Source organism: Anaerostipes sp. AF04-45, from assembly GCF_003461725.1.
GTDB classification, from domain to species: domain Bacteria; phylum Bacillota; class Clostridia; order Lachnospirales; family Lachnospiraceae; genus Anaerostipes; species Anaerostipes caccae.
On record NZ_QTXQ01000014.1, the window covers coordinates 669 to 57,122 of the forward strand.

Annotated in this window: 60 protein-coding genes, 2 tRNA genes and 1 riboswitch (1 of these 63 cut by a window edge); of the genes, 45 read left to right on the forward strand and 17 right to left on the reverse strand. The window is 44.0% G+C overall.

The features are described 5' to 3' along the window. Positions 1–156: 156 nt before the first annotated feature. The 7 genes from DWV34_RS15340 to rsmI all read left to right on the forward strand — a co-directional run bounded on the left by DWV34_RS15340 (position 157) and on the right by rsmI (position 5,858). Positions 157–229, forward strand: a tRNA-Phe gene (locus tag DWV34_RS15340). Between the two features lie 130 nt (positions 230–359). After that, complete coding sequence (locus tag DWV34_RS15345) at positions 360–1,739, forward strand: aminotransferase class I/II-fold pyridoxal phosphate-dependent enzyme (RefSeq protein ID WP_009291023.1); 1,380 nt, start codon at positions 360–362, stop codon at positions 1,737–1,739. A 1-nt stretch (position 1,740) separates the two neighbouring features. After that, on the forward strand, positions 1,741–2,376 hold the full coding sequence (tmk, locus tag DWV34_RS15350) for a dTMP kinase (RefSeq protein WP_022260685.1): 636 nt from the start codon (positions 1,741–1,743) through the stop codon (positions 2,374–2,376). Between the two features lie 38 nt (positions 2,377–2,414). Beyond that, positions 2,415–3,407 (forward strand): DNA polymerase III subunit delta', encoded by a 993-nt coding sequence (gene holB, locus DWV34_RS15355; protein WP_022260686.1) that lies wholly within the window; start codon positions 2,415–2,417, stop codon positions 3,405–3,407. Continuing rightward, positions 3,401–4,267, forward strand: coding sequence for a PSP1 domain-containing protein (locus DWV34_RS15360; protein ID WP_009291025.1), 867 nt, complete (start codon positions 3,401–3,403; stop codon positions 4,265–4,267). The genes holB and DWV34_RS15360 overlap by 7 nt, the downstream gene beginning before the upstream one ends. Further along, positions 4,257–5,009 (forward strand): tRNA1(Val) (adenine(37)-N6)-methyltransferase, encoded by a 753-nt coding sequence (locus tag DWV34_RS15365; RefSeq protein WP_118476627.1) that lies wholly within the window; start codon positions 4,257–4,259, stop codon positions 5,007–5,009. Before DWV34_RS15360 ends, DWV34_RS15365 begins: the two co-directional genes overlap by 11 nt. Then, entirely contained in the window at positions 5,010–5,858 is an 849-nt protein-coding gene (rsmI, locus tag DWV34_RS15370; RefSeq protein WP_006567977.1) for a 16S rRNA (cytidine(1402)-2'-O)-methyltransferase, read from the forward strand. Positions 5,859–5,918: 60 nt separating this feature from the next. On the opposite strand, the gene DWV34_RS15375 is transcribed toward rsmI, so the two are convergent. Continuing rightward, complete coding sequence (locus DWV34_RS15375) at positions 5,919–6,182, reverse strand: AbrB/MazE/SpoVT family DNA-binding domain-containing protein (RefSeq protein WP_006567976.1); 264 nt, start codon at positions 6,180–6,182, stop codon at positions 5,919–5,921. A 141-nt stretch (positions 6,183–6,323) separates the two neighbouring features. Here DWV34_RS15375 and DWV34_RS15380 point away from each other — a divergent pair, with 141 nt between their 5' ends. From DWV34_RS15380 to DWV34_RS15390, 3 genes are all read left to right on the forward strand, one after another. Continuing rightward, on the forward strand, positions 6,324–6,905 hold the full coding sequence (locus DWV34_RS15380; RefSeq protein WP_006567975.1) for a hypothetical protein: 582 nt from the start codon (positions 6,324–6,326) through the stop codon (positions 6,903–6,905). Between the two features lie 48 nt (positions 6,906–6,953). Further along, a riboswitch (cyclic di-GMP riboswitch) is annotated at positions 6,954–7,046 on the forward strand. Positions 7,047–7,127: 81 nt separating this feature from the next. Next, entirely contained in the window at positions 7,128–11,207 is a 4,080-nt protein-coding gene (locus DWV34_RS15385) for an MSCRAMM family protein (RefSeq protein WP_158565697.1), read from the forward strand. Positions 11,208–11,403: 196 nt separating this feature from the next. Next, the gene (locus tag DWV34_RS15390) at positions 11,404–11,877 is read left to right on the forward strand and encodes a nucleoside recognition domain-containing protein (RefSeq protein WP_006567973.1); all 474 of its coding nucleotides are present in this window, start codon (positions 11,404–11,406) and stop codon (positions 11,875–11,877) included. Positions 11,878–11,911: 34 nt separating this feature from the next. Here the strand turns inward: DWV34_RS15390 and DWV34_RS15395 are convergent, their stop codons facing one another. From DWV34_RS15395 to DWV34_RS15405, 3 genes are read right to left on the reverse strand one after another with little or no spacing between them, the layout of a single operon-like run. Then, positions 11,912–12,349, reverse strand: a complete 438-nt coding sequence (locus DWV34_RS15395) for a MarR family winged helix-turn-helix transcriptional regulator (RefSeq protein ID WP_006567972.1) — start codon at positions 12,347–12,349, stop codon at positions 11,912–11,914. A 20-nt stretch (positions 12,350–12,369) separates the two neighbouring features. Further along, positions 12,370–14,037, reverse strand: coding sequence for a phosphoenolpyruvate carboxykinase (ATP) (locus DWV34_RS15400; RefSeq protein WP_118476606.1), 1,668 nt, complete (start codon positions 14,035–14,037; stop codon positions 12,370–12,372). Positions 14,038–14,090: 53 nt separating this feature from the next. Continuing rightward, positions 14,091–15,887 carry a DUF885 domain-containing protein gene (locus tag DWV34_RS15405; RefSeq protein ID WP_118476607.1) on the reverse strand — a complete coding sequence of 599 codons (1,797 nt, stop codon included), beginning with the start codon at positions 15,885–15,887 and terminating at the stop codon, positions 14,091–14,093. 124 nt (positions 15,888–16,011) lie between these two features. Here DWV34_RS15405 and metG point away from each other — a divergent pair, with 124 nt between their 5' ends. The 7 genes from metG (at position 16,012) to DWV34_RS15440 (ending at position 22,989) form a co-directional block, all read left to right on the forward strand. Further along, positions 16,012–17,958, forward strand: coding sequence for a methionine--tRNA ligase (metG, locus tag DWV34_RS15410; protein ID WP_118476608.1), 1,947 nt, complete (start codon positions 16,012–16,014; stop codon positions 17,956–17,958). Positions 17,959–18,224: 266 nt separating this feature from the next. After that, positions 18,225–18,962 carry a MurR/RpiR family transcriptional regulator gene (locus DWV34_RS15415; RefSeq protein WP_009291034.1) on the forward strand — a complete coding sequence of 246 codons (738 nt, stop codon included), beginning with the start codon at positions 18,225–18,227 and terminating at the stop codon, positions 18,960–18,962. 358 nt (positions 18,963–19,320) lie between these two features. After that, on the forward strand, positions 19,321–19,752 hold the full coding sequence (locus DWV34_RS15420; RefSeq protein WP_009291035.1) for a PTS sugar transporter subunit IIA: 432 nt from the start codon (positions 19,321–19,323) through the stop codon (positions 19,750–19,752). A gap of 11 nt (positions 19,753–19,763) precedes the next feature. Beyond that, the gene (locus tag DWV34_RS15425; RefSeq protein ID WP_009291036.1) at positions 19,764–20,240 is read left to right on the forward strand and encodes a PTS sugar transporter subunit IIB; all 477 of its coding nucleotides are present in this window, start codon (positions 19,764–19,766) and stop codon (positions 20,238–20,240) included. An 18-nt stretch (positions 20,241–20,258) separates the two neighbouring features. Continuing rightward, complete coding sequence (locus tag DWV34_RS15430) at positions 20,259–21,080, forward strand: PTS mannose/fructose/sorbose/N-acetylgalactosamine transporter subunit IIC (RefSeq protein ID WP_118476609.1); 822 nt, start codon at positions 20,259–20,261, stop codon at positions 21,078–21,080. A 15-nt stretch (positions 21,081–21,095) separates the two neighbouring features. Beyond that, a complete protein-coding gene (locus DWV34_RS15435) occupies positions 21,096–21,926 on the forward strand; it encodes a PTS system mannose/fructose/sorbose family transporter subunit IID (RefSeq protein WP_022260691.1) in 831 nt (276 codons plus the stop codon). 10 nt (positions 21,927–21,936) lie between these two features. Beyond that, positions 21,937–22,989 carry a zinc-dependent alcohol dehydrogenase gene (locus DWV34_RS15440; RefSeq protein ID WP_009291039.1) on the forward strand — a complete coding sequence of 351 codons (1,053 nt, stop codon included), beginning with the start codon at positions 21,937–21,939 and terminating at the stop codon, positions 22,987–22,989. A 157-nt stretch (positions 22,990–23,146) separates the two neighbouring features. Here the strand turns inward: DWV34_RS15440 and DWV34_RS15445 are convergent, their stop codons facing one another. Together DWV34_RS15445 and DWV34_RS15450 are read right to left on the reverse strand one after the other, a co-directional pair. Further along, entirely contained in the window at positions 23,147–23,605 is a 459-nt protein-coding gene (locus DWV34_RS15445) for a DUF805 domain-containing protein (RefSeq protein ID WP_009291040.1), read from the reverse strand. Positions 23,606–23,692: 87 nt separating this feature from the next. After that, positions 23,693–24,694, reverse strand: a complete 1,002-nt coding sequence (locus tag DWV34_RS15450) for a helix-turn-helix transcriptional regulator (RefSeq protein ID WP_009291041.1) — start codon at positions 24,692–24,694, stop codon at positions 23,693–23,695. 167 nt (positions 24,695–24,861) lie between these two features. Between DWV34_RS15450 and DWV34_RS15455 the strand changes: the two genes are divergently transcribed. The 9 genes from DWV34_RS15455 (at position 24,862) to DWV34_RS15495 (ending at position 32,487) form a co-directional block, all read left to right on the forward strand. Continuing rightward, positions 24,862–25,821: an ABC transporter substrate-binding protein gene (locus DWV34_RS15455; RefSeq protein WP_009291042.1), complete on the forward strand. Its 960-nt coding sequence runs from the start codon at positions 24,862–24,864 to the stop codon at positions 25,819–25,821. Beyond that, on the forward strand, positions 25,814–26,797 hold the full coding sequence (locus DWV34_RS15460; RefSeq protein WP_009291043.1) for a FecCD family ABC transporter permease: 984 nt from the start codon (positions 25,814–25,816) through the stop codon (positions 26,795–26,797). Before DWV34_RS15455 ends, DWV34_RS15460 begins: the two co-directional genes overlap by 8 nt. Further along, positions 26,794–27,801, forward strand: coding sequence for a FecCD family ABC transporter permease (locus DWV34_RS15465; protein WP_009291044.1), 1,008 nt, complete (start codon positions 26,794–26,796; stop codon positions 27,799–27,801). Before DWV34_RS15460 ends, DWV34_RS15465 begins: the two co-directional genes overlap by 4 nt. Before the next feature lie 9 nt (positions 27,802–27,810). Continuing rightward, positions 27,811–28,599, forward strand: coding sequence for an ABC transporter ATP-binding protein (locus tag DWV34_RS15470; protein ID WP_009291045.1), 789 nt, complete (start codon positions 27,811–27,813; stop codon positions 28,597–28,599). Further along, on the forward strand, positions 28,596–29,837 hold the full coding sequence (locus DWV34_RS15475; protein ID WP_118476610.1) for an MFS transporter: 1,242 nt from the start codon (positions 28,596–28,598) through the stop codon (positions 29,835–29,837). The genes DWV34_RS15470 and DWV34_RS15475 overlap by 4 nt, the downstream gene beginning before the upstream one ends. 55 nt (positions 29,838–29,892) lie before the next feature. Next, positions 29,893–29,963: transfer RNA gene (locus tag DWV34_RS15480), tRNA-Gly, on the forward strand. Between the two features lie 148 nt (positions 29,964–30,111). Then, the gene (locus tag DWV34_RS15485; protein ID WP_009291048.1) at positions 30,112–31,014 is read left to right on the forward strand and encodes a hypothetical protein; all 903 of its coding nucleotides are present in this window, start codon (positions 30,112–30,114) and stop codon (positions 31,012–31,014) included. Between the two features lie 26 nt (positions 31,015–31,040). Continuing rightward, the gene (locus tag DWV34_RS15490) at positions 31,041–31,277 is read left to right on the forward strand and encodes a helix-turn-helix domain-containing protein (RefSeq protein WP_009291049.1); all 237 of its coding nucleotides are present in this window, start codon (positions 31,041–31,043) and stop codon (positions 31,275–31,277) included. 139 nt (positions 31,278–31,416) lie between these two features. Further along, a complete protein-coding gene (locus tag DWV34_RS15495; RefSeq protein WP_118476611.1) occupies positions 31,417–32,487 on the forward strand; it encodes a helix-turn-helix domain-containing protein in 1,071 nt (356 codons plus the stop codon). A 51-nt stretch (positions 32,488–32,538) separates the two neighbouring features. On the opposite strand, the gene srlE is transcribed toward DWV34_RS15495, so the two are convergent. The 3 genes from srlE to DWV34_RS15510 are packed head-to-tail and all read right to left on the reverse strand — an operon-like array spanning position 32,539 to position 34,473. Then, complete coding sequence (srlE, locus tag DWV34_RS15500) at positions 32,539–33,531, reverse strand: PTS glucitol/sorbitol transporter subunit IIB (protein WP_009291051.1); 993 nt, start codon at positions 33,529–33,531, stop codon at positions 32,539–32,541. Further along, entirely contained in the window at positions 33,528–34,061 is a 534-nt protein-coding gene (gene srlA / locus DWV34_RS15505) for a PTS glucitol/sorbitol transporter subunit IIC (protein WP_009291052.1), read from the reverse strand. The genes srlE and srlA overlap by 4 nt, the downstream gene beginning before the upstream one ends. A gap of 13 nt (positions 34,062–34,074) precedes the next feature. Next, on the reverse strand, positions 34,075–34,473 hold the full coding sequence (locus DWV34_RS15510) for a transcriptional regulator GutM (protein WP_009291053.1): 399 nt from the start codon (positions 34,471–34,473) through the stop codon (positions 34,075–34,077). Positions 34,474–34,750: 277 nt separating this feature from the next. Here DWV34_RS15510 and DWV34_RS15515 point away from each other — a divergent pair, with 277 nt between their 5' ends. Beyond that, positions 34,751–36,016 carry a zinc-binding dehydrogenase gene (locus DWV34_RS15515; RefSeq protein WP_022260695.1) on the forward strand — a complete coding sequence of 422 codons (1,266 nt, stop codon included), beginning with the start codon at positions 34,751–34,753 and terminating at the stop codon, positions 36,014–36,016. A 64-nt stretch (positions 36,017–36,080) separates the two neighbouring features. Next, positions 36,081–37,052, forward strand: coding sequence for a sugar-binding transcriptional regulator (locus DWV34_RS15520; RefSeq protein ID WP_118476612.1), 972 nt, complete (start codon positions 36,081–36,083; stop codon positions 37,050–37,052). 62 nt (positions 37,053–37,114) lie between these two features. Here the strand turns inward: DWV34_RS15520 and DWV34_RS15525 are convergent, their stop codons facing one another. The 3 genes from DWV34_RS15525 to DWV34_RS15535 are packed head-to-tail and all read right to left on the reverse strand — an operon-like array spanning position 37,115 to position 39,518. Next, complete coding sequence (locus tag DWV34_RS15525; protein WP_009291057.1) at positions 37,115–37,462, reverse strand: prenylated flavin chaperone LpdD; 348 nt, start codon at positions 37,460–37,462, stop codon at positions 37,115–37,117. 4 nt (positions 37,463–37,466) lie between these two features. Continuing rightward, positions 37,467–38,030, reverse strand: coding sequence for a UbiX family flavin prenyltransferase (locus DWV34_RS15530; protein WP_009291058.1), 564 nt, complete (start codon positions 38,028–38,030; stop codon positions 37,467–37,469). A gap of 3 nt (positions 38,031–38,033) precedes the next feature. Then, positions 38,034–39,518, reverse strand: a complete 1,485-nt coding sequence (locus DWV34_RS15535; protein ID WP_009291059.1) for a UbiD family decarboxylase — start codon at positions 39,516–39,518, stop codon at positions 38,034–38,036. Positions 39,519–39,657: 139 nt separating this feature from the next. On the opposite strand from DWV34_RS15535, the gene DWV34_RS15540 reads away from it, so the two are divergent. Together DWV34_RS15540 and DWV34_RS15545 are read left to right on the forward strand one after the other, a co-directional pair. After that, a complete protein-coding gene (locus DWV34_RS15540) occupies positions 39,658–40,530 on the forward strand; it encodes a LysR family transcriptional regulator (protein WP_009291060.1) in 873 nt (290 codons plus the stop codon). 117 nt (positions 40,531–40,647) lie between these two features. Next, positions 40,648–41,301: a DUF3793 family protein gene (locus DWV34_RS15545; RefSeq protein ID WP_009291061.1), complete on the forward strand. Its 654-nt coding sequence runs from the start codon at positions 40,648–40,650 to the stop codon at positions 41,299–41,301. Here DWV34_RS15545 and DWV34_RS15550 read toward each other — a convergent pair. Beyond that, the gene (locus DWV34_RS15550) at positions 41,298–43,697 is read right to left on the reverse strand and encodes an endonuclease MutS2 (RefSeq protein WP_009291062.1); all 2,400 of its coding nucleotides are present in this window, start codon (positions 43,695–43,697) and stop codon (positions 41,298–41,300) included. The two genes, DWV34_RS15545 and DWV34_RS15550, sit on opposite strands and share 4 nt — an antisense overlap. Before the next feature lie 198 nt (positions 43,698–43,895). Between DWV34_RS15550 and DWV34_RS15555 the strand changes: the two genes are divergently transcribed. Continuing rightward, on the forward strand, positions 43,896–44,837 hold the full coding sequence (locus tag DWV34_RS15555) for a 3'-5' exoribonuclease YhaM family protein (protein ID WP_009291063.1): 942 nt from the start codon (positions 43,896–43,898) through the stop codon (positions 44,835–44,837). A 34-nt stretch (positions 44,838–44,871) separates the two neighbouring features. Continuing rightward, positions 44,872–46,245, forward strand: coding sequence for a 23S rRNA (uracil(1939)-C(5))-methyltransferase RlmD (gene rlmD / locus DWV34_RS15560; RefSeq protein ID WP_118476613.1), 1,374 nt, complete (start codon positions 44,872–44,874; stop codon positions 46,243–46,245). A gap of 78 nt (positions 46,246–46,323) precedes the next feature. Here rlmD and DWV34_RS15565 read toward each other — a convergent pair whose 3' ends face one another. The 4 genes from DWV34_RS15565 to DWV34_RS15580 all read right to left on the reverse strand — a co-directional run bounded on the left by DWV34_RS15565 (position 46,324) and on the right by DWV34_RS15580 (position 49,368). Next, complete coding sequence (locus DWV34_RS15565; RefSeq protein ID WP_118476614.1) at positions 46,324–47,529, reverse strand: tyrosine-type recombinase/integrase; 1,206 nt, start codon at positions 47,527–47,529, stop codon at positions 46,324–46,326. Positions 47,530–47,688: 159 nt separating this feature from the next. After that, a complete protein-coding gene (locus tag DWV34_RS15570) occupies positions 47,689–48,420 on the reverse strand; it encodes an SHOCT domain-containing protein (protein WP_118476615.1) in 732 nt (243 codons plus the stop codon). 62 nt (positions 48,421–48,482) lie between these two features. Then, positions 48,483–48,905: an ImmA/IrrE family metallo-endopeptidase gene (locus tag DWV34_RS15575; protein ID WP_118476616.1), complete on the reverse strand. Its 423-nt coding sequence runs from the start codon at positions 48,903–48,905 to the stop codon at positions 48,483–48,485. A gap of 16 nt (positions 48,906–48,921) precedes the next feature. Further along, a complete protein-coding gene (locus DWV34_RS15580; RefSeq protein ID WP_118476617.1) occupies positions 48,922–49,368 on the reverse strand; it encodes a helix-turn-helix domain-containing protein in 447 nt (148 codons plus the stop codon). 156 nt (positions 49,369–49,524) lie between these two features. On the opposite strand from DWV34_RS15580, the gene DWV34_RS15585 reads away from it, so the two are divergent. The 13 genes from DWV34_RS15585 to DWV34_RS15635 form a co-directional block, all read left to right on the forward strand. Continuing rightward, the gene (locus tag DWV34_RS15585; protein ID WP_118476618.1) at positions 49,525–49,767 is read left to right on the forward strand and encodes a helix-turn-helix transcriptional regulator; all 243 of its coding nucleotides are present in this window, start codon (positions 49,525–49,527) and stop codon (positions 49,765–49,767) included. Further along, a complete protein-coding gene (locus tag DWV34_RS15590; RefSeq protein ID WP_118476619.1) occupies positions 49,764–50,462 on the forward strand; it encodes an ORF6C domain-containing protein in 699 nt (232 codons plus the stop codon). The genes DWV34_RS15585 and DWV34_RS15590 overlap by 4 nt, the downstream gene beginning before the upstream one ends. A 23-nt stretch (positions 50,463–50,485) precedes the next feature. Then, positions 50,486–50,734 carry a hypothetical protein gene (locus tag DWV34_RS17245; RefSeq protein ID WP_158565698.1) on the forward strand — a complete coding sequence of 83 codons (249 nt, stop codon included), beginning with the start codon at positions 50,486–50,488 and terminating at the stop codon, positions 50,732–50,734. A gap of 175 nt (positions 50,735–50,909) precedes the next feature. Beyond that, on the forward strand, positions 50,910–51,119 hold the full coding sequence (locus DWV34_RS15595) for a helix-turn-helix domain-containing protein (RefSeq protein ID WP_118476620.1): 210 nt from the start codon (positions 50,910–50,912) through the stop codon (positions 51,117–51,119). Between the two features lie 134 nt (positions 51,120–51,253). Continuing rightward, positions 51,254–51,412, forward strand: coding sequence for a hypothetical protein (locus DWV34_RS17250; RefSeq protein WP_158565699.1), 159 nt, complete (start codon positions 51,254–51,256; stop codon positions 51,410–51,412). Positions 51,413–51,417: 5 nt separating this feature from the next. After that, the gene (locus DWV34_RS17255; RefSeq protein WP_158565700.1) at positions 51,418–51,591 is read left to right on the forward strand and encodes a hypothetical protein; all 174 of its coding nucleotides are present in this window, start codon (positions 51,418–51,420) and stop codon (positions 51,589–51,591) included. 46 nt (positions 51,592–51,637) lie between these two features. Next, a complete protein-coding gene (locus tag DWV34_RS15600; RefSeq protein ID WP_118476621.1) occupies positions 51,638–53,068 on the forward strand; it encodes a hypothetical protein in 1,431 nt (476 codons plus the stop codon). A 10-nt stretch (positions 53,069–53,078) separates the two neighbouring features. Beyond that, positions 53,079–53,714: a recombinase RecT gene (locus tag DWV34_RS15605; protein WP_118476622.1), complete on the forward strand. Its 636-nt coding sequence runs from the start codon at positions 53,079–53,081 to the stop codon at positions 53,712–53,714. Beyond that, positions 53,711–54,508 (forward strand): PD-(D/E)XK nuclease-like domain-containing protein, encoded by a 798-nt coding sequence (locus tag DWV34_RS15610; RefSeq protein ID WP_118476623.1) that lies wholly within the window; start codon positions 53,711–53,713, stop codon positions 54,506–54,508. The genes DWV34_RS15605 and DWV34_RS15610 overlap by 4 nt, the downstream gene beginning before the upstream one ends. A 289-nt stretch (positions 54,509–54,797) precedes the next feature. Then, positions 54,798–55,178, forward strand: coding sequence for a RusA family crossover junction endodeoxyribonuclease (locus DWV34_RS15620; protein WP_118476625.1), 381 nt, complete (start codon positions 54,798–54,800; stop codon positions 55,176–55,178). Between the two features lie 5 nt (positions 55,179–55,183). Then, on the forward strand, positions 55,184–55,933 hold the full coding sequence (locus tag DWV34_RS17765) for a DUF6291 domain-containing protein (protein WP_243000901.1): 750 nt from the start codon (positions 55,184–55,186) through the stop codon (positions 55,931–55,933). After that, complete coding sequence (locus DWV34_RS15630) at positions 55,920–56,324, forward strand: hypothetical protein (protein ID WP_118476626.1); 405 nt, start codon at positions 55,920–55,922, stop codon at positions 56,322–56,324. The genes DWV34_RS17765 and DWV34_RS15630 overlap by 14 nt, the downstream gene beginning before the upstream one ends. Beyond that, on the forward strand, positions 56,325–56,454 hold the beginning of the coding sequence (locus DWV34_RS15635) for a transposase (protein WP_009290838.1). 311 nt of this gene lie beyond the right edge of the window; only the first 130 of its 441 coding nucleotides appear in the window; its start codon is at positions 56,325–56,327; its stop codon lies beyond the right edge, outside the window.

Here is a 56,454-nt window from a genome sequence, read left to right on the forward strand (position 1 = left end):
TCCATTTGCATTTGAGTGTGCAAAATATAAAAATAAATAAGGCTGAGCATTTATGGTCAGAATTATTTATTTTTTATATTTTATAGGCGGAAACACCGTGAACGAAGAATCTTTGATTCTGAGTTCGGCACACGGACTACAAAGATCAATACCCAAGCCCAGATAGCTCAGTCGGTAGAGCAGAGGACTGAAAATCCTCGTGTCGCTGGTTCGATTCCGGCTCTGGGCATCCCAAAAGTTCTGATTTATATCAGGGCTTTTTTCGTTTTTCACAAAAGACTGTGCTACTCCTTAAAATGTCTTGGAATATCCACGGTGTGTATGATAAAATAGGATAAAATGAGGCTTAATAATAATTTATGAAATATCCTATTTTTGAAAAATTAAGACAATTAGATAAAGAAGGATTGTATCCGTTTCATATGCCTGGGCACAAAAGGAAGAAACAGGACATTATGAGAGAGGGATCTCTGTTTGCGCTTGACACTACAGAGATCAGCGGCTATGACGACCTGCATCATCCGGAAGGGATGATTAAAGAATCAATGGAGTATATCAAACATATATATGGAAGTAAGGAAAGTTATTTTCTGATCAACAGCACCACCGGAGGTATTTTAGCTTCTGTGACTGCGTCCTGTCGGCTGGGGGATAAGATTCTTATCAGCAGGAATTGTCACAAGTCCGTATATCATGCAATTTCCATGCTTGGATTAAGGCCGGTTTATTTATATCCCAAAATAGAGCAGAATATTTGTATGGGGATTACCAGAAGCCAGGTGCAGGACATCCTGAACAGGGAAAAAGGCATTAAAGCCGCTGTTATCGTTTCTCCCACTTATGAAGGGATCGTGTCTGATATCAGGCAGATTGCCGAGGTTCTTCATGAAGAGGGGATTCCCCTGATCGTGGATGAAGCTCACGGAGCACATTTTGTATTTCACAGTGGATTTCCCGAGAGTGCGGTATCTCAGGGAGCAGACGCAGTGATCCAGAGTCTGCACAAGACACTGCCTTCCCTTACTCAGACCGGACTTCTGCACATATGCAGTTCCAGGATAGGCACCAGGGAGATTCAGCAGGCTTTATCTACGTTTCAGAGCAGCAGTCCGTCTTATATTTTGATGGCAAGTATTGATTACTGTGTCAGGAAATGTGCAGACAGGCCGGACTTGTTTGATGACTATGTTCAGAATCTAATGGATATCCGGGCCAGACTTAAACATATGAGAAATCTGAAGCTCTTAAGGACAGATGATCCGGGGAAAATCGTTGTTTTGACCGGAGATACAAAGATTACCGGCAAAGAGCTGTTTCATATTTTGAGGAGTGAATATGGGATCGAGCTGGAGATGTCCGAAATATCCTATGTCACGGCTATGACGAGTATTTGTGATACAAAAGAGGCGTTAGGTAAATTGTGTGAGGCTTTTCTGGAGACAGATGAAAGCCTGTACCATGTCCCAAATCCGGGACAGGCTGTTATTCCGGCTGCTGAGCAGGTTATGACGCCTTATGAGGCAAAGATCAGGGGCAGGAAGCTGGTGTCTCCGTACGAAGCGGTCGGAGAGCTCAGTGCGGAATTTATATTTTTATATCCTCCGGGTATACCGCTGGCGGTGCCGGGAGAGAGAATTTCAGAGGAAATAGTGCAGAAAATGAAGGAGTACCGGGAACAGAAGATGAATTTGCTCGGTCTGTCAGAAGGCCGGATTTACATAGTGGATGAAAGGGTTTGAGATGGGAATATTTATAACGATGGAAGGGCCGGACGGTGCCGGAAAATCGACACAGATTGATTTATTAAGAGTCTACTTATTGCAGAAGGGGTATGATATAATAGTATGCAGGGAACCGGGAGGCACGGTTATAAGCGAAGCGATCCGTGAAGTGATCCTCAACCGGGATTATAAAAACATGGGACATATGACAGAACTTCTTTTGTACGCTGCGGCCAGGGCCCAGTTAGTAGAGGAAGTCATACAGCCTGCTCTGGACCAGGGAAAAGTAGTCATCTGTGACCGCTTCATAGAATCTTCGGCCGTATATCAGGGAATTGCAAGGGGACTGGGTGTTGATCTGGTATATGAAGTAAACCGTTTTGCAGTGGGAAATACTATGCCGGATATAACGCTCCTGCTTGATGTGGATGCAGAGACCGGCATCGGAAGGAAGAAACAGCAGGCAGAGCTGGACCGTATGGAATCAGAAAAGCTGGAATTTCACAGGAAAGTGGTGGAAGGATACAGGCTGTTAGCCGAAAGAGATAAAAACAGAATGGTTAAAATAGACGGGAGAAACTCCATTGAGGAAATTCACCGTCAGATAAAAGTAGCAGTTGATGATGCCCTGACGAGAGAGACAAAACAGACGTAAGGCAGGGGATTGATTTCATAGGGATGGAAGAGGATGAGATGAAGAGTTTTGATAACGTGGTTGGACATAAGAAGATCATACAGCATTTTGAAGAAGCCATTCAGACCGGACAGATTTCACATGCATATTTACTGAATGGAGAAGACGGATCAGGAAAGATGACATTGGCAAAAGCCTTTGCGAAAGCGCTGCTCTGTGAGAAACATGAGGGGTGCGGACAATGTACGCCGTGCCGTCAGGCGGATACGGGAAACCATCCGGATCTGATCTATATAACACATGAAAAATACGAGATCCGCGTAGATGAGATCAGACAGGGGATCAATGAGACCATAGACATTAAGCCGTACAGCAGCAATTATAAAATATATATTGTGGACGATGCAGACCGTATGAATGTAGGGGCTCAGAATGCACTGTTAAAGACGCTGGAAGAACCGCCGGAGTATGCAGTGATCCTGCTTCTTACAAACAACAAAGACCGTCTGCTGGAGACAATATTGTCCAGATGTGTATGTATGTCTCTGGGAACTGTCCCGGAAGATCAGATCAGGGATTACCTGAAGGAACATACTCAGGCAGATGAGGATATGATTGAGTTTGCAGTATCATTCTCACTGGGTAACCTTGGAAAGGCTGTCCATGTGGCTGAGACTAAAGAGTTCCACGAGATGCTGAATGAAGCGTTGGGAATGCTTGGTTATATACATCATATTGAACTTCATGAGATGATTTCTTATTTAAAGACATTGACAAAATATAAAGAACAGATTTATGATTTTCTTGATATTATGACAGACTGGTACAGGGATATGCTGATCCTCAAGACAACGGGATCTGTGAATCTTCTGATTTTCAAGGACAAGTACCGCCAGCTCAAAGAGCAGGAAATATATATTACATTTGAAGGACTTACCCACATCATGGACGAGATTCAGAAGGCCAGAGTACGCTTGAATGCGAACGTGAATTTTGAAGTGACGATGGAAATGTTGCTTCTAACGATGAAGGAGAATGGAAAGGTATGGTAGAAGTAGTTGGAGTGCGGTTCCGTACTGCCGGGAAAGTATATTTTTTTGATCCAAAAAAGTTTGACATAAAACAGGGAGACCATGTGATTGTGGAAACTGCCCGCGGCGTGGAATACGGCAGAGTTGTAACGGACAAAAAGAAAGTGGACAAGGAAGCCGTCTCTGACGAGTTAAAACCGGTTCTTCGGATTGCAACCAGAGAAGATAAAGATGCAGCACTGGAAAATCTGAAGAAAGAGAAGGAAGCTTTCTCTATCTGTTCACAGAAGATCCGGGAGCACAAACTGGAGATGAAACTGGTAGCTACCGAGTATACGTTTGACAACAATAAAGTCCTGTTTTACTTTACCGCGGACGGCCGTGTGGATTTTCGTGAATTGGTGAAAGACCTGGCATCTATTTTCAGAACAAGAATCGAACTGCGCCAGATCGGTGTGAGAGATGAGGCAAAGATGCTCGGCGGGATTGGAATCTGCGGACGGGCACTGTGCTGCAGTTCTTATCTGTCGGAATTCATTCCGGTCTCCATTAAGATGGCAAAGGAACAGAGCCTGTCTCTGAATCCCACTAAGATTTCAGGGGTCTGCGGGCGACTGATGTGCTGTCTGAAAAATGAGCAGGAGACATACGAATACCTGAACAAGAAACTGCCGAACATCGGAGATGCAGTGAAAACATCGGACGGCCGCACTGGCGAAGTGCAGCGGGTCAATATACTCAGACAAAATGTGAAGCTGATCGTAGAAGATGACAACGGCGATAAGGAAATCGTGGAGTACAAGCTGGATGATTTGAATTATCATCCGAAAAATGCGAGAAAAAGACGGGGAAAGGGCAGCCACAAGAATCATGAGAGCTAAACTTGGAGACGGAGAGCGATTGGATGATCTGGGTATAAAGGGATATCAGATCATCCAGAAAAAAGACGGTTTCTGTTTTGGAATGGACGCGGTTCTACTGTCCTCTTTTGTCAAAGTGAAGAAAAACGGTAATGTGCTGGATCTTGGCACAGGAACTGGGATTCTTCCGATCCTCATGGAAGCCAAGACGCCCGGAAGACATTTTACCGGGCTGGAAATCCAGAGTGAGATGGCCGAGATGGCAGCAAGAAGTGCTGCATTAAACGGGCTGGAAGAAAAGATAGAGATCGTAGAAGGTGATATTACGAAGGCTTCTGCGATTTTTTCACATGACAGCTTTGATGTCATTACTTCAAATCCGCCTTATTTGGTGCATGATCATGGCTTCAGGAATTCAAATGATGCGAAAGCCATTGCAAGACATGAGATCCTGTGCAGATTCCGGGATATTTCCGATGCTGCCAGAGTCCTTTTAAAACACAGCGGAAGTTTGTTTTTGGTTCACAGAAGCTATCGTCTTTCTGAGATCCTTAACTGTTTGAGCAATGACGGACTGGAGCCCAAAAGAATCCGGTTTGTTTATCCTTACAGGGAAAAAGAATCCAATATTTTTTTGCTGGAAGCAGTAAAAGGAGGGAAGTCCAGGATGAAGGTCGAACCGCCTTTGATCATCTATGAAAAGCCCGGACAGTATACGGAAGAAATTTATAAAATTTATGGATGGAAACCAGAGGAGGTTTAAATGGCAGGGAAATTATATTTATGTGCAACGCCTATCGGCAATCTGGAGGACATTACATTCCGGACACTGGAAACGTTAAAAGCTGTAGATTTGATCGCTGCGGAAGACACACGGCACAGCATTAAGCTTTTAAATCACTTTGATATTAAGACAAAGATGACGAGCTATCACGAGTACAACCGTGTAGAAAAAGCCCGTTATCTTGTAAAGCTTCTGGAGGATGGAAAAAACATTGCACTGATTACGGATGCAGGAACACCGGGCATTTCAGATCCGGGAGAAGAACTGGTGAGACAGTGTCATGAAAACGGCATTCAGGTAACGTCCCTGCCGGGTGCATGTGCCCTGATCAATGGACTGATTATTTCAGGGCAGCCAACCAGAAGATTCTGTTTTGAAGCATTTCTGCCGCCAGATAAAAAAGAGCGCGCCATGATCTTAGAACAGCTGAAGGATGAAACACGGACGATTATTTTGTATGAGGCTCCCCACAGGCTGTTAAAGACTTTGGAGGAACTTTACAGCACGATGGGGAATAGGAAAATGACGGTCTGCAGGGAACTGACAAAGAAGCATGAAACGGTATTTGTTTCTGAGATGGAAGAGGTCATCTCCTATTATACCGAACATCCGGCAAAGGGTGAGTGTGTTCTGATCATTCAGGGAAGAACATTGGAGGAACTGAAAAAGGAGAGCCAGGAGCAGTTTCAGGAACTCGATTTGATGGAGCATATGGAACGCTATTTAGGGAAAGGCCTCTCACAAAAAGAGGCTATGAAACTGGTGGCCAAAGACCGCGGAGTAGGAAAAAGAGATATTTATCAGGAGCTTCTCCGGTATAAGAAATAAAATAACATCAAAAAAAGGACATATCATCCAGCATATGTCCTTTCACTATATCCCACTGCTTTATTCTGCAACATTTAAACCAGCAAGTTTCGCCAATTCAATGATAGAACTTTTTGACACTTTCTTGCCTTTGTACTCAACGAGATCATCCATTTCGCCAGTAAAGATGTCTGCTGGATTGTACTTTTTCAATATGATCGTATCTTCGTCAACGAAGATCTCAAGGGGATCCCTCTCATTCACATCCAGATTACGTCTTAACTCAATTGGTAAAGTAATACGTCCCAGCTCATCAAGCTTTCTTACAATACCTGTACTCTTCATATTCGCTTCCCTCCTTGCAAATTAGTAAACTACTATACCTAACAATATCATACCTCACAAAGCTTGTCAAATCCGGGCTTTGAAGCATATTCTTATGGGGAAAAGAATAGGATACACTAAGAACGAAAAAGGAGTTTTTCTTTGATCAATTATATATGGAGTATTTTAATCTTAGCAGGTATATTAATAGGAAGTATAAACGGTAATCTGAATGCCGTATCAGACACGATTCTGGATTCTTCTAAGGAAGCTGTACAACTCTGTATCCTGATGTTCGGGGTCGTGGGGGTATGGTCCGGGATTATGAACGTTGCAGTCTCCTTAGGCCTTGTAAAAAAGCTTGAGAGACTCATAGCGCCCTTTTTAAAGCTTCTGTTTCCGAGGTTGAGGGATAAGGAGGCAAAGGAATACATCAGCACGAATATCGTGGCTAATCTTCTGGGACTTGGATGGGCCGCAACACCGTCAGGGATCAAGGCAATGAAGGCCCTTGACAGGATCAATCCGCACAAAGGTGTCGCCACCAGGGAAATGTGTATGTTTCTGATTCTTAACATTTCATCTTTACAGCTGATTCCGGTCAACATCATCGTATTCCGAAGCCAGTACGGAAGTGTGAATCCGACCGCGATTGTTGCGCCGGCCATTGTTGCAACCTTTTGTTCCACGATCGTAGGAATTCTCTTTGCAAAGATCATCGAGAAATTTCAGAAAAGCACTTGATTTTTAGAGACAATTTGTATATGATGAGAATATAGGTTTAGAAAGAGTAAAATAAATAGGCAAAGCTGCCGAAAGGCAGTGACGCAAAGCTAAAGGGGCTATATCGTATAGGGAGTATGATCGTGCCAGCCAGCTGCCTCATAAATTATTATTTATGTGTAGATTGAGAATCCGTTGGATACTCAGTCTTTTTTGTTTCAAATAATAAATGGGGGTATGAAAATGAGTAAAAAGGTAAGAAAAAGTCTTGCAGTTCTTGCGGCTTTTGTGCTGACGATATCATTTATCGCAGGGAATGGTGCGTTCACCAATGTCCATGCACAGGAGGCGGAAACAGAAACTGCATCAGAACAGATCACTTCTACAACAGAGGCTTCTTTAGCAACTGAGGAAACAGCTGCAATGGCCACAGAATCTGTCACAACAGAGCAAAAGGCCGCAACAGAGAGTAATACAGAAGCCGCAAAGGCCGAGAGCACTGCATCTGTCACAGCAATTCAGAAAAAAACAGCCGTAAAGTCCGTAAAACAGGGATCAGATCCTGTGGTGACAAACGGCGATTTCACCAAATACTTAACTAAATTTGCATTTACAGACCATTTAGGAAATCCGTTCACGGAGTCTCATCCTGTCACAAAAGACAGCAATGTGATCATCAGATATGAGTTCAAAATTCCGAATAAGGAAACCATTCAGGGAGGATCCACTTATATTCTGAAAATGCCGAACGTGTTCCAGTTAGATGGTCTCAGCGGCGCTGCGCAGAAATTAAATAAGCAACAGGCAGGCGCTGTAGAGGAAGTTCCGAACTGGACCGTAAACAACAATGCAACCATCACAGTAAAATTTCCAAAAACGCTGACTCAATCTAATATTGAAGGGTTCATGGAGATTAGCTGCAGCGTGGACGCAGATCAGTTAAAAGAAGAGACAATTATTTTCGATCTGGGACAACTTGAGGGATTCGGGCAGGAGTATCAGACTGACTTTAAACCGGAAGTGGAAAAGAAAAGCCCTGAAGTAGCGAAAAAGGGAACGCTGAACAGAGAAGACCAGACCATCACATGGACGGTCATTGCCACACCGGATAAGGGAGACAATAATCTGGAAGGATACACCCTGATAGATACGTTTGATAAAAAACAAGTCTTTGTAAAAGGTTCCGTGGAGTTAGACGGAACAAAAACTGCCGATCCGGAACTAACTGACAATGGATGGAACTATAAGTTCGGAAAGATCAGCAATGGTTCCCATACATTAACTTACAAAACAAAGCTTACGGATGAATTTTTTGAATCAGATTATAAGCCCAATGGTGCAAAAGATATGTCTGCCATTGCAGCTAATACTGTAACAATTAAGACAGGGGACAGTAAAGGTGAAGCTTCAGCCGATGCTTCAGTCCGGGTGGTAAGATATGCATTTTGGAAAGATAAAAATGCATCCAATAATATAGGATATGATGACGATGCAAAGAAGCCGTATCTTGGCTTTCAGCTGAAAGGTTGGTACGATACAGCGGGCAGAGAACTGCCGGTTACATTTACAGATAAGCTTCCAGAAGGAACCTCACTGATGGAGACAGAAGGACAGCTCACAGTGAAATATGGCAGCGGCAATGCAGTGAAACTTACAAAGGCAGCAGGAAGTACACCGGGTGAAAATGAATATACGTATGATACGGCAACACGAGAATTTAAAGTAACACTTGATCCAAAGTACAACAATAACTTTGTCTATGTCAATTATAAGATCTGGCTGGATACCGAGGCGGCTGTAAAAAAAGGAAGTGTAAGAAATACTGCAGTCATGACGGTTGGAAACCATGTAAGCATTTCTGATTATGAGGATTCCAGCTGGGGAAGCGGATATCAGAAAGGAAAGCTGGGACTTACAAAGTCAGGAGCCTTTGCAAGAGTTGAAGATGACAATACCATAAAATGGACAGTCACTGTCAATAACAATCCAACCAAAACAGTGAATGGAGACATTCAGTTTAAAGATGTGCTTCCGGAAGGGCTTGAATACATTGCCGGATCTTTTAATGCTAATTATAAGGGCAAGAATGAAAAAAATGTGCAGGTAAATGGAAACGAATTAATTTTTACTATAAAGGATCTTGGAAAAAACAAATGCACGATCACATATACAACAAGGATTAAGGGCGGAGCCCTTCAGTTCACTCAGAATGCAAATGGGAACTCACCGGCTGTTTCTTTTAAAAACCATGTGTTTCTCGAATGGGATGGTAACAAACAGGATATTACGGGAACAGGTTCTGTAAATATCCAGACTTTCGTTTCCAAGAAGGGAAGTTATAACAGCAGCAAAGATGAATTCAACTGGACGATCTGGCTCAGGTCAAAGGGCATTTACATTCATAACATGGTTGTCACAGAGAAGCTTCCGGAAGGCCACAGACTCGTAGAGGGAAGCCTTAAATACGGAGATAAAGTTCTTGGGACAGAGAAGAGTGCAGATCAGCCTTACTATGAGGTCAGCGGTGATAGTATCATTATTTACTTCCCGGAACAAATGCTTCCGACAGACAAAAATGACATGACACTGAGTACCGTTACCGATGAGACAAAGGCTGAGACAAAACCAGAAAAGGTAAGTGCAGTCAATGAAGTGAGTGTACGGGCAGACGAGTTTAAAACAGAGCTGACAGCAAAAGCTGAAGTAAATGTAAGCTATACGCCAGATGTAGAAAAAACCACTTCTTATAAAAAAGGAAATTATGTAGAGTGGACCGTAAATGTAAATAAAAACCATGCGGTAATTACGAAACAGAAGGCCGAAATTACAGATCAGCTTCAGCCGGGACTGACTTACAGAGAGGGATCTGTAAAGCTGATCGATGTGACGGCAAACAATAAAGAGATTTCCGGAATGGATTCAGATTATGATGATGTTTCAGGTAAGATTGTGTTTACATTCCCGGATGGACTGGATTTAACTCACCAGTTTAAAGTCTTATTTATCACAGATGTCACATCTGCCACAGGAAATATTAAAAACACCGTTACCTTTGATGCGAGTGCCAAAGAGACCAAGGTAACCAGCGGCAGTGTCCCATTGATATTAAGCGGAATGAACAGCGGCCTGACAGGTGATAACATTCGTTTTATCTTAAACAAAACAGATGCAGAAGATAATGCTCCCTTGGAAAATGTTGAATTTCAGCTTTATGACCATAATAAGAATGAAGTTGGAAGTGTTATGAAAACAGATAACAAGGGAAGGATTGCTTTCGATGCAGGATTAAAATACGGCAACACCTATTATCTGAAAGAGACAAAGGCTCTGAACGATTATGTACTGGACGCAGCGGAGCACAAACTAGTGATCGGGGAGAAAGAATCCGACAGAGTACAGGTTCAGTTTGACGGAAGAGACTACACTTTCTCATTAGATGAAAATGGAACTCTGAACTTTGGTTTTACAATTACAAATGAAGCAAAACGAGGTTCCGTTCTCCTTAAAAAGGTGAGCAGCGAAGACGCCCAGACTCTTGAAGGAGCAGAATTCAGCCTGTACAAGGCAGACGGAGAGTTAGTGGCTCAGGGACTTAAGACCGATGCACAGGGTCAGATCAGATTTGACTATCTGAGGCTCGGAACTTATTATTTCCAGGAAACAAAAGCGCCGGAAGGCTACAATCTGGATGCGGAGACCAAATATGAATTCAGAATTAACGATCAGGCAGCAGAGACACCGGTAGTTGTCGAAGCTGAAAATGTACCTACAAAAGTTTCTGTCATCAAGCTGGATGCAGCGACGAAGAAAGCGCTGGCAGGAGCTGAGCTTCAGATCATTCAGATTCAGGAAGACGGATCAGAATTGATCGTTGAAGAGTGGACATCTGAAGAGGAGGCACACGCGGTCACAGGAAAGTTTATTCCCGGAGAAGAATATATTTTAAGGGAGACAGAAGCACCGTTTGGCTACGAACTTGCAGAGGATGTGAGGTTTACAGTGAATGCAGGGGGAGAACTGCAGACTGTGGAAATGTATGATGAGCCTTCACCGGAAGATCCATATTACGGTGGAGATGATGAAGAAGAATCTAGCACAAGTGAGACAACAACCACGACAACATATGAAGAACCTGAGGATGAAGATTCTTACTACAGAGAGGACAGTGAAACTGTCAAAACTTCTGAAGCTTCCAGCAAATCGGTGACTGAATCAAGGGTTTCCAGAACCGGAGACAGTTCACATACAGCTGTTTACGCCATAGTGGCTGTGTGTGCGGCAGGTGCCGTACTGCTGCTTCTCAGAAAAAAATATAAGAAGTAACCAAAAATAATCTAAGGATACCAGGAAAGCACGATTTGTTTCTGGTATCCTTTTTTATTATAATGAGTTCTATCAATCTTACCTGTTTTTGGCATATAGGACGAGGATGCATGTATATATTGTAATATAAAGTAATAAGGCGGGTGTGACTGTGATTGTTTCGCTGTCCGGCATTATTATCCCTTTAATTTTATTCATGATACTTTTGTATGGAATGATTTCAAAAAAAGAAATGTATCAGCCGTTTCTGGAAGGAGTCCAGGATGGATTTAAGGTAGTCATGGAAATTGCCCCTACCCTGATTGCACTGTTTTTAGCTGTGCAGATTTTCAGGACGTCCGGAGCGCTGGATCTTCTTGTATCCGTATTGAGTCCGGTGGGACAGCTTTTAAAGATTCCCAAGGACGTGCTTCCGGTAATCTTTGCAAAGCTGTTTTCATCTTCGGCAGCTACTGGATTCCTTTTGGATATTTTTAAGAACTTTGGCCCTGACTCAGCTCAGGGAGTCATGTCATCAATTATTTTAAGTTCTACCGAGACATGTTTTTATACAATGTCTATCTATTTCTCGGCCGTACATATCAAAAAGACCAGATACACCCTGGCAGGTGCTCTTCTGGCAACCTTCGCAGGAGTAATGGCCAGTGTATTTCTCACCGGGATGCATTAAAAACGGGGGCTGGAAAGATTTCCAGCCCCCGTTTTTAATTGTTTTTTGTCTCATAGTAATCCCGGAAATATTCCATGATCCGTATCAGAAGGCGTTCTTCCTCTTCGTCTAATCGGGAAAGTACATCTTCAAGCATCGCGCGGTGAAACTGACTGTGATGGTCAAAGGCTTCCTTTCCTTTGTCAGAGAGGGATATATAAACGATTCTGCGGTCCTGCTCTCCGCGCCTGCGGATTACATAGCCTTTTTTTAAAAGACTGTTTATGGCGATGGTCAGCGTACCTACCGTGATGTTCAGGGCCTTTGCGATGGAAGACATATTCTTCGGACTGCCGGTTCCGATCGCGTCGATGATATGCAGTTCTTTGTTGGAAATGTCTTTGAACTCCTCTGTGATGACCGCCTTTTCCTCCTGATAAGATATTTCATGGAAAAGGTTTACCACAATGTCATTCAGCTGCTCTTTGGTCACGGTAAGAATTCACCTCACTTTTATTTTACATGGTTGTGCGCTTCGCTGATTACTTTAGCCAGAGCCTCTTTTGCCTCAGTAGGAAGAGCATTGTATCCGCCGTCCTGTGTATCCTTTTCAAAGATGAAGTTCAGACGTTCTGTCATTCTTGCTTTCAGGGTATTGACATAAGTCTCATCATCAAAATCAGGGACATATCCTTCCACTTCGATCGTTTCCATGTTGCTGAACGGTCCCCAAGGTTTTAATTGGGCATTGCCCTCAACGATCTGTTCTAATACAGACAAAGTAACACCAGGAGTGATATCCTTGCCCATAAAGTCGCCGGTATTTAAGATATAACATTCTACATGGCGGTCCTTTACAAGGGAACGGAACTTGTTGTAATCATCCACAAGAGGATAAGTACGGAACGGGTTTGCATATGGTTCCACGACCAGACGGTTCGGGTCTACTCCAGGCGCCAGGCGTTCTGCGTTAGTACGCTTTGTGGCGAGGGTAGCGCCCATGACTGCAGCCAAATGTGAACCGTTGACTTTGATGATCGGCGGAATGGTAGGATCTTTCATAATCCAGAAAATGCCGTTAACTGGAGATTCAATCTTGTCTACACGGTTTGGAGACCAGAGTTTTGACTTGATAGCCCGGCCGTTGCCGTTCCGGATGTCTTCAGTGACAAGGACAACATCTCCTTTGTCATCTCTCGTGGCAGAACAGTTCTGTGCTGTGAGGAGATACCTGTTGTCTTCGCACCCGGTCGGGTAGTCTGAGGTCTTGTCAAAATAAGTAGGCTCCATAGCGATGGAAGAGCCGGTTTCGGTGTTGATGATAAAGGCATCGTCGTGGAGGACGGTGATATCATATTTATTATTGTGTACGGCGTGAGTCAGTGTTGATTTTCCTGAACCGGACAGGCCAAAGAAAGATGCAACATAACTGTGGTTCGGACTTAAACGATATTCTTTCTGTCCGCCGTGGCAGGAAGCGTAGCCGTTTCTATTGGCAATCGCCCAGGCGATGGTAAGAGTACCTTTCTTATGTTCTCCAAAATAGCGCATTCCAAGCAAAGCTGCACAGTTGGTCTGGGTGTTGAAGTAAGTAAGCCCAAGCGGATGTTCCGGATGGCTCCATTGAGGATCAGAGAAAATATAAATATCAGACTCGCTGCCGATGGCACGGGACTTTTTATACATTTTATTGTATTCATCAGACTCATACTGGAAGTTCAGCATCCAGGAGTACAGGATGTTTTCCTCTCCCTCCGGAATCAGAAGATGTGCCTTAACCATAAATTCAGGGTCTAAGCCGATATAGACTTCTGCGTGGTACATGGTCTTTTTGCGTGTATCGTAGATCGCATCCATCACTTTTAAATCCAGATCGTTAGTATCCACGTTCGGACTTCCCGCGATCCTTCTGGCTGCCGCACAGCGTCCGGTAACGGAGCCGTCGTTGAACAGCAGAACTTTTGTGTCTTTTTTCAGGCCGAACTCTTCTCCGCGGTAGACCGGCATGTCGGTAACAATGGCTCCCGGAGAATTTTTAGCAAGCTCATATGCCTGCTTCAGGTTTACAACCTCAATGACGTTGTTGCCGTAAAATGCGGCCTCAATGATGGAGCGGGTCTTTGAGAATCCCGGTTTTCCTTTTCCAATTTCGTCATGGGTGTAGCGTGCTTTTGTTGACATAATCTTTCCTCCTAAACTTATGTGTTTTGCAGGTACAAAGATCGTACCCGGATTTACAGGTTTTCGTCGATGCGCTGTCTGAGTATACGAAAGCTGTTAGGTCCGGCATCTAATATGATTTTATGAAAAACTTTTTCATCATAAGCATTTCCAGATTTCTCTTTATAATAATCTTTTAATTCCATGAACTCCAGATAACCGATGTAGTAGCATAAGTAATTGGCCGGATTCTGGATGACATAGCGGTAAAGGGCTTTCATACTGGAGGTACTGATGGTTCCGTACTGCTGCATATATTTGACTGCCTCGTCAGCACTCCATCCTTCATAGTTAACACCCATATCCACTCTGGCACTTAAGGCCATATTGTACAGATAATTGTCCGGCAGAAGCTTCTTTAATGGCTCAAGTTCCTGCTTCATATCGAGGTAACTGTAAGAGTCCATCTCCACGTAGGTGGCCCAGCCTTCGCTGTATCCCGGATAATCCAGAATATAACGGATCGGATGTTCTTTTTTGCTGTGGAAATAAGTGGTTTGATACAAATGTCCCGGATAGCCCTCATGAGCCAGCGTCGGATACAGGGATTCCTGGCCGGTCTGCGCCTTATTGATGTAAATGACATTTTTCTTATAGTCATCGATGGCAGGAATCATGTAAAAAGCCGGGCTTGAGTTTTCTTCCAGAGAAGAATGGACATATTTGATGTCACACTCCACTTCGGCTGCTGCAGGATACTTATCTTTTATTTTCTGCTTCAGCTGTGACAGAATTTTCGATGGTTTTCTGCTTGAATATTTATTCAGATCCAAATCTAAAAAAGCATGGTAGATGGAGGGATCTTCTTTTATGATCTCTGTCATCTCTGTTTGAAGGTAACGAAGGTGTGCTTCGGTGGCCTTGATCATCTGAGGAACGGTCTTGTCAGAGCCGGTTTTATAGGAGGCCAGAGCAGAATAATAGGACTTCCCATTTTTGAAATGGGCATAGCCCTGGTTGTTCTTTCCGTTTCCTTTCAGATTTTTCAAATCACTGTACAGATTCTCATAGGCCGGAATCACTTCTTCTAAGATCAGGCGGCGGTTTTCCTTCCGGTAATTTCTCTTTTGGTTGGTGCTGAGGCCCGAAACCGAATCGATGTTTGTGTTGAATACTTCGATCATGTAATTATGGTCGGTAGCCCTGGTGAAATCATTGATTTGTTTTAAGACGGCATCTGCATCCGCATCCGACATGAAATATCCCCGTTTGACCTGTTCCTTTTCGTAGCGGATGACCGTGTCGAAGTAGGAACCGACTTTGGAGAGCAGAGAAAGGTAGGTTTCTACATCTTCCCTGGTTCTTAAAGGGTATTCGCACAAAGTTACCGGAAGCTGGGCCTGGGAGCCGAGAGTAGGGCTTAAAACCGTCTGCAGATAGGGGTAAGGTGCGAGCTTTTGCTGGCGCTTAAAGTAGTCCATGAGATAATCATAAGACTGCTTCTGGCTTTTGGAGAGTTTTTTGTAGTTGAAACTCTCAAGCTTTTTTATCTCCTTCTTACATTGGGCTTCTGCCTGGTCAAGGACTTTTAAATCGATGCTGCCCAGATCGGCCTTTTTGGCTTTGATGCCGTAGCGTTCCGGATGTGCAAGGGTATAATGCAGATTGACCGTATTGGAATTGACGTCTTCCTTGAAAAGCTGGTTCAAATAGGAGTCAAACTTCTGCCGGTCCGATGCTTTGTCTTTGGTGGATTCTGATTCTTTCGCTGTGGAGGGATTCCCGGTGTCCGATCCTTTGGAACAGCCGGTGAATGCCACCATGACAGCCATGGTAAATGCAAGAAACTTACGATATGTATATTTATGCATAAGAATCCTTTCTGAATAGAATCTCTTAGATACTATTATACTATTTTTTCAAGGAAAAAAATAGACTATCTTTGCAAGATGTACTATAATAAAACACAGTATAATGCGAAATTGGAGGAGAAACATGAGCAAGGAACCATATTATATAACGACTGCGATTACTTATACATCTGGCAAGCCTCACATTGGAAATACTTATGAGATCATCTTGGCAGACAGTATTGCCAGATATAAGAGAATGGAAGGCTATGACGTATTTTTTCAGACCGGAACCGACGAGCACGGACAGAAGGTAGAATTAAAAGCGGCCGAGCAGGGTGTGACGCCGAAAGAGTTTGTGGACGACGTGGCAGGAGAGATCAAAAGGATCTGGGATCTGATGAATACTTCTTACGATAAGTTTATCCGCACAACGGACGCGGACCACGAAGCTCAGGTACAGAAGATTTTTAAAAAGCTTTATGAGCAGGGAGATATTTACAAGGGACACTACGAAGGACTTTACTGTACCCCATGTGAATCCTTTTTTACAGAAAGCCAGCTTGTAGACGGAAAATGTCCGGACTGCGGACGGGAAGTACAGCCAGCGAAGGAAGAGGCGTATTTCCTGAAGCTGAGCAAATATGCGGACAGGCTCATTGAGTATATCAACACTCATCCGGAATTTATTCAGCCGGAGTCCAGAAAAAATGAGATGATGAACAACTTCCTGCTTCCGGGACTCCAGGACCTTTGTGTGTCCAGAACTTCTTTTAAGTGGGGAATTCCGGTAGATTTTGATGAGGGGCATGTTGTTTATGTATGGCTGGATGCTCTTACCAACTATATCACAGGGATTGGATACGATTGTGACGGAGACAGCACAGACCAGTTTAATAAGCTCTGGCCTGCGGACCTGCACCTGATCGGAAAAGATATCATTCGGTTCCATACGATTTACTGGCCGATCATCCTGATGGCACTTGACCTTCCACTTCCGAAGCAGGTTTTTGGACACCCATGGCTTTTGCAGGGTGACGGAAAGATGAGCAAGTCCAAAGGAAATGTTCTGTATGCAGATGATCTGGCAGGGATGTTCAGTGTGGATGCCGTGCGTTACTTTGTCCTCCACGAGATGCCGTTTGAACACGACGGTGTGATCTCATGGGAACTGATGGTAGAGCGCATGAACTCTGATCTTGCGAATACGTTAGGAAACCTTGTGAACCGTACGATCTCCATGTCCAATAAATATTTTGACGGTATTGTAGAAGATAAGGGCGCTGAGGATGAATTTGACGATCAGCTCAAAGCTGTTGTCACAGGAGCGAGAGAGAAAGTACAGAAGAAGATGGATGTGCTCCGTGTAGCGGATGCGATGACAGAGATCTTCAATGTATTTAAGAGATGCAACAAATATATTGACGAGACGATGCCGTGGGTATTGGCAAAAGACGATGCCAAGAAGGACCGCCTGGCAACGGTTCTGTATAATCTGGTAGAAGGTATTTTAACCGGAGCCGCTCTGCTGGAACCATATATGCCGGAGACCTCAGCAAAGATTTTAAAACAGCTGAATGCCGAGCCGAGAAGCTTTGAAGATCTGACTTCATTTGGACATTACAAGAGCGGTACGAAGGTGACGGAGAAACCGGAAATTCTGTTTGCACGTCTGGATGAAAAGGAAGTTCTTGAACAGGCAGAAGAGCTGATGAAAAAACAGCAGCAGGCACTTACAGATCCTGTGATCGACATTGAACCGAAAGAAGAAATCACGTTTGATGACTTCGGGAAGATGCAGTTCCAGGTCGGTGAGATCATTGCCTGTGAGGAAGTGAAGAAGTCTAAGAAGCTGCTCTGTTCCCAGGTACGCGTGGGAAGTGAAGTAAAACAGATTGTTTCCGGAATTAAAGCATACTACAAGCCGGAAGAGATGGTCGGCAAGAAAGTCATGGTATTGGTAAACTTAAAGCCTGCCAAGCTTGCGGGTGTGCTTTCTGAGGGAATGCTGCTCTGTGCGGAAAATGAAAAGGGTGAGCTGGCTCTGGTTGTGCCGGAGAAAGATATGCCGGCGGGAGCGGAGATCTGCTAGAGATATTGATAAAAGAAAAGAACCTTGTACAGACTGTGGCAGGGTTCTTTTTTGATAAAACATTGGAGATTTACAAATATTGTTATATTATTTAGGGAGAGCAGCTGTTAAAGGGTGGATGGCCTCCATATATATGATATATCATTAATTTAGAAAAGCCAAAAACCACCCTTATTACCTGGTCGTTATAAGGTGGTTTTTCATGTATTTTTGTAATGGCCATACCAGACAACTATTTTTTTAGCGAGAGAGGGGAAATATAGGTTATGATAGTTGAGATTACAGAAGAACTGGAAAGCGGGCTTACAGAAGCCGAACGGCAAGTGATAGAGTATATCAATCAACATGAAGATCAGTTTTTAAAGCTGACGATCACTGAACTTGCCGAAAAGAGTTTTACCTCTCCTCCGACTGTATCAAGGGCTGTCAGAAAGTGTGGGTATAACGGTCTCTCGGAGCTACGCTATAAACTTTCTGCAATGATAGAAGATATGGTGGAGGGAGAGATTGTCAATGAGATTTTTCAGAAGTCTGTCACAGAGTGCATGAAAACCATTGAAATACTGAAAGCGGAGACGATCCTCAAGGTAGTGCGTTTTATTAAGACGGCACAAAAGATTTATATTATTGCAAGAGGTTCTACCGCATGGATTGCCAAAGATGTGGAACTGCAGCTTCAGCTGCTCGGGTATAATGCATATATGCTGTCAGATTCAGAGGTTATGAAAAAGTCGGATAAACTGTTCAGGCACGGGGATCTGATCATTATTTTTTCTATAAAAAACAGTACACCGGAGCTGTTGTTGACTGCCCAAAATGCGAAGAAGGTAGGTGCAAATGTGGTGACCTGCTGCTGCCTGCCAAAGACAGATTTAGAAGATTATTCAGACTTGTCTGTCCTGGGATATAACCAGAGAAACAAGACCATTGAGGATTTTGATATCGTATCCAGGCTGCCACTGCAGATCATTGCAAGAACGCTGATTGATTATTTAAATCTTTAAGTTTAGACTTAAATAGAAGTTTACAATTATTACTAAAATGGGTATTATAAAGGCAGTAAGAAAATTGAAGTATGTCCACTGTGACAAAAAAACCCCGGAGAGGACTGGTCTCCGGGGTTTTTGTTAACTGTCTTTTCTTCTATGATCCAGCCATTTATGGATGTAGTAAGTAAATAAATAGATGTAACACTAGAGTGTGAAAAGGAAATTACTGGATTTTCACATTCTTTTTTTATGCAAAAACATTCATTTTTCCTATATTTCAACGGATATACATCGACAGAGACAGCCTAAACAAGAAAACATTTTCAGCCATGCCCTGCTATGATGAATTTATAAAGAAAAAGGAGGAGCGGGAATGGTTGGAATATTGATCGCAACCCATGGATGCTTTGCGGAAGGATTGTTAAATGCAGTGGAGCTGATTGCTGGAAAACAGGAAAAGGCGAAAACGATTGGACTGTATCACGGAGACGGAATAGAGGAACTTGAGCAGAAGATCAGAACAGCAATAAAAGAACTTGATGATGGGGACGGAGTGCTGGCTTTTGTGGATATCCTTGGAGGAAGCCCATCCAATATGGTGATGAAATGCATGGCAGATATGAAGAACTTTAAAGCCATTGCAGGTGTCAGTATGGGAATGGTGGTGCAGGCGGCTATGATGAGGGATCAATGCAGTTTAGATGAGCTGACTGATCTATGTGAGGAAGCAGGGAACCAGCCGGTTGTGCTTCTGCATAAGCAGTATGAAGAAATGCTCAATGACACAGATATGGATGAGATTTAGGAGGAAACAAAATGCAGGGAGTTGTTTTGACAAGAATTGATGACAGGCTGATTCACGGACAGGTAATGACATCGTGGCTGAACTTTACAAGTGCCAATAAAATTATGGTGATCGATGATCAAACGGCAGCAGATCCGTTTATGAAGACGGTATTAAAAAATGCTGTTCCCGGCAATGTTGGCCTCGGAGTATTTACAGCAGAAAAGGCAGCCGCAAGGCTTAAAAAAGGATTCAAGCCTGATGATAAAGTAATTATTCTGGTTAAGTATCCGAAAACAATTTTAAAACTCATGAAGCAGGGAATAGAGTTCGATCATTTAAATATCGGCGGCATGGGAGCAGGCAGCGGGCGGGAAAAATTTTATAAAAATATTTCAGCCTCAGAAAAAGAACGGGAGATTTTAAAGAAGATTGTTGACAGCGGATGCCGCACAGAAATCCAGATCATCGCGGAAGACGCAAAGGTAGATGTAGCAAAGCTGTTATAAAAGAAAGGTGGAAAAATTATGAGTATTTCAGTTGTTCAGGCAGTTCTCATCGGAATTGTGTATTACCTTGGAATCAATGGTACCCCGTGGTTAACCCTGCTGGGTAGTACCATTATCCAAAAACCATTGGTATCTGGTGTTTTAGTAGGATTTATTTTGGGAGATCCGGTTCAGGGAGCCATCATCGGTGCGGCAATTCAGCTTCCGTTTATTGCTTATATTTCAGCAGGAGGGGCACCTCCCACGGATCCGGGTCTTGCAGGAACATTGGGAACGGCCTTAACTATGGTGGCGGGAGTTAAACCAACGGCAGCTATCGCACTGGCAGTGCCCATTGGTCTTTTGGGAACCATTATCTGGGTCATTCATATGACAGTTGATGTGTTCTTTGTACATATGATTGATAAAGCGGCAGAAGAAGGAAATATGAAAAAAGCCAAATTTCTTCATATTGTACCGCCTCAAGTATTTGCTTTCATTATCGGATGTATACCGGTAGCCCTTGGATGTTATTTTGGATCTGATGTGGTCACAAACATCATTCATGCTCTGAGCGGCCGGCCGCTGCAGGCTTTGGAAGTCATTGGCGGACTGCTGCCGGCCATTGGTATTGCCATGAATCTGAGAGCGATCAGTAAACCTGGAATCCTGTTGTGGTATGTACTTGGATTTATTATCGCAGTATATTTGAATCTGGATACTATGCCGATCGCCATCATCGCAGGTATTGTTGCTTATATTTACACTGGGGTGGTAGCTCTGGCAGAGGAAAAGCAGACGGCAGCAGCAACAGCAGGAGCAGACAGTTTCGACGATGATTTTGATGACGATTTCGAATAAAGGAGGGAAATAAAAATGGCAGAAGATAAGAAAATCCACTTAAGTAAAAAAGACGTGCTGAAGGCGTTTTGGAAATGGACCTTTTTTTCACACTCAAACTATAACTATGAACGTCTCCAGGCCAGCGGTGTTCTTCAGTCTATGTCCCATCTTCCGGAAAAATTATATCCTGGGGATAAAGAAGAACAGCAAAAGTTTATGGAACGCCATATGTCATTTTATAATACAGAGCCTCACTTTGGAGGAATCATCAATGGAATGGTTGTGGCAATGGAAGAAGAACGTGCCAATGGTGCAAATGTTACAGATGACGCTATTAATAGTGTAAAAACAGGTCTGATGGGACCTATGGCAGGAATAGGTGATACTCTGTGGCAGGGGACCCTGCAGCCCATTCTTCTGGCAGTAGGTATCAGTATTGCTTCAGGAGGAAATGTTATGGGAGCGTTTGCATTTGCAGCTTTAATGGCGGGTATCATGCTTCCTATCGCTTACTTTATGTATATGAGGGGGTATAAGACAGGGAAAACAGGAGTTGAGGCAATCCTTGGCGGAGGTAAAATGAAACAGCTGATCTCAGCGGCATCTATTATGGGAGCTACGGTACTTGGATCTCTGACAGCAAACTATGTAACTGCCGAATCCCATATGAATATTAAGGTTGGAGCTACCAAGCTGGCTCTTCAGGCAGATGTTCTGGATAAATTATTAAAGGGTATGATACCTTTGGGAATCACGCTGCTGACCTTATATTTATTAAAGAATAAAAAAATGAAATCCACCTATGTAATGCTGATTCTGGTTATCATTGGTGCGGTATTGGGGCTGACAGGTATTTTAGGCTAAGACAGGAGGAATGATTGTGAACAGCAAAATGAAAACAGCCGTATTTACGGATATAAAGCAAGTGGGACTTGAAGAGTATGATAGGCCTTCGGCATCAGGAAATAAAGTCTTGATCAAAGTGGACGCGGCGGCAATCTGCACATGGGAGCAGAGAGTTTATACAGGAGTCAATAAAGTTGAATTTCCTTTTATAGGAGGACATGAAATAGCAGGACACATCGAAGAGATGGGGAATGAAGTAAATAAAAATGAGTGGAGTGTTGGAGATAAAGTAGTAGTGGGAGTCACACTTCCGTGCCGTAATTGTTTTTACTGTAAGAGCGGTAATGAACAAAGCTGTGAACATTTTGACCACAGTGCACATCTCCCGGGCCTTCCGTACAGAGGAATGGGCGGGTTCAGTGAATATCTTTTGGTTTCTCCAGACTGCATGTTTAAGTACAGCGGCGTTTCCCCGGAAGAAGCGTGTATCATTGAGCCGGTATCCTGTGTGGTGCACAGTGTAGAGACTGCCCAGGTAAGCCTGGGAGACACAGTTCTGGTTATCGGCTGCGGTATTATGGGGCTGCTGCACACAGCTGTCTGTACAAAAAGGGGAGCCAAGGTCATTGTATCTGATGTAAATGAAGAAAGACTCGAGATGGCAGGATCCCTTGGAGCAAAAGCCGTGATTAATCCGGCAAAAGAAAATTTGGAACAGAAGGTGAAAGAACTGACCGGCGGCATCAAAGCACAGGTGATCTTTGACACGACACCGATACCGGCAGTGGTAGAAGATACATTTAAGTGTGTGAGCAATGCAGGAAAAATCGTACTTTACAGCTCGATCCATCCGGCAGAACCGGTTCCGTTTGACCCTAACTGGGTGCATGGAAAATCTGTGCAGATCCTCGGCACAGCAAATTCTAACGACAGGGATTTTATGAGGGCATCTCAGATGGTATCCTCAGGTGTTATTGACCTGAAGCCATTTATCAGCGGGGTATATCCGGCAGAAAACATAAAAGACGCTTTGGAATCAGCGATAAAAGGGGATAAATTCCGAAATATTATCACATTTTAAGAACATACGGTAACACCTGATAGTTTTTCTCCACAGAAAAACAGATGTTAAAAAGGAGACAGCGATTGCCCTCGCTGTCTCCTGGTTTTTGAAATAAGATAAATATGTATGAAAGGAAAACACCATCGCTGTAAGTTGCTTGAGCTAGCAAGAACCCTTAGTCATTATCCGGCATACCATAGCGGTTCGTTCCTTCTGTACCTTTTCTTATAAACAGAATAAGGAAGTAAACAGCTGCGATCAAAGTGATAATTCCCAATACCATGGTTAGAAGACCGAATCCACCGGCAGCAGTACTGTCTGTGTTCAGCAGCAAAGAGGCTGTCGTCATAGTAATGCTCGCCATGGTTAAAATTAATGGGACATACATGAGTATGATCCACCATCCGGGGCGGTCTATATCGTGAAGACGACGTACACACATCGCAATACCGGGAATTAAAATGATCAGAGACCACAATGTCTGAAGAGCAGAGATATCCAGCATCCCGGCTATGAATCCAACCAAAAATGTAGCGATAAACTGTGCTAACACCGCCCACCAGTAGTTTCCGCGGGATGTTCTTCCTTTAAAATCAAAATAACGTTTCCAGAATGCTTTATAAGCGTTAATCATAAAAATCCTCCTTTTCTTTTGTGTAACAAATGATGATAATTCCCTTTTCAGAAATATTATAGATATAAATCATTAGGAATTCAAGATCTAATGGTGCCTGCGGTATTCCAGAGGACTGACTCCATAATATTTTTTAAACATTTTAGAAAAATTTCCGCTGTACCTATATCCTGTCTTTTTTGCAATATCACTCACGGAAAGGTCTGTGGAGGAGAGAAGACTGGCGCCCATGGCCATTCGCAGGCTGGTGGTGTATTCTCCGATGCCCATGTGATACTGTTTTGCAAAACCGGCCTTCAGTTTCTGCTGATTTAAAAAGACCATCCTGCTTAATTTTTCAATAGTAGGTGGATGAACTGCCTGTTCGGTCAGGATATCGTGGGCTTTCTGAATAGACTGAATGTCAGAGGCAGTAAGACGGCAAGTCCGGCCTGCACCAATCTGTATCGTCCCATAATCTATTTGATGTGCAAATACATTGTCTTTTGGCTTCTTGATTTCTTCTGATAAAAGCGCAGTACATTCCAGAATTTTGCTCTCTAAATACAAGGGCGTCAGACGGCCGGAAGCAGACAGGCTGTTCAGCTGATGAATGACGGAAATGACTGGAAGAGGCAGGTAATGATACGTATGATTCATCTTAAAATCTTCCATACACAGCGCTTCGGGAAAGGATTCAGAGATAACCTGGCTAAGGTAGGCTTCGTGGAGCGTGATCTCTGTCCCGTGAAAATGCTGTCCTCTGTGCCAGATCTGCTTTCCCTTCAAGTTCTTTTCAGCAACAAAAAAAGATGAAGGAGTAAAGGAGGAAACCTGCTGATTTTTAAGCTGGAACTTTGTGCGGCCTTCATACACAATTCCGAATCTGATCATAGCTTCAGGGTTGTCGAACCGGATCTGAAAATCCTTTGGGACTGTATAATCTGCGATTCCCAGCTCATAATAACCAGGACGGGAATAAAACAGAAAATAACCATTTTCGGGAGCGGACAGATCTCGGAACAATGTACAGTGGCCCCTGTCAGAAGGCTGAAAATGGAGCTGTCTGAGCACTTCCTCCCGGAAAGCTTTACTGGATGTAACTATCATAGAATAGGCTCCTTTCATTATTTATCATACATGGTGCAGAATTTATGCAAAGGGATGAACAAATTCTGTTTTATTGAAAAGCGTCATGGGCTCAGGTACAATACGTTGCGAGGTTGTTAGACAAAACTAACTAAAGGTAGTATACAGGAAGAAAGGACAGAAGTACAATGGGAATTCAAAAATCAAAAATGATCACGGTCATATTTATTCTGGCCATTATGACAGCGCTGCTGGCCGGATGCTCAGGGAAGAATGAGAAACAGGCTGAAAAGAAGGAAAAGACAGTTACGGTAACAGACGCAAAGGGGAAGGTGGAAATACCTGCTGATCCTAAAAGGATCGTTGACATCAGCGGCAACAGCGACATCCTCTCTATTCTCGGCTATTCCGTGATCGGAACTGCCAATTCAGATGCCTATGATTATACAAAGTATCCCGCTTATCTGGAAAAGACATTAAAGAATGCTGAGATCCTTGGCTACAGTATGCAGGATAAAATGGATGTTGAAAAAATTCTGGCATTGAAACCTGATCTGATTATTATTTCCTCTGTTCAGGAAAAGATGTATCAACAGTTATCGAAAGCTGCGCCAACGGTCATGCTGAAACTTGCTCAGACAGACTGGAAAGAAGACGTGAAAGCAGTCGCAAAAATCATGCACAAAGAAGATGCGGCAAAGAAATGGCTTGATCAGTATGAGAAAAAAGCAGCGGAAAAAGGGAGAGAAATTAAAAAGGTTATGGGAGACGACAAAACCTATCTTTCCATCCTTGCCAGCGGAGGACAGATCTTTGTCTATGACAAAGCCGGAATCGGAAGTATTCTGTATGATGATATGGGGCTTAAAAGACCGAAAGGACTGCCGAAGCAAAAGGATATCAGTCTCCCGGTTGTATCTTATGAAGGCCTGGCTTCTATTGAGGCAGACTATATCCTTGCGGTAGGCACGAAGGATGACATGGCTGCTTTAAAGAAAAATTCAGTATGGAAACAGCTTCCTGCCGTAAAACAGGGGCACGTGGCGGAACTGCCGGCCAGCCCATACTTTAATCAGGGATACAGTTCTATTGGACGGCTCGCATTCCTGGATGAAATGAATGGCCTGATGGAGAAAATGAATGACTAAGAAGACTGCTGTTTTTCTCACAGTCTTCACGGTTCTCCTGTTTACGGGGATGTTTCTGGCTGTTTCTCTGGGAGCGAAAAAGCTGCCGTTTGATACGGTCGTCTCAGCTCTTACAGAGGGAGGAGCCTCACTGGATGTTAAGCTGATCAGAGAAGTGAGGCTTCCAAGGACGATTGCAGCGGCACTCACTGGAGGGATGCTGGCACTTTCCGGGGCCGTCATGCAGGGAGTGATCAGGAATCCGCTGGCAGAGCCATCGATCATGGGAATGACACAGGGGGCCTCACTGGCCGTAGCCGCGGCAAGCGTTCTGCCCGCGGTCTCCGGTCTTTTCAGCATAACGGTATCTGCGCTCCTCGGGGCTTTTCTCGGGGGCATCCTGGTGCTGGGGTTCTGTGTCAGAACGGCGAATCTAAGCATTTCAAGGCTTCTGCTGGCGGGGACCGCACTGGGGACTTTTTTTCTTTCTCTGTCGTCTCTGATCGGCATCCTGGGAAACCGTTCCCAGGAGCTGGCCTTTTGGGTTTCCGGAGGATTCAGGGCGATTTCATGGGGGCACGTGGGCATGCTGATTCCGGCAGGAATCATGGCTTTGATCCTGTCTTTGTCGCTGGCGGGGAGCATAAATATTTTAAGCCTGGGAGACGAGGCGGCCACAGGACTTGGCGTCCGGCCGGCCAGGATCAGGCTGATTTCCATACTTTTGCTGATACCGGTCTGTGCGGTCTGTGTGGCGGGCGCAGGCAATATTGCGTTTGTGGGGCTGATCATCCCGCACATGACAAGAAAGCTGGCGGACAATGATTACAGGAAGCTTTTGCCGCTTTGCTTTCTGGGAGGAAGTGTCCTGATGGTGTGGGCAGACCTTGCCGCGAGACTGGTGAACCAGCCGTATGAAACGCCGGTGGGTCTGATCACTTCTGTCCTAGGAGTACCGGTCTTTCTGTGGATGATCCGAAAGGAGAAAAACCAATGAGAAAAAGAAGACGGACGGCGTTCATTCTGCTCGTCCTTTTGCTGGCCGCTGTTTTTGTCGGGGCACTGATGTATGGAAGCTATTCGATGACCGCAGGGGAAGTTTTAAAGACGCTTCTCGGGAAGGGAGATGGGATGCAGAAGATTGCTGTCTTTGATCTGAGGCTCCCGAGGGCAGTGACGGCAGTGCTTGTCGGCGCGGCGCTGGCTGTGTCCGGCTGTATTTTACAGAGTATCACAAAAAATGAACTGGCAGAACCGGGTATTATCGGCATTAATGCGGGGGCCGCCCTAGCGGTGGTCCTTTTGATTTCTGTACAGAGTGCCAGCTATTATACGGCATTGGGTCTGGGAACTGTTCTGCTGATGCCGCTGGCGGCAGCGGCAGGGGCTTTTGCAAGCTTTCTCTGTATTTATGCTCTTGCCGGAGAAAAGGGAAGGTTAAAGCCCGCAAGGCTGATCTTAGCCGGAATCGGCGTAAATACGGGCATTACTGCTCTGATCACGCTATATCAGCTGAATATGTCCAAAGGAGACTATAATCAGGCCCTGTCATGGATCGGAGGAAGTCTCTGGGGCAGCAGCTGGACCTACGCAGCCATAACAGCACCGGCCATCACAGTGCTGATCGGGATCGTGTTTTATAAAAACAGAACACTGGATGTCATGGATCTGGGAGATGAACTGGCCGCAGGGCTGGGAGTGCGCGTAAACCGGGAGAGGAAGATTTTCCTCGTGCTTGCAGTCTGTCTGGCCGCCTGTGCCACATCGGTGGCCGGAAATATTGCATTTGCGGGCCTTATAGGTCCTCATCTGGCAAAACGTCTTGCAGGACCTGTACACAGGCGGCAGATACCGGCTGCCGCCTGTCTGAGCGGCATTTTAGTGCTCGGCGCGGATACACTCGCAAGGAACCTGTTTTCGCCTCTGGAAATACCCGCAGGCATTATGATCTCGCTGATCGGGGTACCCTATTTCCTGTATTTGCTGATGAAAGAAAGGTAAGGATAGAAAATGAAAGAACAAACAATTCAGCTTCGGGATATCACCGCTGCATATGAAAACACGGTTGTGATTCCAAAACTGAACCTGAATATCCCGGGAGGAAAGATTACCATTGTAGTGGGGGCAAACGGATGCGGAAAATCCACTATGATCAAAACAGCGGCGGGGATACTCAGGCCAAAGAGGGGAGAGATCCTGATCAACGGTGCAAAGCTTAGGGAGATGGCGCCAAAAGAAACGGCAAAGCAGATGGCTGTACTGCCCCAAAGCCCGCATGTACCGGAGGGACTGCTGGTAAAAGAGCTGGTGGCCTACGGAAGGTTTCCCTATCAGAAGCCCATGGGCGGACTTTCTGAACATGATCATCAGGTTATACGCTGGGCCATGGATGCCACAGGAATTTGTGAATTCCAGGACAGGCCGGCAGAATCTTTGTCCGGCGGCCAGCGTCAGAGGGCGTTTATCGCTATGGCACTTGCACAGGAGACCGGGATCCTTGTGCTGGATGAACCGACTACTTATCTTGATATGTCTCATCAGCTGGAGATTTTAACGCTTTTGAAGGAGCTGAACCGTAAAAACGATACAACGATCGTGATGGTAATTCATGAGATCAACCATGCGTCCAGATTTGCAGACCATATCATTGGGATGAAAGATGGGCGTGCGGTATTTGAAGGGGCTCCGGCGGATGTCATCACAGAGGAGCATTTAAAGACTCTCTATGGAATCCGTGCAAAGCTGCGCATGAGTGAGGACGGAACTTACCCTGTCTGTACGGAGTACGACTTAGAATGAGCACACAGCGGATAAAAAAGAACTTTGCGATCATTGCAGCGGGACAGCTGATCTCACTGCTTGGAAGCGCGGTGCAGAGGTTCGGCATGTCCCTTTATCTTTTGGACCTTACAGGAAGTCCCGGACTATTTGCCGCAGTTCTTGCAGTGTCCATGCTGCCGTATGTACTGCTTGCACCTGCCGCCGGTAAAATAACAGATTCGTTTTCAAAAAAGAAAGTTATGATCGGTTGTGACATTTTCAGCGGAGTCGTGATCACATGTTATGCGGCTGTTTTATTTTCCGGAAATGACCGGTCGGTTATCATTACAGTGATCATGATTCTTCTATCCTGCGCGAGCACTGTATATGGTCCCGCGGTTACGGCTTCTGTTCCTCTGGCGGTGCCGGACAGGCAGCTTTACAGGGCTAATGGGATCATTCAGCAGATCGGTTCAGCCGCAAATTTCGCAGGGCCTGTCGCAGCCGGGATGATTTACGGACTCCTGGGCATCCGCTGGATTGTTATTTTAAACGGCATCAGCTTCTTTGTATCGGCACTGATGGAAGGTTTTCTGCATTTGCCGGAAGAAACAGGAAACACCGGAAAGAAGGTGTCACTGGCAGGCAGTGTAAGAGAAATGTACGAAGGTTTTTTATATTTAAAGAAGTCAAGGCTCGTGGTATTAAAGATGATCATCTCCTACGGTCTGTCAAATCTTTTTATTGTTCCGGTTTTTTCTGTGGCGGCGCCTCATTATATAAAAAATGTCCTTGGAATGTCCTCGGAAGTTTACGGCACCGCAGAAGGGATCATTGTCCTGGGAATGATCACGGGAGGCATGCTGATCAGCGCTTATCCGGGATTTTTTTCAATGGGCGGAATCCACAGGATACTTTATCTGATGCCGGCAGCTTTTCTTTTCATGTGCCTTTCAGGTATCCTTTCAGAGGCAGCTTTCCTGAACCTAATGGCTTTTACGGCGGGGGGATTTCTTGTTATGCTTTCCCTTGGACTCTCCAATGTCATATCACTGACTTATATGCAGCAGGCGGTTCCCGGAATTATGCTTGGAAAGACCAGTGCATTTTCTACGGCAGCAGCCACGGCAGCGATCCCTCCCGGACAATTTTTGTTTGGACAGATCTTAGAGGCCGGAGTCTCAGTGCCGGTATTGTTTCTTTTTGTATCTGCTGCGAGCCTGGGGACAGCTTTCTTTGTGAAAGCTGCAGTGAGAAGTTATTTCAAAAAAGTTTGAAAAAGTTCTTGCATTTTAGATTTAGTTTTGCTATACTATCACTTGTCTGAAAGATGCGGGTGTAGTTCAATGGTAGAACTCCAGCCTTCCAAGCTGATCACGTGGGTTCGATTCCCATCACCCGCTTTTATATTATTATGAAAACTGTCTGTTTTTACAGGCAGTTTTTTTGTTTTTCAGAACATATTCATTTACTTTATGAAACTTTGTGTTATAATTAAATCGTAAGTAGTAAGTAATAAGTAGTAAGTATACGGGAAAGGGGCTGTTACTTATGAGGGATTATGGATTGCCGCAAAAGGCTGCATTGGCAGGTTTGGACACACTGGAGGCGAATCACTATACGCAGGCAAAGAGCGCTGTGCTCCGGGGGATTGCTGCCCTCACGGCTTTGGAGCCTTTGCTGGCTGAGATACAAAGCGGAGAACCGATTGTCTTTAAGGAAGGTTTAACGAAACTCATACAACAGGTTAAAAAACTTGGGAAAAAAGAATTAAAAGAGATAGAGAAGGAAACAGTTTTAACTTTAAAACAGGAAGGGGCATTGGAAGAAGTTCCGGCGCTGATTGCCTGTGATATGAACTATGAGACTGCCGGGGTGAAGATTACGGAGTATCGGACCAGCCAGACAGAGTACAGAAAAGTAGTGGAAAGTATACGAGCCGAGATTTTGGAGGAAGGGGAACCGTCTTTAGAGAGTGTCTGTCTGCTGTGGATGTTCCGGGAATCCTGTCTGATGTCTGAGGTGTTTTCCTCTTCAGAGCAGATATTGGTGAAACAAAAGATTGGAGATATCTCATCCCAAAATGATTGCTTCAGAAGGCTGTTTGAAGCAGAATTTCACAGTGTGTTAAGTAATTTCAGCACAAGCTTTTTAAAGGCAAAAAAGAATCTGTTTCAAAATCCGTACCTTGAGGGAGTCAATCTCATGTTCCCATTTTTAGAGAGAAGAAGCGCGATCTTTATTGATTTTGTGGTTCTCGGTACTACGGTAGCAGACAGAAGAAAAGAAGTGCTTTGTTATTTATCCGAACGGGGACATTATGCGGAGGAAGTTAAAAACGGACGGGAGACACTGCTGCGCATTGACAACAGCTATTACCGCATCTTCCCTATGACAAAAGCAGCCTATCATATTCCGATCCAGGGCGCCAGCCTGGTTCCGGTGTATTATTAGGTGATTGCATGTCCAGGCAGAGGAGTATGGAAAAGATCCTTTCATCCGAGTATGTGACAGTTGGGGAATTAGTCCGTTTGACCGGCTGCCGTTACAGCACATTAAAATATTACACGGAGGAGGAGATCCTTCCATTTGAACAGGAAGAAGAAAATTTAACCCGAAGATACAAGCGGGAGGAAAGTATAGAGAGAATTTCTCTGATCCAGGAGCTTAAAAAACAGGGAAACTCAATCGCACAAATTAAAGAAATATTGTCATGAGAAGGCCTTTTGGGCCTTCTCTCTTTGGTTTTAGAAAAATAACCAACAGTTAATTTTATGAATCATAAAAGAAAGAATCTTTCAATTGTCGGAAGAAAAGAGGGCTGATACAATTTAAACAGGAAGGGAGGCGGCATCTATGAAAATAAATGAAATGATACGTGAATTGAGGATAAAAAAAGGTTTTACACAAGAACAGCTGGCATCTTTACTGGGGGTCTCTGCGCCTGCGGTCAACAAGTGGGAGAAGGCCGCGTCTTATCCGGACATTACGCTGCTGCCTGCGCTGGCCCGTGTATTAGATACGGATTTAAACACACTGCTTTCTTTTAAAAATGAGCCAACACGTGAGGAGATCGGGGATTTTTTAAATAAACTGGCTGTGGATGCTGCTGAAAATGGGGCAGAACATGCATTTAGAATGGGAATGGATAAGGTGCACGAATATCCTTCCTGTCATTTATTGGTCCTGAATATTGCCGTAACGCTGAAAGGGATTTTGGGTATGTATGCCAAAGAAGAACATCCCGCATTTAAGGGCGAAATTGAAAAACTATACGAACGGGCAGCGAAGAGCACGGATGAGCAGATTAGAGACAGAGCTAATTCCCTGCTGATCCTTAAATACATTGACAGAAAGGAATATGAAAAGGCGGAAGAACTTCTTAAGCAGCTGCCGGAAGAAGCCGGGTCTATGATGGATAAAAGGCAGATGCAGGTGAGGCTGTATATGAAACAAAAGCAGTGGAAGGAAGCGGCAAACATACTGGAGAGGAAGCTTATGACGAAATTAAATGAGATCCAGTCTGCTTTGCTGGATTCTATGATTATAGCACTTGAAGAAGGCCGGGATACTGATGCGGAAGAGATTGCGGAAATATCAAGGCAGACAGCCGGATTATTTGGCTTATGGAGATTTGGTTCTTACTCGGCGCCGCTTCAGCTTGCGCTTGCCAGACAAGATACCGGTCGTTGTGTGGAAATATTAAAAGAGATGATCCCGGCAGTCCTTGAGCCATGGGAATTAGACAGGTCTCCTTTGTACAGGCACATGACGGATAAGAAAAGCAGTGAAAATTTTGGTGAGACGATACTTCCAAAGCTGTTAAGTGAGTTCCTTGATCCTGGCAATAAGGAGTTTGGATTTCTTCAGAGAAATCCGGAATTTCAGAGTCTCATGAAGGAGTGGAAGTCAAAAACAATATCATAAAAGAAAAAACATTCAAACTGTTAGGACGCAGTTTGAATGTTTTTTTGTATCTTAGCTGTAAAGTCCAAAGCTTAGAAGGTATGCAACCAGCACAGCGGCCGGTCCGGTCACAAGCCTTGTAAAGAGCATGGCAGGAACACCAGCACTTACGGTCTCATCCTCTGCTTCGGCAAGAGTCAGTGCGACAGGCACGAAATCACATCCAACCTGAGAGTTGATGGCAAAAAGTGCGGGAAGGGAATAGGCAATCGGGATTGTTCCCTTTCCGATTTCCACACCGAGAAGAACACCGACGACCTGTGCGATGACTGCGCCAGGTCCTAAGACCGGTGACAGGAATGGGATTGCACAAAATACGGATAATCCCAGAAGTCCGGGGAGGCTTCCTGCAAGAGGTTTGATGGTATTGGCAAGAAGATCTCCGATTCCGGTATAGTTGATGATCCCCACCATGATGCTGACAAAGATCATGAATGGGAGGATATTTTTCAGAACGATATCCAGGGTATCCCGGCCGGCCTGATAAAATACGTTGACGATACTTCCGATTCCCCGGCCCATGCCTGTAATGAAGCTAAAGAACTTATTGCCTTCCGGACCGCTCGGCTCTGGGGCCTGAGGCACAGGAATTTCAGAAGCCGGTTTTTCAGCCTCTTCATTCTCCAAAGACACTGCTTCCCCGTTCAGAGAAATACAATCCAGTGTACAGCCTGAGACAAAATTGTCTTCTTTTATGTATTTGCTCAAAGGGCCTGAGGGAGAAATAGGGTGAATGTCGATGGTCTTGACTCCCATTTTCGGATAAACACCGCATCGCAGAGTTCCTCCGCAGTCTACAACTGCAATAATGATCGTGTCGGGTTCTACTTTATTATTAAAGGCATCTACGACTGGAACTCCAAGGAGATCTGCTATTTTCTCAGCTAACGGATGGATCGATCCCCCGGTGACAGAAGCGACAACTTTTCTTGTTTCAGTTTCACAGACCGTCAGCGGTCCGCCCCATCCGCTGGAGCCTTTTGTGATGGTTACGGCTGGTTTCATTTTGCAGCACCTCCTCTATTCTTCGCCATGATTTTTTTGGTAAGGAATTCTGTGGCATTTCCCCTGATAAAGATAACGATGACACCGGCCAGCAGATAACGGATAGCCAGAGGTATCGTGGAATAACCGAGTTTTGTGACACCGGCGGCGATACCGGTCCAGACAAACAGCTCTCCCGCATTTCCGTGAGGAAACAGTCCGGTGATCGGATGGGCGAAGGAGAAGCAGGCGTCGATGAAGGCGGGCTTCTGGTCTTCTTCCACAAACCGTCCCATGGTATAGCACATAGGGTTGGTCAGGAAAAACAGAGAAATCACAGGCAGCAGAGTGTAGCGGAGCAGGCGGAAACGGGTCAGTTTCTTAGAGAAATTCATGACCCGGTCTTCTCCTACCAGTGTAATGATGGCGTTGATACACGTGAGCAGAATCAGCAGGTTCGGAAGGATTCCGGTGATCAGGCCCATTAGGTTTTCACCTCCGGCAGACACGATGCCGGTAAATCCTTCGGCTAGTTTTACAAATACATTCATAAGTTCATCCTCCTTAACATGGACAGACAGCAGTTTTTCGTTTTCCGGCAATTTGTTCCAAGGCTGATGCAAAGGCGGCCTTTTCATTCTTCCGTTTCATGAAAGTTCCGGCGGTATTCACAGAGCAGCCAATGTAATCATTCTTTTGAACGAATTTGGAAAATACGGTGCGGCCTTTCATCTCGTAGTAATCAACAATCTCATCCGAATCATTGACCACAACGATCACGATCACGCCCGGCCGGAAGGTAAGACCGGATTTGGCAGAGCCAATGGCCAAAATATACGGGGTGTGGCGGTAACTCCTTTTCAGATCTTCCATAGACTGATACATGCGTTTGATCTGGAACCAGCCAAGGGCTGCCTGAGCTGCCATGGTTACCATTAAAAATCCAAGAACATAAGTAAGCATAAAGCGGTTTGCACCTCCTTGATATGAGAAAAATCAGTAAGTGGTTTCACGTGAACTCTTAACATATGCTGATACTATCCCGGGCACAAAGGGAAGTCAATTATTCTCAATGTTTTGGAACATAATTTACGATTGTATTGAAATGAATACATAAAATTGTACGGTTCTGTAACAAATGTTCCAAGTCTTCACTTTTGATTGACGAAGAGCAGATAAGGTCCTTATGATGGGGGTGAATTTAAGGATAAACCTGAAACTTAAGAAAGAGGTGCAAACTATGCAAACACGAGCAATCAGACTTTACGGAAAAGATGATTTAAGGCTGGATACTTTTGAACTGCCGCCGCTGAAAGAAGACGAAATACTGGTAAAGATTATTTCCGACAGCGTGTGTATGTCTACTTATAAGCTGGCAAAACAGGGGGTCTCCCATAAACGGGCCAGGCCGGATCTCTCTGAACACCCGTCGGTCATCGGCCATGAGATGTCGGGAGTGATCATAGAGGTGGGAGAGAAATGGAAAGGGGAGTACAGAAACGGACAGAAATTTACGGTCCTGCCTGCCGTGACTCAGGATGGCCGGCTGAAAACAGCAGGTTACTATTATGAAACCTATGGGGGAGACTGTACATACTGTATTCTACCAGCAGAGGTGATGGAACACGGATGCCTGATACCGTTTGAGGGAGATTCTTTCTTTGAGGCTTCCCTGTCTGAGCCCACAGCCTGCATTATCGCAGGGTACCGCAGGATGTACCACACATCGGAGGAAGACCACGAACACAGGATGGGAGTAAAACCGGGAGGGAGCCTTGTGATCTTCGGCGCCTGCGGACCGATGGGCCTGGAATGTATCGACTATGCCCTTCAGCTGGAAAACGGCCCTTCAAAGATCGTCGCTGTGGACGTATCGGAGGAAAGACTTTTCAGGGCGAAAAAAATGTTTGATTTGGCATCGGGAAACCAGAAAGAACTTGTATTTTTAAACGCAGGGAAATATGCAGATGTAGTTCAAAAGTTAAGAGAAATCAATGGAGGCAAAGGTTATGATGATGTCTTCGTATATGCTCCTATTGAATCATTGATCGAACAGGCGGACCAGGTGCTTGGAAAAGACGGCTGTATGAATTTCTTCGCGGGCCCTGTGGATCAGCAGCTGTCCGCGAGGATCAACATGTACAATGTGCATTATTTATATACCCATCTGGTCGGTTTTACCGGCAGTACAAATGAGGACCTGCACGATGCCCTCAAGCTGATGGAACAAAAAAAAATCCGTCCCACAGTCATGGTGACACATATCGGCGGACTTGAGAGTGCTATTGAGACGACCCTTCACGTACCTGAAATTCCGGGAGGCAAGAAGATGATCTATACACAGATCGATCTGCCATTGACTGCCATTGAAGACTTTGCAGAACTGGGTAAGACAAACCCGTTGTTTAAAAGGCTTGAAGAATCCTGTGCAGCACATAACGGATGCTGGAATGCGGAGGCGGAAAAGCTGCTGCTGGATGCATATCAAGTGGATCTGACGAGATAGGAGGTTTGAAATCTGCTATAATCGATTAGGAAGAGGGAATACATCTTTTGTGGGAGGGAGAACGATGGCAGATGAAGAGGAAGTCAGGATGCTCGCTGAGATCACACGGCTTTATTATGAGGAGGAATGGACACAGCAGAGGATTGCAAAGAAGTTTAATATGAGCCGGTCGCTGGTCTCTAAACTGCTTTCAAAGGCTAGGAAGATCGGGATCGTTGAGATCATCATTCATGATGAAGAGTTTCATCCGTACAGGAAACTGGAGGAGGAGCTGAAGAAGCGTTTTCAGATCAAAGAAGCCGTATGCGTCAGCGTGGAAAACAGTGAAATTCCGGTAAAAACAGTGGGAGCGGCAGCAGCAAAATATCTGGCAAGAAAGCTGTCTTCCGTGAAATATGTGGCAATGACCGCGGGAAATACTACACGCCAGATCGCTGAAAATTTTTCTTCCGGCGTGCCGTTTGACCATGTGACTTTTGTGCCCATGTCCGGCGGTCTGGGAGAAGAACGGTGGGAGATCCAGGCCAATGTAGTTTGTGAGAGGATGGCAAAAAACAGTGGGGGAAACAGCCTCCAGCTGCATGCGCCGATTGTTCTGGATTCTCATGAGGCAAAAGAAATACTTTTGAAACAGCATTTTATTAAAAGTGTCATGGAAAAAGCAAGGAATGCGGATCTGGCCATAGTAGGACTTGGCAGTTCGCCGCAGTATTTCGAGCTGACAGAGTCCTATCTCCATGGGATTAACCGGGAAAAAAATGATATCAGCAGGCAGCTGATCGGGGATATTTCTTATAATTATTTTGATAGAGATGGGAAACTGATCGACTGTAAATGGAACAGACAGCTCATGTCTTTAAATATTGATGAGATAAAAAGAATACCCGAAGTGATTGCCGTAACAGAAGGAACCGAGAAAGTGACAAGTATATATTCAGCGCTGAAACATAAGATTGTGGACGGGCTGATTACCGATGTGCAGACAGGCAGGGAATTAGTTGAGATGGATAACAGGAGGCTTATGGGAAAGGACTAACACCCTTTCCCATAGCAGTTCCAGTATGAATTGATGGTGTCTAATACTGCAGATAACTTTGGTCAGTTCAAACTCTTCAGTAAAGTATCCAGCATTCGGTTACAGGAGGCGGTAACATATTTAATCTGAGAATGGCTTAAATTGTCAAAATGAACACCGCATTGAACACAGACTGGCTCTTTGAAATGATTCCATAAGACTTTGGCCCAGTGTGTGCTGATGTGGGCATCTTTGTGTCCCGGCAGCTGGATTGTTTCAATAGTTCCATTATACCCGACAAAGCTTACGGAGCCAATATGAGAATGGCTTCCTCCTGCAATCGTTACCTGAATGCCTTCATCCAAACGGGCTGCATTGACACGGAGTTCATGACCAAATAGCTCAGTTTTTAAGGAGATTTGTTCCTGCATTTTATCATCCTTCCCAGCGCCGAAACTCATTAAATTCTATTTCAAACTGATCTAAAATTTTCCCGACGATATGCCTTGTCATTTCTTCAACAGACTGTGGACGATTGTAGTAGCTTAAAACAGGCGGCAGAATGACAGCACCTGCCTGAGAAACCTCATACATATTTCTGAGGTGGATATTACTTAGAGGGCATTCTCTGGTGACGAGAACAAGTTTCCTGCGTTCTTTTAAGGTTACATCTGCAGCCCGCAGCAGCAGATTGTCGCTGTATCCGCTGTGAATGCCTGCCAGAGTCTTCATACTGCACGGTACCACAGCCATGCCGTCCATGGGAAAGCTTCCGCTGGCAGGAGCCGCGCCGATATTATGGCTGTCATAGACGGCATCTGCGAGACTTTGAATTTCATTTATCGGATTGTCTGTTTCCAGAGAAAGAGTTTTTACGGCACTGTCTGTACAGATGAGATGGACTTCTGTTTGGGAAACTTTTAAAGCACGCAGTAATTCCACAGCAATCGGCATGCCGGATGCTCCGCTGATTCCCACTAATAATCGTTTCTGTTTCATGTGTTATACCTCGTGTTCACTGCAGCCTTTTAACCATGGTTCCGGGTTTAAATCTAAAAACTGTGCGCGTCTGAAGCGGTGCTTTAAGTGAAAAGGAACCGTACAGTCGAAAATGGTCTTGCAGGCGATGCCGTGATCGTGGATACTTGCTGAAAAATCAGGGTCGTTGGAAGGATCCAGCGGATGGCAGCGGACACCGGGAATTGTGATAATATCGGTATCTCCCTGAAAACGTGTATTCATTGCCCACAGCACGTCATTCATATCAAAGCAGTCAACATCTTCATCCACAAGGAAAATGTGTTTCAGCTCACTGAATGCAGAAAATGCCAGAAGAGCCGCCTGTCTCTGACGCCCTTCATCACTGTGTGCTTTTTTACAGAACTGCAGTACAGCCATATATTTACCGCCTCCGGCTGAAGCACAGTATACATTCTGCAGACGGCCCGGCATTGCTTTTTCGATCATGCCGATGATACTTGCCTCTGTGGGGATTCCCGCCATAGACACATGTTCTTCGCTGGGACCGATGCATGTCTGCAAAATAGGGTTTTTACGGTGAGTGACAGCCTTAACTTTGATCAGCCGGCACTGATCACTGGCCGGGCCGGTATATCCCGGAAATTCAGGCATTGCATACCCTGTATGGCTGTTCTGGTCTTCCTGAACCCGGATGCCGGGAATCACTTCCCCTTCAATTACATACTCTGCATTTGCTATGGCACGTTCATTCACGGTAAGGCATTGGCACAATTCCACCGGTTCGCCGCGGAGAGCTCCGGCAATAGACAGTTCATCGTATCCCAGAGGTGTGGTCGGAGGTTCGAAACAGGAACCGATCTCAATGGCAGGATCGACGCCGATGCTTATGGAGATCGGAAGTTTTTGTCCCAGTTCTTCTGCCCGTTCTGCCATGGCACCGATATGCCGGGCTCCGGGTGTAAAGAAAATGGAAAGTTCGTCCTTTCCCTGGATGCAGAGGCGATGAATGGTCACATCGCTTTGGCCTGTGTCAGGATGTGAGGCATAGCACATACCAAGAGTAATATAAGGCCCGGCATCTTCGGGTGTGTTGGTAGGTGCCGGAACGAGTTTTCTTAGGTCAAAATCAGCGGACCCAGCCTTGTGAACCACTTCCTGACATTTCCCTTTTCCATTGATGCTAACAGGCTGAATGGGATTTTCAGCGCATTCAGACAGTTTCCAGCCAAGCTGTTCAGGCGGGCAGTCTAACAGAGCCGCTGCCCGTTTCCGGCTTGCCAAAAGGCCGATGAGAGCTTTTGCATCAGGATGTCCTTTTATTTTGTGAAACAGCATAGCAGGTCCTTCCTTCGTGGGCCGAATGACGGTTCCTCCGGCGCCTACATGACGGTAGATGCCGGAGAGCTCTGCCATAGGTTCTGCGGGCACATGGGTTTCCAGCAGTTGTCCCGGCATTTCTTTCAGTCGTTCAATAGCACTTCGCAAATCGGTAACTTTAACAGACATAGAACTTTCTCCTTCTTTTAATTCGATGAATTTTATGTGAAATGAGGTACTTTTGGGACTATCTTAGCAAGGTGAGGGTAGTGAATCAATTCGATTTGCAGTATAATTGATTCCAAAACAGAATGAATAGGAGGAGGCTATGACGTTTGAACAACTGAATGATGTGATTGCCGTAGTAGAGAATGAAACCTTTTTAGAAGCGGCAGAATGCAGAAACATTTCCCAATCCACACTGTCCAAAAAGATTATGAAGCTGGAGAGAGAACTGGATATTACATTGTTTGACCGCAGCAGAAGAAAGGCTTCACTCACTGAGGCAGGATCTGTATTTTATCAGGAAGCACTTCGTCTCACCGAATGTTATGCGGGGATGCTTTCTAAGCTAGAACCTTATCGAAAGAACAAGAAGCAGAAACTTTGCATCGGGACACTGCCAATCTTAACACAATATGACCTGACAGCCAGATTAAAAAGTTTTACGGAGACATACCCGCAGATTGACTTTTCTTTTGAAGAGGCAGAAGAGGCTGAACTTTTGGTAGGCCTGCGCCAAAAAAAATATGATTATATTATTGCACGGGAAAATTTGTTTTCAAAATTAGGGTGTGTATCCTACCCATTTACAGAGGATGAACTTGTGGCAATCCTGCCTGAAAACCACAGACTTGCAGGGGGTCCTTTTGTCAGGCTTTCGGATCTTGCCGGAGAGCGGTTTATTTTCATGAACTCTTATACATCTGTATATCAGCTCTGTATCCAGCTGCTGAACGAGGCAGGAATTATGCCGGAAATTATACGGACCGGAAGAGTGGAATCGATCATCAGCGGAGTGGCGGTGGGGGAAGGAGTGAGTCTCCTTGCAAAAAGCAATTTCCGTATATTTCAGGCAGACAAGGTGAAAGTACTTCCGCTGGATCCGCCGCAGACGATATCAGTAGTCCTCGCAAAACTTGCAGGTACCACAGAGACAGAGGCTATGAGGAATTTTGCTGAGTATATATGCGAAAATTAATGATTTCATTTTTCTAAAAACAATAGAGAGATTCTCTATAAATAAAATTTTACATAGAAAGGTTCTGAAGCGGTCATCCTAAAGTATAGAAATATAACCGATGGAAGGAGCAGCCGGATGAACTGCCGATCAGAATGGAACCAGATAAATTATAAAAACAATGTGCAGATGAGGATTGCAGCGCACTGTGCACAGGTGCTTGCGGGAGTAAAGCCTTCAAATTCGGTTACTCTGGGCAGAGAAGACACAACGGTTTTTATTCAGGCGTTAACAGGCACTGGTATACAAAGAAGACTCATATATGACGGAGTAAAAAGGTGTGTCTGGCTGCTTTACAGGGAAAATGAACTTGAACATTATCTGATGATAAGAGAACATCAGGAGTTTATGAAAAGCTGCGGATATAATTCCGTTCGGCTGAGTGATACTTTCTCAGTTCTGTGTAAAAATTTCCGGCAGTATAAGAATGGAGAAAGGGGTTTTCCCCATGAACTTGGGTTGATTCTTGGATACCCTCTGTGCGATGTGGAAGGATTCATCCGGCATCAGGGACGCGGCTGTCTGTTTTCAGGCTACTGGAAGGTTTATGGAAATGCAGAAGATACCAGGAAATTATTTGAAGTATACGATCTTGTAAAGTATCAGATCATGAAGCAGGTACAGAACAATAAGACTCTGGCACAGATCACTGCATCCTACCCAAATTACGGTATTCTCAAAAGCAGCAGGAACATCTGCTGTCCCTGCTGCTTTAATGTGACAGGCAATTAAAGAATCACCACGGTCACACCCATATCTCCTTCGCCGAACTCCCCGTCCCGGTAGCCGGAAATCCGTTTTTGTTTTTTTAAAGTCTTCAAATAATTGTGTACGCCTTTTCTCAAAGCACCGGTTCCTTTGCCGTGAATCACAGTGATCTGTCCTAGGTTTGCCAGACACGCATCATCAATGAACTTATCCAGATGGGAGACGGCTTCATCCACGGTCATACCAAGGACGTTGATTTCGGGACGGATACTGGAAGACTTATTGATGGCAGTCCGTCCGCTGTTTCTGGCCTCATTTCTTGCATTTTCCCGTTTTACCTGCTTCACACTCTTGGTGATCTCCAGGTCTTTGACATTGATCTTGGAACGCATCATGCCCATTTGTACATACAGGTCTCCCTTAGAGTTGGGAAGTGTCTGGACCGTGCCGCTTAGGGAAAGACTGGTCACATAAACCTCATCTCCAATCTGAAAATCTCCCGGTTCATGTTTTTTGGACGCCCTGTTTTTAGAACGGTATGCCATATCCTTTTCCAGGCCGGACATCTTGCCGCGCAGATCGCTTCGCATATGTTCCATTTTTCTGTTGGCATCTTTGCCGGACTGCTTCTTTAACTTGTTATATTCCTTGATCGTCTCATCGGCGGTTTCCTTTGCCTCAGAAATAATCCGGTAGGCTTCCTCACGGGCCTCGCGGAGAAGTTTTTCCCGTTTTTCTTTTATATTTTCCTGACGTTCTTTCAGACTCTTTCTCAAGGTTTCGATTTCTTTCCGGTATTCAAAGATTTCTTCCTGTTCCTGCTCGATCGTCTGCTTGCTCTTTTCCAGATCAGCCAGTATGGTCTCAAAATCTTTGACTGATTCGTCAATCTGATCCGATGCATGCTCAATAATATGGTTATCGAGTCCCAGTTTCCGTGAAATCGCAAATGCATTACTTTTTCCGGGAATGCCGATCATCAGCCGGTAGGTCGGGGATAATGTCTCCACATCGAATTCACAGGAAGCATTTTCGACTCCGTTCGTTGAGAGCGCAAACATTTTCAACTCGCTGTAATGAGTCGTCGCCATCGTTTTTACACCACGGTCATGGAGGTCTGTCAAAATTGAAATAGCCAGAGCCGCGCCTTCCACCGGATCGGTTCCGCCGCACAGCTCATCCAGCAGCACCAGAGAGTCCCGGTGTGCATTCTGAATGATGGAGACAATATTCGTCATGTGGGAGGAGAAGGTACTCAGGTTCTGTTCAATACTCTGTTCATCTCCGATATCCGCAAAAACCTCTTCATAAATTCCCAGACTGGAACCCTGGAATGCAGGAATGTGAAGTCCTGCCTGCCCCATCAGTGTAAATAAGCCTACGGTTTTTAAGGAAACGGTCTTACCTCCTGTGTTGGGCCCGGTAATGACCAGCATGGAAAACGCATCGCCGAGAGAGACGTTGATCGGAACTACTTTTTTAGGGTCCAGAAGCGGGTGGCGTCCCTGCTTGATATTAATCACACCGTCTTCTCTAAAAATCGGTTTGCTGCCGTTATAGTCTTTTGCATATTTTGCCTTCGCAAAAATAAAATCCAGCTGTACCAAAAGCTTTTGGTTCTGTGCCAGACTGTCCATGTCGTAGGAAGCCTGCTCACTTAAAAGGGCTAAAATGCGCTCGATCTCTGTCTGCTCCTGCCCCTCCAGTTCTTTTAACTGGTTGTTCAGAGTCACCACCGCCATCGGTTCGATAAACAGAGTAGAACCGCTGGAAGACTGGTCATGGATCATACCTTTAAACTGTCCGCGGTACTCCTGTTTGACCGGAATACAATAGCGTCCGTTTCTCATGGTCACAAGGGCATCCTGGAGCATGTCTTTGTTGGAAGAAGAACTGACCATAGCCGTGAGCTGGCTGTGGATCTTCTGATTGGTCAGTTTCATATTTCTCCGGATGTCTTTTAAGGCGGAGGAAGCATCGTCACTGATCTCTTCCGGTGAAATAATACAGTGTCTGATATCCTTTAACAGACCGTCCATTGGCACCAGGGACTCAAATACAGAATCCAGAGAATCAGCATCCGCCATATCATCCCGCTGCGCCCCATAGGCCAGTGCGTTTTTTACGGCCTCCAAAAGACCCGCAATCTCCAGAAGTTCTCCGGCACTTAAAGTCCCTTTCATTTTCAGGCGTTTCAGAGAAGCTCCCAGATCCTGGACTCCAAAAAATGAAATACTTCCCTGTTTATAAAGTCTGGTCAGGGCATCCTGTGTCTGTTCCTGAGCCAGGGAAATTTCCGGTTCATCTGTCATCGGCTCTAATTTTTCACAGGCGGCTTTCCCAAGCTCTGTGGTGGCATAGGCTTTCAGCCTTTCGATGACTTTGTCATATTCTAATGTATTTAAAACTTTTTGATTCATATTATTTCCCTCAGTTTATTCAAAAACCATTAATTATAGAAGGTTTTCCTTTTTAGATTTAGAAAAAGTGTAGCATAAAATATAGGGCATGTAAACGAGGCAGACGGCAATTTTCCAGTGGATTTTCGGGAAAGTTTATGTAATAATAGGAAAGTAAAAGAGGTTCGGGCTTTAAGTCGGCCCTAGAAAGGTTAAATTATGAGATATATAAGTGAGCTGCATGAAGGAGATATGGTTTCGGAGGTGTTTTTGTGCAAGACAAAGACATCCGGCACATCAAAATTTGGGAAGACCTATTATTCTCTTTCACTCCAGGATAAAACCGGAATGATCGACGGAAAGGTATGGGAACTGAACAATGCCATCGGACATTTCGAGGCCATGGATTATATCATGGTGAAAGGGAAGGTCACAAACTTCCAGGGAAATAATCAGCTGAATATTGAAATGATCCGGAAGGCAGACGAAGGAGAATACCAGATTTCCGATTACATGCCATCCACAAAAAAAGATATCGATGAAATGTATGATGAGCTTTTGGCAATGATTCAGAGAGTTCAGAATCCGTACCTGAAAGAACTTGCCATGAAGGTTTTCGTTGAAGATAAAGAGTTTGCAAAGAAGTTTAAAATACATTCTGCTGCAAAAAGTGTACATCACGGATACATCGGCGGCCTGCTGGAGCACTCTGTCAGTGTGGCTAAGTTATGCGAACAGTATGCAGTTCTGTATCCGCAGTTAAACAGAGACCTGCTGGTCACAACAGCCCTGTTCCATGATATCGGAAAGGCAGAGGAGCTGTCCGCATTTCCTGAAAATGATTATACAGACGAAGGCCAGTTAGTGGGGCATATTGTCATGGGAACGATCAAGCTATCAAAACTCATGGATGAGATCCAGGGATTCCCTGCAAAGCTTGCCAACGAAGTGAAACACTGTATTCTGTCCCATCACGGGGAACTGGAATTCGGTTCACCGAAAAAGCCAGCACTGGCAGAAGCTCTTGCACTGAGCCAGGCCGATAATCTGGACGCCAAAATGGAGACATTTGCAGAGGTCATCGAGAAGAAGCAGGAAGGCCAGGAATGGTCCGGTTTCCAGCGTTTATTTGATACAAAGATCAGAGAATCATCCATTTAATTATTGTTAATGGATGATGAAATAAGAGGTGCCTATGGAATTTAAAAAGAATCAATTAGTGGAAGTGGAAATTGATGATATGGGCAATGAAGGAGAGGGCATCGGCCATGCAGACGGCTATGCCCTCTTTTTAAAAGATGCCGTAGTGGGCGATAAAGTCCTTGCCCGCATCATCAAGACAAAGAAAAATTATGGATTTGCAAGAGTAGAAAAACTGCTCGTACCTTCTCCTGACCGGGTGGAGCCGAAATGCCCGAACGCACGTCCATGCGGCGGATGTACTCTCCAGCACTTGTCTTATGAAAAGCAGTTGGAGTACAAATTTAATAAGGTAAAAAACTGTCTGGAACGGATCGGCGGGATCGAAAATGCAGGTTCTTTGATGGAGCCGATTTATGGTATGGACGAGCCGTATTATTACCGGAACAAGGCTCAGTTTCCTGTGGGACGGAATAAAGATGGAAAACTAATCACCGGGTTTTATGCGGGACGGACACATTCTATTATTGACTGTACCCACTGTTCGATTCAGCATCCGGTCAATGAGGAGATTTTGTCTAAAGTTCTTGATTATATGGAGAGGAACCATGTGGAGCCTTATGATGAAAAAAACCATAGAGGATTGGTGCGCCATATCATGACCCGGGTTGGATTTGTTACCGGGGAAATCATGGTATGTCTTGTGGTGAACGGCAGGAAGAAGGATCTTTTGAATCTTTCTGAACTGGTTGATTCTCTAAAAGAGATTGAGGGGATGACCAGCATTTGTGTCAACAGCAATTGGGAGAAGACGAACCGGATTATGGGAAATAAGGTAGAGGAGGTTTATGGGCCTGCTTATATTTATGACTATATTGGGAATGTGAAGTATCAGATCGGGCCACTGTCATTTTTTCAGGTAAATCCAAGGCAGACGAAAGTTCTTTATGAGAAGGCTTTGCAGTATGCAGGGCTTTGCGGAAATGAAACTGTGTGGGATCTTTACTGCGGGATTGGGACCATTTCTCTGTTTTTGGCACAGAAAGCAAAGCAGGTCTATGGGGTTGAGATCGTGAAGGAAGCCATTGAAGATGCCAGGCTGAATGCTGAGATGAACCATATGGATAATGTTCAGTTCTTTGTGGGGAAGGCGGAAGAAGTACTGCCACGGGAGTATGAGAAGAATGGGGTTTATGCAGATGTGATCGTTGTTGACCCGCCCCGGAAAGGGTGCGATAGGGCATTGCTTGATACTATGGTGAAGATGGGGCCGGAGAGAATTGTGTATGTGAGCTGCGATCCTGGGACTTTGGCACGGGATTTGAAAGTGCTGGGGGGAGAAGGATATAGCGTGGAGAAAGTGGCGGTAGTGGATCAGTTTGGGCATACGGGGCACGTAGAAACAGTTTGTCTTTTGTCACGTAAATAAGCGGTCTTTTGAATGTTTGTGGTAGTAAGTTATGCCGACTGCCTACCTCTTGCCTACCTATAATAAAATGGTAGGCAATTACTTCATAGTCTGCTCAAAAATTTCTACGGCATTGTCTTGCAGTTTGTCCGTATTGAAAACGTAACGGTCTAGTGTGGTTTTAATGTCACGATGGCCAAGACGTTCCATAACCGTCCGGGGCCATGCGCCATTTTCGGCAAGAGTGGTCCCGTGGGTGTGGCGGAGACAATGGTGGTGGAACAATGGATTGTTTAAGGAATAATGGACTACCCTGGCACAGTATTTGAATGTATCAGTAGTGGTCAGCTCTCCATTTTCTTTGACAGCAACAGGCCATATTTCTTTATATGGAACAACGATGTCAGCTCTTGCCTGCGTTATAGTCCCATCATCCGCTAAATAAGTTTTCATGTAATATGATCCATAATGGGCTATATTCCTTTTTCGGGTTTCAATTTCTGCCTGAAATGCATCTATTAGATCCTTTCCGACTTTGATTGTCCGGAAGGAGTCATATTTAGGATTGCATAGAACCCAGCTTTTATTTTGCTTTTGCATTTGATGATTTATAGATAAAGTTCTATTGTCTATGTCGACGTCTTCCAGCAGATCGATACCATAGCTTTCTCCTAAACGGAGTCCAGCATAAAATCCGGTCATCAAAGGTAGAAAAAAGTGGGTATTTGCAAAGCGATTAATGATGATATTCCATTCATCTAATGGAAGGACATAATCAGTTTTTGCCTTTGCATCTTTGTCAACTGGTACGTTTGGAACTATGACATTATCGCATGGATTAATACGGATATACTTGCAAGGGTATACCGCATATCTCAGCGCACCAGAAAGGCAGGCAAAAGTGTTGAAAATCATGCTTTTTGAAAGACCTTTCTTTACTTTTAAATCATCCACCCATAGCTGGATAACATCTGGTTCGAGGGACATAAGACGATATTTCCCCAATCCGGGCTTAATGTGTATTCGTATTTTACTTCCATAATCCCTTTGAGTATTATAAGAAAGGTGCTTTTTAACGTAGTTCTCAAACCAGTAATCTAAATAGTCTGAGACGGATAATTCAGACGGCGTAAACACCCTCCCGCAGTTATCATACTCGGCCTTGGCCTGCGTACCTGCGGCCAGCGCTTCTGCCTTGGTTGCAAAGCCGCTTTTTGATATAGGCTGCCTTTTTCCGTTTATTCTTGCACCTTCAAAACTATACTCCCATTTCTTTCCTCTTTTGCGTGTTCTTAATTCACCCATATTATATCACCCTTCCTAAAAATGAGTATAAAAATAACACCTTGCCAGGCGCCTAAAAGAAATGATATAATCTAAGTGCTTATATTAGATGTTCGTTTCTGGGCGACCAGCAATGTATATCTTAGTTTCCGTCCGGTTGCCACCGGGCGGTTTTTTTGATTACTTTAATAATTGCTCTTTTTTCTTTTCAAATTCTTCCTGAGTCAATACTCCTAAATCAACCAATTCTTTTAGAGATTTTAAAGCAGAAGCAATATTTTGAATATCCTCTGCATTATCAGTAGTCTGAAAATTGTTATTAAACTGAAAACATTTGATCTGTGCATCAATATCAGAATTACAATTTATAACGATACTTGCAAATTCTCCAGTTTCTATATTTTTTAGCTTGATCACAGACCTAGACATAACCTCAACTTGTTGCTGGGTAGTGTCTACAGTGCCATCTTCTTCATATTTTTTCTTACCTTTTCCACCTGCTCCAATAGCAGCGCCAACAGCGGTTCCTACACCTGGCATTAACATAGTTCCAATTACTGCACCTGCTGTCATTTTCCCTGACTTCCCTTTTTTCTTTTCTTTTCCTTTTTTGCTAGAAACGGTCGTTGTTTTTGTCTCATACATTGGCCCGTCCCAAATATAATCAATTAATGCAAATCTATCATAATAATTTTTATTAAAATACACAGAACCATCTTTGCGCTGATACATAATTGCATAGGTACCTGCGTTCACTGAGTTTTGACCGGATTTAATATTTAAACTCATTTTCACGTAGTCTTTTTGATCTTCCTTAAATTTGGATATTTCAGCTTTCTTTTTTTCCAATTCAATTTTTTCTTCTTCGGTCATGTTCCCGCTGATCTCTTTCAAAAAATCTCCGAATCCCATGATATCATCCTCCTTTACATAAAAAGTTTAAAGTTACATCCCTCTATAAGTGTATTAATAGTTTATTTAATCTTGAGTTTTATTAATTCCTCGCTATACCCTAACATTTTTGCAATTTGTCCGATTGTATACTCCTGATATTCCGTTATAAATTCATCGGGTATTAGAAGCTCCATTGCGAATAGATTTGCTTGGATTTCTAGTTTATCCACAGACAATAGAGTTTTAGAAGCTAAAAATACACTATTGACGTCAGGATGAAGCTGAGAATGTCCAAGTTCATGGGAACAGGTATAAATTGTTTCAGATTCATTTAAGTTGTAATTGATGTGTATCTGTTTTTGTCGCAACACTTTATTGTAATATCCTTTTAATCCACCTAAATCTTCAAAAATTACTTGAATATCAAGATTGTCAGCAAGTTCAAATGGATTGTTTGTGTGATATTTATTTTTAAGCCTAGAGACTCTTTGTTTGATATTCATGTATATTTTCCTCCTTTTATTTATCTTTATTATTACGATATTTTTTAGGAGTAAACTTTTCCTTTGCGTTGATTTTAGCAACTCTTAGGCTGTTTTCTAAAGACGCTTTCAATAATTCTTTTGTAGTTTCATCTAAAGCTTCTCCATTAAACATAAGAGCTTGTTGATTATTTTCCAAGTCCTCTAGCATCGTATCTAACCGTTTTGCTATATCTTTTTCATCCTTATTCGTAAAAGTATTTTTCTCAATACGGGAATGTTCCAAGTCGGAATTTGCCAAATCATTCATATTTACATTGAAGAGCACTGCCAGTTCTTTCAATTTGTTCAGCGGTGGTTCCGATGTCCCCATTTCCCATTTTTGTATGGTTGTATAAGACTTATAACCAAGTTTTTCGGCTACATCATCTTGTGAATATCCCATTTTTTTTCTTAAATAACGAATATTCTTTGCAAGTGCCATATATTCACCTTCTTTCTATATACGTACTATAACATTTACATGAAGAAAATTCAAGTGTATTTTAAGAAAGCAAGAAAGAAGTTGAAAAAAATTCAAGTACGCTATTGACACATGAAAATAATTCATGTATAGTTAATGTAAAGAAAGGAGGTAAAAATGGAGCAACAAAAATACTCTTTAAAGGAATTGAGAGCAAGAAAAAACTGGACGCAAAAAAGAGTTGCCAGAGAACTTGGAGTTTCAGAACAAACATATAATGCCTGGGAAAAGGATATTTCTAACGTTGCTGTAAGTAAAGTAAATGCAGTGGCAATATTATTTGGTGTTACTCTTGACCAAATTTTTTTTGCTCAAGGACATGAAAATAATTCATGTAGAAGCAAGAAAGGAGAACAATGAACGAATTACAAATCTTTGAAAATGAAGAGTTTGGAGAAATCCGAACAGTAACTATTAACAACGAACCTTGGTTTGTGGGAAAAGATGTAGCAAAAGCACTAGGATTCACAAATTCTCGTGACGCTATAGCAACGCATGTATTTGAGGAAGACAAGGGGGTAGAGCCAATCGACACCCCTGGTGGAAAGCAAAACATGACAGTGGTTAATGAATCCGGCTTATATGCGTTGGTGTTTGGAAGTCGTTTAGATTCAGCAAAGAAATTTAAGCATTGGGTGACTTCTGAAGTTCTCCCGTCTCTACGCAAAACGAGTTCCTATGAAATGAAGAATTATTCACCGGAGATGAAAGCGATCTTAATGCATGATGAAAAAATCGTAAAGATTGATGGAAGAGTGACGGACCTTGAAAATAACATGGTGATTGACTACGGACAGCAACAGACTTTGAAAAATGAGGTAAATAAAGTTGTAGTCAATGCCTTAGGTGGAAAAGAATCGAACGCTTATAAGGAAGTGAGTAAAAAGGTATTTTCTGAGATCAATCATGAGATTCAAGAAAGATTCGCTGTAAATAGTAGAAACAATATTCCTAAAAAAAGGTTTGATGAGGCGATTGCTTTTGTTAGATCGTGGCAACCAAGCAAAGGAACAAAATGGATGATTGATGGCTGCAATGCGCAGATGTCTTTGTAAATAAAAGGTAGGTGGTATAAAAGATGAATAAAGGAATAACAGGGCGTAGTAAAAAAACAGAAAAAGAAATACTCCGCCAACAGCTGGAACTATTAGCGGAGCAATCAAAAAGTGCATGTGAAGACGAAATATCTAAAAATACACATGCCATGGTTGAAATCTACAAAGAATTAAAAATTAGAAGTTTTCTTTTGTTGGCGTTTTTCTTTGTAGTGATTGTTAATTTCATCATACACATCATCATACTTATCAAGAAGTTGAGAAGGGGTTAATCCAGAAAGATCTTGATTTTGTAAATAAAGCATGGTGAGTGCTGAACGTTTTCCAGGCGGAAAAGAATCAGACATATATTTTCTCTCCTTTCTATGTACTTGGTGCTGCAACACCTGTACTTAAATTATAAGGAGAAAAGGAAATATTTACAATAGAAGAAAGAAGGTGAGCGAAATGGTAAAGGCCTATGAGCCACTTTATACCGTTCCCGAAGTAGCAAAGGTGTTAAAGACGAATAGAGAACGGGTTTACAAATTAATCAATACCGGGGAACTCCCTTATATCCTTCTTGGAAGTAAGAAAATAAGAGGAATGGATCTTGAGAGGTATATAAATGGTATCCCGCAGGCTGATCCAGAAAAGGAGAGTTGCGATGCAGGGTAAAGCTGAAAAGAGAATGTCACAAGGCTTACTGCTTCTAGGATGCTTTTTATCCTTAAGAGGATACGGTGGCTTGGCTGTGAGTTGCTGGGTAGCAGGGGTAGCATGGAAACGAAAATTGTAAGGAGGAGTGAAATTTGAACGAAGAAGAAATTAAGAAAATTGAAAAGGCATGTGAAAAAGCTGTTGAGTATTTAAAAGATAACAAAATGCCATATGTATCTTTGATTATAAAAGAGGATGGAATAAAAGTAGTACAGGATCAGGCTTTTATCCCAACTAAAGAAAGAAGGTGATGTAAATGGCAGATAAAAAAGATGCACAGGTAATGCTTGCGGCACTCCGTGAGGAGATCCCGATTCCTTACATACAGGAGAAATACGTCATAAGGGGGATCATGAAAGGATTGGAGCGTTTAGAAAAGAAAAATGCCCTGCGGGGTGGCAGCCCTGGCAAGGCAAGAACAAATAAATGAAATACATTTACAGTGTTATTGTAGCACAGATCGGAGGATTTGAACATTGAAAATTACAAAAATCAAGATCAAAAACCTTTTTGGAATAAAGGAATATGAGGCTGCCGGTAAGTCCCTGGAACTTTCCGGAAGAAACGGGGTAGGGAAAACCTCTGTGATTGATTCTATCCGCTACGCTCTTACGAATAAGAGTGAGCGGGAATATATTGTCAGGAACGGAGAGACAGAGGGAGAGATCCTGATTGAAACAGATACAGGACTGAGAATCAACCGGAAAGCAAGGACTCAGCAGGCAGATTATAAGAGCATTAAAAAGAACGGGGCAGAGGTTCAGTCTCCTGAGACATTCCTTAGAGACATTTTCACGCCATTGCAGCTGGAACCGGTAGAGTTTATGCAGATGGACCGGAAACAGCAAAATGCCATGGTCCTTGACATGATCGAGTTTGACTGGGACCTGAAATGGATTAAGGAGAAGTTTGGCGAGATCCCACCGGATGTGAATTATGAGCAAAACATCTTGTCCGTATTAAACGACATTCAATCAAAAAACGGCTATTACTATAAAAGGCGGGAGGATATAAACCGGGAGAAGCGTCACAAAGATGCTTTTGTGCAGGAGATTGCAGACGAGATCCCGGCAGGATACCAAGCGGAGAAGTGGGAGAATGAGAACCTTGGTGATCTTTATCAGAGGATTGAGCAGATCCGCAAGGATAATGAAACGATAGAAAAAGCAAAACGTCTGATTGATAACCGGAATAATAAGGTCCGCAAGTTTGAAGCAGATAAGGAGATCGCCATTTCTGCTCTGGATGTTGAGTTTTCTAACAAAAAGGCCCGGATTGAAAAAGACATCTTGAAGTTAGAGGAACAGATCAGGGCGTATCGCCTGGAATTAACAAACATGGACGAGAAGAAGCAGGATAAAGTTTCTGCTATCGAAAGCGAATACAAGGCCAATATTGCCAAGTATGACGCAGAAGTTGAAGAATACCATGTATATGCAGACAAAGACCCTGAGGACGTTACAGAGCTTGTGGAAGAGGCCCAGTACATAGAAGAGATGAAGGGCCATATTAATGAGTATCGCCGCATGGAAAATTTACAAGATGAAGTGGAAGACCTGATAAAGGAATCCTGTGAACTTACCAGAAAGATTGAACTTGCCAGGGAACTTCCGGGAACGATTCTTGAATCTGCACAGATTCCGATTCAAGGGCTGACAGTAAAAGATGGAGTTCCATTGATCCACGGCCTTCCGATCAGCAACCTAAGCGATGGTGAAAAGTTGGATCTTTGCATCGACATAGCCATACAAAAACCAAATGCATTACAAATTATCTTGATTGACGGTGTGGAAAAAATGTCTACGGATCTGAGGAAACGGCTGTATCAGAAATGCAAAGACAAGGGACTGCAGTTTATTGCTACAAGGACCACGGACGATGAAGATTTAACCGTGATCGAATTATAGGAGGAAAATTATGAACGAAATCATACAGAGTGAAGAGAAACACGAGCTTAGTCCATTTACGGACGCTGACAGCTTTAAAAAGATCTTTGACATTGGAAAGATGTTTGCAAGTTCACAGCTGGTTCCGCAGACGTACCAGGGAAAGCCAATGGACTGCACGATCGCCGTGGACATGGCAAACCGTATGGGGGTGTCTCCCATGATGGTGATGCAGAACTTATACGTTGTAAAAGGCAAGCCCACATGGAGTGGGCAAGCATGTATGAGCATGATCCGTGGGAGCAAAGAGTTTAAAAATGTGCGTCCGGTCTATACAGGAGAAAGAAACACAGATTCCTGGGGGTGCTACATCCAAGCAGAGTACAGGGAAACCGGGGAGATTGTACGAGGTACAGAGGTTACAATCTCCATGGCAAAACAGGAAGGATGGTACAGCAAAAAGGATAGGAACGGGAATGAGTTATCAAAGTGGCAGAGCATCCCAGAACAGATGCTTGCGTATCGTGCAGCGGCTTTCTTTGCAAGAGTGTATATCCCAAATAGTTTAATGGGGGTATATGTAGAAGGTGAGCCGGAAGACATTGAACCTAAGCCGGTTGTTGAGGCGCAAGATCCTTTTGAGGCAGAAGTGGGGGAAGAACAATGAAACTGACAGCGGAGAATTATTTTAGCGAAGAAGCAAACCGGGAATATCTGAGCGTTTCACAATACAAAGATTTTACCGGGACCTTAGGAAAAGTTGCCTGCGAGGCTGAGGCTCTTGCGAAACTCAATGGCGAATGGGAAATGGAAAAGACAACGGCTCTTATGGTTGGGTCTTATGTGGATGCACACTTTGAAGGGAGCCTGGATCTGTTCCAGGCTCAGAACCCGGAGATCTTTACAAAGAAAGGGGAACTCCGGTCTGAATATAGAAAAGCGGAAGAGATCATAAACCGGATTGAACGTGATCCGTACTTTATGAAATTTATGAGCGGAGAAAAGCAAGTAATCATGACCGCTGATCTGTTCGGGGCAAAGTGGAAGATCAAGATTGATAGCCTGATCCCTGATACCTGCATTGTAGACTTGAAATGTATGAAATCCCTGCGTGAAGTAAAGTATGTGAAAGATTATGGATACATGGATTTTATTCAGTATTGGGGCTATGACATCCAGGGGGCGGTATATCAGGAAGTTGTGTATCAGAACACAGGAAAGAGGCTACCGTTTTATATTGCGGCTGTATCGAAGGAAAAAGAACCGGATCTTGAGATCATCCAGATCGACGATGGACATTTGAAAGAGAAGCTCTGTGAGGTAGAGCAGAACACTCCGAATATCATGCGTCTGAAAAATGAAGAGTTTCCTCCGATACGCTGCGGGCTATGTGATTATTGCAAACATACAAAAGTATTGGAAAGACCGATACATTACAGCGAACTGATAGGAGAAGTATAATGGATAGTATTTTAGTGGATGATATGGAACATTGTATATTCTGCGGGTCGAATAAGGTACATAGGCATCATATATTTTTTGATTCCGATCGTCCGTTAGCAGATCGGTATAAACTGATTGTTCCGCTTTGTTTAGAACACCATACAGAGGGGAAGAACAGTCCACACAAAAATAGAATTGTTGACGTATCATTGAAAAGTTGGGCACAGTGGGCATATGAAAGCCAAATAGGTACAAGAGAACAATTCCGCAGAGAGTTTAGAAAATCATATTTGCAGTGAGGTGGACAATGGAGTATAAGTTTGTGATTCTGGGCCGCCTGGATGGTTTGAACGATTACACGGCAGCAAACCGGACGAATCCGTATAAAGGTGGCAAGATGAAGAGACAGAATGAAGAAACCGTGATCTGGGCGATACGGCAGCAACTGAGAGGGTTACATATAAAAAATCCGGTAAAGATCCGTTTCCGCTGGTACGAGAAAAACAGGAGGAGGGACCATGATAATGTCTCTTCTTTCGGTCGAAAAGTGATCCAGGATGCCCTGGTGAAGTGCAATGTCCTTGAGGATGATGGTTGGAATTATGTCACTGGGTTCACGGATGAATTTTTCCACGACAAGGAAAATCCGAGGATTGAGGTAACATTAATTGAAACAGAGACGGGGTGAAGTGATTGCAGAAGAACAGCTTCCTGATCTATCACGAGTATCGGGAACATTTAAAGTTGCTAACAGATGAGCAAAGAGGGCAACTGCTTATGGCTCTGATCGACTACTCCGAAGCGGGAGAGTTCCCGAAACTGGATGGAATAACTCAGATGGCTTTCTCCTTCATCCGGTCACAGATGGACCGGGACAATGAAAAATATGAAAGTCGGGTTGCTGCAAACCGGGAGAATGGGAAAAAGGGAGGCAGACCGAAGAAACCGAAAGGTAATGGAGAAAACCCAAAAAACCCATCGGTTTTTCATAAAACCGAAAGTAACCCAAAAAACCCGATAAAGAGTAATGATAAAGATAATGTTAAAGAAAAAGATATAAATACATTGTGCAAGGCTGACACCAACGCACTGTTTGAACGCCTGTGGAAAGCATACCCGAATAAACGGGGAAAAGGCCAGGTATCCGATGCAAAGAAGCGAAAGATCGCCGAGATTGGTGAGGAGGAAATGCAACGGGCTATGGCGAGGTACATCGAGGATTTAAAACAGGACGATTGGCGAAAACCGCAGAATGGATCAACATTCTTTAATTCCGGGTATGTAGATTACCTGGATACGAACTACGAAAAGCCAAAGGCGGTTGTTAAGAAGCCGACAAATAACCAGTTCCACAACTTTGAGGAACGTGACTATGACTATGACGAGCTGGAAAAACATCTCTTTGAACAGCAGATAGGGAGGCTAAAGCATGGAGCAAATTAGCTTTTTTATGGACATCGGAGCAAAGGAACCGCCGATGAGAAGGAAAGACAAAAAGCGGCCCATTCCGGAAGACCTGCCGGACAGCGCAAAGAAGTATTTTGCGGAGAGGACGGCGAAAGAGTGCCGCAGAGCAGGTCTAAGCACCGGAGACAAGAGAAGCATGGAGAACAAGATCTATGCCTGGCTAAAGGAGCAGGACCGGGATCTTACAGCGCACCAGATTGCTGTGGGCATGTGTCTGGCAGGGATACATTATAGCGAACACCGGCAGTCCGTAGCTCCCAGGCTAAAGGGGCTGGAAGAGCGGGGACTAATCGAGAAGACAGGGAAAAAGGTCTTTGACAAGGAAACCGGGGCTAGTGCCGGGACGTACAGAATCGTGGAGGTATAAATGGGGAGAACGGGGAAATACACGGAAGAATTTAAGAAGAAGGTAGCAAAAGACAGAGTAGAAAACAGCCTCTCTGTAAAAGAGACAGCAAAGAAATACGGAATATCGAATGGTACTGTATGCATCTGGA

What these genes read in the sequence shown, in the direction of transcription:
- DWV34_RS15345 (WP_009291023.1), top strand. Translation starts at nt 360, where the DNA reads ATGAAATATCCTATTTTTGAAAAATTAAGACAATTAGATAAAGAAGGA.
- tmk (WP_022260685.1), top strand. Translation starts at nt 1,741, where the DNA reads ATGGGAATATTTATAACGATGGAAGGGCCGGACGGTGCCGGAAAATCG.
- holB (WP_022260686.1), top strand. Translation starts at nt 2,415, where the DNA reads ATGAAGAGTTTTGATAACGTGGTTGGACATAAGAAGATCATACAGCAT.
- DWV34_RS15360 (WP_009291025.1), top strand. Translation starts at nt 3,401, where the DNA reads ATGGTAGAAGTAGTTGGAGTGCGGTTCCGTACTGCCGGGAAAGTATAT.
- DWV34_RS15365 (WP_118476627.1), top strand. Translation starts at nt 4,257, where the DNA reads ATGAGAGCTAAACTTGGAGACGGAGAGCGATTGGATGATCTGGGTATA.
- rsmI (WP_006567977.1), top strand. Translation starts at nt 5,010, where the DNA reads ATGGCAGGGAAATTATATTTATGTGCAACGCCTATCGGCAATCTGGAG.
- DWV34_RS15375 (WP_006567976.1), bottom strand. Translation starts at nt 6,182, where the DNA reads ATGAAGAGTACAGGTATTGTAAGAAAGCTTGATGAGCTGGGACGTATT.
- DWV34_RS15385 (WP_158565697.1), top strand. Translation starts at nt 7,128, where the DNA reads ATGAGTAAAAAGGTAAGAAAAAGTCTTGCAGTTCTTGCGGCTTTTGTG.
- DWV34_RS15390 (WP_006567973.1), top strand. Translation starts at nt 11,404, where the DNA reads ATGATACTTTTGTATGGAATGATTTCAAAAAAAGAAATGTATCAGCCG.
- DWV34_RS15400 (WP_118476606.1), bottom strand. Translation starts at nt 14,037, where the DNA reads ATGTCAACAAAAGCACGCTACACCCATGACGAAATTGGAAAAGGAAAA.
- DWV34_RS15405 (WP_118476607.1), bottom strand. Translation starts at nt 15,887, where the DNA reads ATGCATAAATATACATATCGTAAGTTTCTTGCATTTACCATGGCTGTC.
- metG (WP_118476608.1), top strand. Translation starts at nt 16,012, where the DNA reads ATGAGCAAGGAACCATATTATATAACGACTGCGATTACTTATACATCT.
- DWV34_RS15415 (WP_009291034.1), top strand. Translation starts at nt 18,225, where the DNA reads ATGATAGTTGAGATTACAGAAGAACTGGAAAGCGGGCTTACAGAAGCC.
- DWV34_RS15420 (WP_009291035.1), top strand. Translation starts at nt 19,321, where the DNA reads ATGGTTGGAATATTGATCGCAACCCATGGATGCTTTGCGGAAGGATTG.
- DWV34_RS15425 (WP_009291036.1), top strand. Translation starts at nt 19,764, where the DNA reads ATGCAGGGAGTTGTTTTGACAAGAATTGATGACAGGCTGATTCACGGA.
- DWV34_RS15430 (WP_118476609.1), top strand. Translation starts at nt 20,259, where the DNA reads ATGAGTATTTCAGTTGTTCAGGCAGTTCTCATCGGAATTGTGTATTAC.
- DWV34_RS15435 (WP_022260691.1), top strand. Translation starts at nt 21,096, where the DNA reads ATGGCAGAAGATAAGAAAATCCACTTAAGTAAAAAAGACGTGCTGAAG.
- DWV34_RS15440 (WP_009291039.1), top strand. Translation starts at nt 21,937, where the DNA reads ATGATTGTGAACAGCAAAATGAAAACAGCCGTATTTACGGATATAAAG.
- DWV34_RS15445 (WP_009291040.1), bottom strand. Translation starts at nt 23,605, where the DNA reads ATGATTAACGCTTATAAAGCATTCTGGAAACGTTATTTTGATTTTAAA.
- DWV34_RS15450 (WP_009291041.1), bottom strand. Translation starts at nt 24,694, where the DNA reads ATGATAGTTACATCCAGTAAAGCTTTCCGGGAGGAAGTGCTCAGACAG.
- DWV34_RS15455 (WP_009291042.1), top strand. Translation starts at nt 24,862, where the DNA reads ATGGGAATTCAAAAATCAAAAATGATCACGGTCATATTTATTCTGGCC.
- DWV34_RS15460 (WP_009291043.1), top strand. Translation starts at nt 25,814, where the DNA reads ATGACTAAGAAGACTGCTGTTTTTCTCACAGTCTTCACGGTTCTCCTG.
- DWV34_RS15465 (WP_009291044.1), top strand. Translation starts at nt 26,794, where the DNA reads ATGAGAAAAAGAAGACGGACGGCGTTCATTCTGCTCGTCCTTTTGCTG.
- DWV34_RS15470 (WP_009291045.1), top strand. Translation starts at nt 27,811, where the DNA reads ATGAAAGAACAAACAATTCAGCTTCGGGATATCACCGCTGCATATGAA.
- DWV34_RS15475 (WP_118476610.1), top strand. Translation starts at nt 28,596, where the DNA reads ATGAGCACACAGCGGATAAAAAAGAACTTTGCGATCATTGCAGCGGGA.
- DWV34_RS15485 (WP_009291048.1), top strand. Translation starts at nt 30,112, where the DNA reads ATGAGGGATTATGGATTGCCGCAAAAGGCTGCATTGGCAGGTTTGGAC.
- DWV34_RS15490 (WP_009291049.1), top strand. Translation starts at nt 31,041, where the DNA reads ATGGAAAAGATCCTTTCATCCGAGTATGTGACAGTTGGGGAATTAGTC.
- DWV34_RS15495 (WP_118476611.1), top strand. Translation starts at nt 31,417, where the DNA reads ATGAAAATAAATGAAATGATACGTGAATTGAGGATAAAAAAAGGTTTT.
- srlE (WP_009291051.1), bottom strand. Translation starts at nt 33,531, where the DNA reads ATGAAACCAGCCGTAACCATCACAAAAGGCTCCAGCGGATGGGGCGGA.
- srlA (WP_009291052.1), bottom strand. Translation starts at nt 34,061, where the DNA reads ATGAATGTATTTGTAAAACTAGCCGAAGGATTTACCGGCATCGTGTCT.
- DWV34_RS15510 (WP_009291053.1), bottom strand. Translation starts at nt 34,473, where the DNA reads ATGCTTACTTATGTTCTTGGATTTTTAATGGTAACCATGGCAGCTCAG.
- DWV34_RS15515 (WP_022260695.1), top strand. Translation starts at nt 34,751, where the DNA reads ATGCAAACACGAGCAATCAGACTTTACGGAAAAGATGATTTAAGGCTG.
- DWV34_RS15520 (WP_118476612.1), top strand. Translation starts at nt 36,081, where the DNA reads ATGGCAGATGAAGAGGAAGTCAGGATGCTCGCTGAGATCACACGGCTT.
- DWV34_RS15525 (WP_009291057.1), bottom strand. Translation starts at nt 37,462, where the DNA reads ATGCAGGAACAAATCTCCTTAAAAACTGAGCTATTTGGTCATGAACTC.
- DWV34_RS15530 (WP_009291058.1), bottom strand. Translation starts at nt 38,030, where the DNA reads ATGAAACAGAAACGATTATTAGTGGGAATCAGCGGAGCATCCGGCATG.
- DWV34_RS15535 (WP_009291059.1), bottom strand. Translation starts at nt 39,518, where the DNA reads ATGTCTGTTAAAGTTACCGATTTGCGAAGTGCTATTGAACGACTGAAA.
- DWV34_RS15540 (WP_009291060.1), top strand. Translation starts at nt 39,658, where the DNA reads ATGACGTTTGAACAACTGAATGATGTGATTGCCGTAGTAGAGAATGAA.
- DWV34_RS15545 (WP_009291061.1), top strand. Translation starts at nt 40,648, where the DNA reads ATGAACTGCCGATCAGAATGGAACCAGATAAATTATAAAAACAATGTG.
- DWV34_RS15550 (WP_009291062.1), bottom strand. Translation starts at nt 43,697, where the DNA reads ATGAATCAAAAAGTTTTAAATACATTAGAATATGACAAAGTCATCGAA.
- DWV34_RS15555 (WP_009291063.1), top strand. Translation starts at nt 43,896, where the DNA reads ATGAGATATATAAGTGAGCTGCATGAAGGAGATATGGTTTCGGAGGTG.
- rlmD (WP_118476613.1), top strand. Translation starts at nt 44,872, where the DNA reads ATGGAATTTAAAAAGAATCAATTAGTGGAAGTGGAAATTGATGATATG.
- DWV34_RS15565 (WP_118476614.1), bottom strand. Translation starts at nt 47,529, where the DNA reads ATGGGTGAATTAAGAACACGCAAAAGAGGAAAGAAATGGGAGTATAGT.
- DWV34_RS15570 (WP_118476615.1), bottom strand. Translation starts at nt 48,420, where the DNA reads ATGGGATTCGGAGATTTTTTGAAAGAGATCAGCGGGAACATGACCGAA.
- DWV34_RS15575 (WP_118476616.1), bottom strand. Translation starts at nt 48,905, where the DNA reads ATGAATATCAAACAAAGAGTCTCTAGGCTTAAAAATAAATATCACACA.
- DWV34_RS15580 (WP_118476617.1), bottom strand. Translation starts at nt 49,368, where the DNA reads ATGGCACTTGCAAAGAATATTCGTTATTTAAGAAAAAAAATGGGATAT.
- DWV34_RS15585 (WP_118476618.1), top strand. Translation starts at nt 49,525, where the DNA reads ATGGAGCAACAAAAATACTCTTTAAAGGAATTGAGAGCAAGAAAAAAC.
- DWV34_RS15590 (WP_118476619.1), top strand. Translation starts at nt 49,764, where the DNA reads ATGAACGAATTACAAATCTTTGAAAATGAAGAGTTTGGAGAAATCCGA.
- DWV34_RS17245 (WP_158565698.1), top strand. Translation starts at nt 50,486, where the DNA reads ATGAATAAAGGAATAACAGGGCGTAGTAAAAAAACAGAAAAAGAAATA.
- DWV34_RS15595 (WP_118476620.1), top strand. Translation starts at nt 50,910, where the DNA reads ATGGTAAAGGCCTATGAGCCACTTTATACCGTTCCCGAAGTAGCAAAG.
- DWV34_RS17255 (WP_158565700.1), top strand. Translation starts at nt 51,418, where the DNA reads ATGGCAGATAAAAAAGATGCACAGGTAATGCTTGCGGCACTCCGTGAG.
- DWV34_RS15605 (WP_118476622.1), top strand. Translation starts at nt 53,079, where the DNA reads ATGAACGAAATCATACAGAGTGAAGAGAAACACGAGCTTAGTCCATTT.
- DWV34_RS15610 (WP_118476623.1), top strand. Translation starts at nt 53,711, where the DNA reads ATGAAACTGACAGCGGAGAATTATTTTAGCGAAGAAGCAAACCGGGAA.
- DWV34_RS15620 (WP_118476625.1), top strand. Translation starts at nt 54,798, where the DNA reads ATGGAGTATAAGTTTGTGATTCTGGGCCGCCTGGATGGTTTGAACGAT.
- DWV34_RS15630 (WP_118476626.1), top strand. Translation starts at nt 55,920, where the DNA reads ATGGAGCAAATTAGCTTTTTTATGGACATCGGAGCAAAGGAACCGCCG.